The organism is Roseburia sp. AF22-2LB (assembly GCF_003461125.1).
GTDB classification, from domain to species: domain Bacteria; phylum Bacillota; class Clostridia; order Lachnospirales; family Lachnospiraceae; genus Roseburia_C; species Roseburia_C amylophila.
Genome location: NZ_QTWM01000001.1, coordinates 461,370 through 519,040 on the forward strand (window position 1 = coordinate 461,370; position 57,671 = coordinate 519,040).

Annotated in this window: 49 protein-coding genes and 1 pseudogene (2 of these 50 cut by a window edge); 46 read left to right on the top strand and 4 right to left on the bottom strand. The window is 45.0% G+C overall.

From position 1 onward, the window contains the following. The 3 genes from DWX96_RS02010 to DWX96_RS14715 all read left to right on the top strand — a co-directional run. Positions 1-1,108, top strand: partial view of a S1C family serine protease gene (locus tag DWX96_RS02010; protein WP_118056457.1) — the 3' portion only. The gene continues 380 nt to the left of window position 1, outside the view; only the last 1,108 of its 1,488 coding nucleotides appear in the window; its start codon lies beyond the left edge, outside the window; its stop codon occupies positions 1,106-1,108. 421 nt (positions 1,109-1,529) lie between these two features. Then, positions 1,530-2,207, top strand: coding sequence for a GTP pyrophosphokinase (locus DWX96_RS02015; RefSeq protein WP_117840515.1), 678 nt, complete (start codon positions 1,530-1,532; stop codon positions 2,205-2,207). A gap of 38 nt (positions 2,208-2,245) precedes the next feature. Further along, positions 2,246-2,380, top strand: a complete 135-nt coding sequence (locus DWX96_RS14715; RefSeq protein WP_022244432.1) for a hypothetical protein — start codon at positions 2,246-2,248, stop codon at positions 2,378-2,380. 66 nt (positions 2,381-2,446) lie between these two features. On the opposite strand, the gene DWX96_RS02020 is transcribed toward DWX96_RS14715, so the two are convergent. Then, the gene (locus DWX96_RS02020) at positions 2,447-3,070 is read right to left on the bottom strand and encodes a chemotaxis protein CheC (protein WP_117840517.1); all 624 of its coding nucleotides are present in this window, start codon (positions 3,068-3,070) and stop codon (positions 2,447-2,449) included. A 605-nt stretch (positions 3,071-3,675) separates the two neighbouring features. Here DWX96_RS02020 and DWX96_RS02025 point away from each other — a divergent pair. The 9 genes from DWX96_RS02025 (at position 3,676) to DWX96_RS02060 (ending at position 12,853) form a co-directional block, all read left to right on the top strand. Further along, entirely contained in the window at positions 3,676-6,324 is a 2,649-nt protein-coding gene (locus DWX96_RS02025) for a valine--tRNA ligase (RefSeq protein WP_117697463.1), read from the top strand. A gap of 127 nt (positions 6,325-6,451) precedes the next feature. Further along, complete coding sequence (locus DWX96_RS02030; protein ID WP_118056456.1) at positions 6,452-7,741, top strand: bifunctional folylpolyglutamate synthase/dihydrofolate synthase; 1,290 nt, start codon at positions 6,452-6,454, stop codon at positions 7,739-7,741. Further along, a complete protein-coding gene (locus DWX96_RS14345) occupies positions 7,738-7,878 on the top strand; it encodes a hypothetical protein (protein ID WP_022244427.1) in 141 nt (46 codons plus the stop codon). Before DWX96_RS02030 ends, DWX96_RS14345 begins: the two co-directional genes overlap by 4 nt. 22 nt (positions 7,879-7,900) lie before the next feature. Further along, the gene (locus DWX96_RS02035) at positions 7,901-9,283 is read left to right on the top strand and encodes a tetratricopeptide repeat protein (RefSeq protein ID WP_118056455.1); all 1,383 of its coding nucleotides are present in this window, start codon (positions 7,901-7,903) and stop codon (positions 9,281-9,283) included. Positions 9,284-9,494: 211 nt separating this feature from the next. Next, on the top strand, positions 9,495-9,815 hold the full coding sequence (locus DWX96_RS02040) for an STAS domain-containing protein (protein WP_022244425.1): 321 nt from the start codon (positions 9,495-9,497) through the stop codon (positions 9,813-9,815). Between the two features lie 23 nt (positions 9,816-9,838). After that, on the top strand, positions 9,839-10,270 hold the full coding sequence (gene spoIIAB / locus DWX96_RS02045; RefSeq protein ID WP_118056711.1) for an anti-sigma F factor: 432 nt from the start codon (positions 9,839-9,841) through the stop codon (positions 10,268-10,270). Positions 10,271-10,277: 7 nt separating this feature from the next. After that, positions 10,278-11,000, top strand: a complete 723-nt coding sequence (locus DWX96_RS02050) for a SigF/SigG family RNA polymerase sporulation sigma factor (protein WP_118056454.1) — start codon at positions 10,278-10,280, stop codon at positions 10,998-11,000. Between the two features lie 116 nt (positions 11,001-11,116). Continuing rightward, positions 11,117-12,061, top strand: a complete 945-nt coding sequence (locus DWX96_RS02055; RefSeq protein ID WP_118056710.1) for a magnesium transporter CorA family protein — start codon at positions 11,117-11,119, stop codon at positions 12,059-12,061. Positions 12,062-12,082: 21 nt separating this feature from the next. Then, the gene (locus DWX96_RS02060; RefSeq protein WP_242988688.1) at positions 12,083-12,853 is read left to right on the top strand and encodes an HAD family hydrolase; all 771 of its coding nucleotides are present in this window, start codon (positions 12,083-12,085) and stop codon (positions 12,851-12,853) included. On the opposite strand, the gene DWX96_RS02065 is transcribed toward DWX96_RS02060, so the two are convergent. Further along, entirely contained in the window at positions 12,816-13,697 is an 882-nt protein-coding gene (locus DWX96_RS02065; protein ID WP_118056452.1) for an AraC family transcriptional regulator, read from the bottom strand. The two genes, DWX96_RS02060 and DWX96_RS02065, sit on opposite strands and share 38 nt — an antisense overlap. Before the next feature lie 171 nt (positions 13,698-13,868). Between DWX96_RS02065 and DWX96_RS02070 the strand changes: the two genes are divergently transcribed. Next, on the top strand, positions 13,869-16,124 hold the full coding sequence (locus tag DWX96_RS02070) for a glycogen/starch/alpha-glucan phosphorylase (RefSeq protein WP_118056451.1): 2,256 nt from the start codon (positions 13,869-13,871) through the stop codon (positions 16,122-16,124). A gap of 87 nt (positions 16,125-16,211) precedes the next feature. On the opposite strand, the gene DWX96_RS02075 is transcribed toward DWX96_RS02070, so the two are convergent. After that, positions 16,212-17,135: a 30S ribosomal protein S1 gene (locus DWX96_RS02075; protein WP_118056450.1), complete on the bottom strand. Its 924-nt coding sequence runs from the start codon at positions 17,133-17,135 to the stop codon at positions 16,212-16,214. Between the two features lie 576 nt (positions 17,136-17,711). On the opposite strand from DWX96_RS02075, the gene DWX96_RS02080 reads away from it, so the two are divergent. From DWX96_RS02080 to DWX96_RS14485, 27 genes are all read left to right on the top strand, one after another. After that, complete coding sequence (locus DWX96_RS02080; RefSeq protein WP_158561793.1) at positions 17,712-18,668, top strand: tetratricopeptide repeat protein; 957 nt, start codon at positions 17,712-17,714, stop codon at positions 18,666-18,668. Between the two features lie 65 nt (positions 18,669-18,733). Beyond that, positions 18,734-19,543 carry a Cof-type HAD-IIB family hydrolase gene (locus DWX96_RS02085; RefSeq protein WP_118056448.1) on the top strand — a complete coding sequence of 270 codons (810 nt, stop codon included), beginning with the start codon at positions 18,734-18,736 and terminating at the stop codon, positions 19,541-19,543. A gap of 14 nt (positions 19,544-19,557) precedes the next feature. After that, entirely contained in the window at positions 19,558-20,832 is a 1,275-nt protein-coding gene (locus DWX96_RS02090) for a M18 family aminopeptidase (protein ID WP_118056447.1), read from the top strand. A 127-nt stretch (positions 20,833-20,959) separates the two neighbouring features. Then, positions 20,960-22,396 (top strand): methyl-accepting chemotaxis protein, encoded by a 1,437-nt coding sequence (locus DWX96_RS02095; RefSeq protein ID WP_158561792.1) that lies wholly within the window; start codon positions 20,960-20,962, stop codon positions 22,394-22,396. A 25-nt stretch (positions 22,397-22,421) separates the two neighbouring features. Further along, positions 22,422-23,672: a GTPase HflX gene (gene hflX / locus DWX96_RS02100; protein ID WP_118056709.1), complete on the top strand. Its 1,251-nt coding sequence runs from the start codon at positions 22,422-22,424 to the stop codon at positions 23,670-23,672. Between the two features lie 57 nt (positions 23,673-23,729). Continuing rightward, on the top strand, positions 23,730-25,013 hold the full coding sequence (locus tag DWX96_RS02105; protein ID WP_118056445.1) for a dihydroorotase: 1,284 nt from the start codon (positions 23,730-23,732) through the stop codon (positions 25,011-25,013). Between the two features lie 21 nt (positions 25,014-25,034). Then, a complete protein-coding gene (pyrF, locus tag DWX96_RS02110; protein WP_118056444.1) occupies positions 25,035-25,961 on the top strand; it encodes an orotidine-5'-phosphate decarboxylase in 927 nt (308 codons plus the stop codon). A 9-nt stretch (positions 25,962-25,970) separates the two neighbouring features. Then, entirely contained in the window at positions 25,971-26,738 is a 768-nt protein-coding gene (locus tag DWX96_RS02115) for a dihydroorotate dehydrogenase electron transfer subunit (RefSeq protein ID WP_022244410.1), read from the top strand. After that, the gene (locus DWX96_RS02120) at positions 26,738-27,643 is read left to right on the top strand and encodes a dihydroorotate dehydrogenase (protein WP_022244409.1); all 906 of its coding nucleotides are present in this window, start codon (positions 26,738-26,740) and stop codon (positions 27,641-27,643) included. Before DWX96_RS02115 ends, DWX96_RS02120 begins: the two co-directional genes overlap by 1 nt. Before the next feature lie 545 nt (positions 27,644-28,188). Continuing rightward, entirely contained in the window at positions 28,189-29,523 is a 1,335-nt protein-coding gene (locus DWX96_RS02130) for a sensor domain-containing diguanylate cyclase (protein ID WP_242988690.1), read from the top strand. A 382-nt stretch (positions 29,524-29,905) separates the two neighbouring features. Continuing rightward, positions 29,906-30,454, top strand: coding sequence for an RNA polymerase sigma factor (locus DWX96_RS02135; RefSeq protein ID WP_118056442.1), 549 nt, complete (start codon positions 29,906-29,908; stop codon positions 30,452-30,454). Beyond that, the gene (locus tag DWX96_RS02140) at positions 30,441-30,803 is read left to right on the top strand and encodes a DUF4179 domain-containing protein (RefSeq protein WP_022244406.1); all 363 of its coding nucleotides are present in this window, start codon (positions 30,441-30,443) and stop codon (positions 30,801-30,803) included. The genes DWX96_RS02135 and DWX96_RS02140 overlap by 14 nt, the downstream gene beginning before the upstream one ends. Continuing rightward, positions 30,790-31,416 carry a hypothetical protein gene (locus DWX96_RS14480; RefSeq protein ID WP_022244405.1) on the top strand — a complete coding sequence of 209 codons (627 nt, stop codon included), beginning with the start codon at positions 30,790-30,792 and terminating at the stop codon, positions 31,414-31,416. The genes DWX96_RS02140 and DWX96_RS14480 overlap by 14 nt, the downstream gene beginning before the upstream one ends. Beyond that, positions 31,413-32,039 carry a PrsW family glutamic-type intramembrane protease gene (locus tag DWX96_RS02145; RefSeq protein WP_227710226.1) on the top strand — a complete coding sequence of 209 codons (627 nt, stop codon included), beginning with the start codon at positions 31,413-31,415 and terminating at the stop codon, positions 32,037-32,039. The genes DWX96_RS14480 and DWX96_RS02145 overlap by 4 nt, the downstream gene beginning before the upstream one ends. Positions 32,040-32,200: 161 nt before the next feature. Continuing rightward, positions 32,201-32,554 (top strand): hypothetical protein, encoded by a 354-nt coding sequence (locus DWX96_RS02150; RefSeq protein WP_022242566.1) that lies wholly within the window; start codon positions 32,201-32,203, stop codon positions 32,552-32,554. After that, entirely contained in the window at positions 32,551-41,451 is an 8,901-nt protein-coding gene (locus tag DWX96_RS02155) for a cell wall anchor protein (protein WP_118056441.1), read from the top strand. The genes DWX96_RS02150 and DWX96_RS02155 overlap by 4 nt, the downstream gene beginning before the upstream one ends. A gap of 80 nt (positions 41,452-41,531) precedes the next feature. After that, positions 41,532-41,918: a DUF5640 domain-containing protein gene (locus tag DWX96_RS02160; protein ID WP_227701064.1), complete on the top strand. Its 387-nt coding sequence runs from the start codon at positions 41,532-41,534 to the stop codon at positions 41,916-41,918. 183 nt (positions 41,919-42,101) lie between these two features. Beyond that, entirely contained in the window at positions 42,102-42,902 is an 801-nt protein-coding gene (locus DWX96_RS02165) for a PD-(D/E)XK nuclease family transposase (protein WP_022244160.1), read from the top strand. Beyond that, positions 42,895-43,137, top strand: a complete 243-nt coding sequence (locus DWX96_RS02170; RefSeq protein WP_118056440.1) for a hypothetical protein — start codon at positions 42,895-42,897, stop codon at positions 43,135-43,137. The genes DWX96_RS02165 and DWX96_RS02170 overlap by 8 nt, the downstream gene beginning before the upstream one ends. Positions 43,138-43,401: 264 nt before the next feature. Beyond that, positions 43,402-44,079 (top strand): orotate phosphoribosyltransferase, encoded by a 678-nt coding sequence (pyrE, locus tag DWX96_RS02175; RefSeq protein ID WP_022244161.1) that lies wholly within the window; start codon positions 43,402-43,404, stop codon positions 44,077-44,079. 28 nt (positions 44,080-44,107) lie between these two features. Next, positions 44,108-44,578: a VanZ family protein gene (locus DWX96_RS02180; protein ID WP_118056439.1), complete on the top strand. Its 471-nt coding sequence runs from the start codon at positions 44,108-44,110 to the stop codon at positions 44,576-44,578. 33 nt (positions 44,579-44,611) lie between these two features. Beyond that, entirely contained in the window at positions 44,612-44,944 is a 333-nt protein-coding gene (locus DWX96_RS02185) for a DUF6142 family protein (protein WP_117697499.1), read from the top strand. 30 nt (positions 44,945-44,974) lie between these two features. Further along, on the top strand, positions 44,975-47,068 hold the full coding sequence (locus DWX96_RS02190; protein ID WP_118056438.1) for an aminopeptidase: 2,094 nt from the start codon (positions 44,975-44,977) through the stop codon (positions 47,066-47,068). Positions 47,069-47,117: 49 nt separating this feature from the next. After that, entirely contained in the window at positions 47,118-47,624 is a 507-nt protein-coding gene (gene purE / locus DWX96_RS02195) for a 5-(carboxyamino)imidazole ribonucleotide mutase (RefSeq protein ID WP_022244165.1), read from the top strand. A 131-nt stretch (positions 47,625-47,755) separates the two neighbouring features. Beyond that, positions 47,756-48,676, top strand: coding sequence for a sugar phosphate nucleotidyltransferase (locus DWX96_RS02200; RefSeq protein ID WP_117697503.1), 921 nt, complete (start codon positions 47,756-47,758; stop codon positions 48,674-48,676). A gap of 17 nt (positions 48,677-48,693) precedes the next feature. Further along, entirely contained in the window at positions 48,694-49,626 is a 933-nt protein-coding gene (arcC, locus tag DWX96_RS02205; RefSeq protein ID WP_022244167.1) for a carbamate kinase, read from the top strand. 28 nt (positions 49,627-49,654) lie between these two features. Further along, on the top strand, positions 49,655-50,815 hold the full coding sequence (locus tag DWX96_RS14485; RefSeq protein ID WP_022244168.1) for an N-acetylmuramoyl-L-alanine amidase: 1,161 nt from the start codon (positions 49,655-49,657) through the stop codon (positions 50,813-50,815). Here the strand turns inward: DWX96_RS14485 and DWX96_RS02215 are convergent. Further along, positions 50,812-51,165: a cupin domain-containing protein gene (locus DWX96_RS02215; protein WP_022244169.1), complete on the bottom strand. Its 354-nt coding sequence runs from the start codon at positions 51,163-51,165 to the stop codon at positions 50,812-50,814. The two genes, DWX96_RS14485 and DWX96_RS02215, sit on opposite strands and share 4 nt — an antisense overlap. A gap of 123 nt (positions 51,166-51,288) precedes the next feature. Between DWX96_RS02215 and DWX96_RS02220 the strand changes: the two genes are divergently transcribed. The 6 genes and pseudogenes from DWX96_RS02220 to DWX96_RS02245 all read left to right on the top strand — a co-directional run. Then, entirely contained in the window at positions 51,289-53,187 is a 1,899-nt protein-coding gene (locus DWX96_RS02220; RefSeq protein ID WP_118056437.1) for an ABC-F family ATP-binding cassette domain-containing protein, read from the top strand. Between the two features lie 11 nt (positions 53,188-53,198). Beyond that, entirely contained in the window at positions 53,199-54,287 is a 1,089-nt protein-coding gene (gene mtnA, locus DWX96_RS02225; RefSeq protein WP_118056436.1) for an S-methyl-5-thioribose-1-phosphate isomerase, read from the top strand. Between the two features lie 136 nt (positions 54,288-54,423). Continuing rightward, the gene (locus tag DWX96_RS02230; RefSeq protein WP_242988692.1) at positions 54,424-55,194 is read left to right on the top strand and encodes an Mrp/NBP35 family ATP-binding protein; all 771 of its coding nucleotides are present in this window, start codon (positions 54,424-54,426) and stop codon (positions 55,192-55,194) included. A 176-nt stretch (positions 55,195-55,370) separates the two neighbouring features. Then, a complete protein-coding gene (locus tag DWX96_RS02235; protein WP_117946494.1) occupies positions 55,371-56,759 on the top strand; it encodes a uracil-xanthine permease family protein in 1,389 nt (462 codons plus the stop codon). A gap of 202 nt (positions 56,760-56,961) precedes the next feature. Further along, positions 56,962-57,513: a phosphatase PAP2 family protein gene (locus DWX96_RS02240; protein ID WP_118056435.1), complete on the top strand. Its 552-nt coding sequence runs from the start codon at positions 56,962-56,964 to the stop codon at positions 57,511-57,513. Positions 57,514-57,616: 103 nt separating this feature from the next. After that, a pseudogene (locus tag DWX96_RS02245) lies at positions 57,617-57,671 on the top strand (AAA family ATPase) (it continues 906 nt past the right edge of the window).

The window sequence follows — 57,671 nt, forward strand, 5'->3', positions numbered from 1 at the left end:
GCTTGGAACGAAGTGGAGCAACTCTGAATCTGCTAAGACAGAGGCTTCCCTGAATAAGAGCAGCAGCGGAGATACCGTTAAGGCAGCAAATACTTCATCCAAAGCAGTAACCGATTTGACGGATGTCTCAGATATTGCAGATAATGTAATGCCATCTATTGTTGCAATTACGAATATGAGTGAAAAACAGGTAAGCACCTGGTATGGATATACTGCATCACAGCCACAGGAAAGCTGTGGTTCCGGAATCATAGTAAGCCAGGATGACCAGTACATCTATGTAGCAACGAATAATCATGTGGTATCCGGTGCCCAAAGTATTACCGTGCAGTTCTCAGATGACAGCACAGTAGCCGCAGAAGTAAAAGGAACAGATGCAGGAAGTGACTTAGCAGTCGTTGCAGTTCCGATTTCCGATATCAGCGCAGACACCTTAAGTACCATTAAGGTTGCAACCCTTGGCAATTCTGATGACTTAAGTGTAGGTCAGGCAGCAGTCGCAATCGGAAATGCGTTAGGTTATGGGCAGTCTGTTACAACCGGTGTTATCAGTGCATTGAACCGAGAGGTGTCCGTAGAAAATGATGACGGTTCTACCACCACCAATGAACTGATACAGACTGATGCGGCTATTAACCCTGGTAATAGTGGTGGCGCATTACTGAATGCCAAGGGTGAAGTAATCGGTATCAGTTCTGTAAAATATTCTGATACCAGTGTAGAAGGTATGGGCTATGCTATCCCGATTAATACAGCGTCTCCGATTATTGAAAAATTAATCAACCGGGAACAGGTGGATGAATCCCGTTCCGCATATCTTGGAATCTCAGGTGTAGATGTATCCTCCACCGTTGCACAGACCTATAATATGCCGGAAGGAATATATCTCTATCAGGTAAAGGAAGGTTCACCGGCAGAGCAGGCAGGCTTACAGGCAGGAGATATTATCACATCCTTTGATGGAAGCAAGGTTTCATCTACAACAGAATTAAATGATGCGATTAAGTATTGTGCAGCAGGTGATTCTGTAGAAGTTGTATTTGAACGTCAGACAGATGGACAGTATCAGGAACAGACGGTAACCGTAACTTTAGGGCAGAAAAACTAAAAACGGATAACGAAATGTAATCCTTAGTCATCTATAAAGCAAAGCTACCGATAAGGCAGATAAAACAGCAGTGTCTTAAATATGTTGAAGAAAACATGGACACTGCTGTTTTTTTACTTTACAGGAAATTGCTTTCCTGTAAAGTAAAAAACGCTCCGCGAGGATGCACACTGCGGCGTATAAGGTAGATGTCGCAAGCGACCGCCGCAGGCGCGAGAATGTGCCAAGGCACATTCTTTGTTACGCAAGTAGCGAGAAAAAATCTAGCAGAAAAGAAGGAGCCAGGTTTGTTTGAGCGAACTTCTTTTCTGCCAGACTTTGGTAAGCGCTGCGATAACTTTAGAAAAAATTAATAGTTGTTTCGGGTATTTTCTGATATGATAGAAAAGTAAGAAAAATAAACTTATGAGGAAAGTAAAAGATGAATCCATTAGATTTTAGCAGAATAAAAGACGAGGCACATCCGGAGGATTTTTTAAGTGAGATGAAACCCTTTGGGGATTTGATGATGTATTACCGATGTGCCATGATGGAAGTGGAAACAAAGTTTAAGGTATTAAATGAGCAGTTTTCCACACAATATAACAGGAATCCGATTGAGTCCATAAAAACAAGACTGAAGAAACCGGCAAGTATTATTGAAAAAATCAAACGGAAGAACATTGGATTTTCCATGAAAGCAATTGAGGAGAATATGTTTGATATTGCGGGAGTGCGTGTCATCTGTTCTTTTCAGGAAGATATTTATACTATGGCAGATTTGCTGCTGCAGCAGGATGATATCATTCTGGTAGAGAAGAAAGATTATATTGCACATCCGAAGGATAACGGATACCGTAGTCTGCATCTGATTGTAGATGTGCCGATATTTTTATCGAACGAGAAGCGCCATATGAAAGTGGAGGTGCAGCTCCGGACCATTGCCATGGATTTCTGGGCGAGTCTTGAGCACAAGCTTCGCTATAAGAAACATATTAATAATTCAGAAGAAATAGCAGATAAATTAAAGCATGTTGCAGATGTAATTACAGAAATGGACTGCGAGATGCAGGATATCCGTCATATGATAGAATTTATAGACGATAATACAGAATCGTAGTATACTATAGATATCTGGCACAAGGAGGAGGTAATAAGATGACAGAGGGTGGACTTCTGATTTTCCTTGGAATTTTAATCTTATTTGTAATAATTGTAGCTGTAATAGCGGTAGTAGCCGCAGTATCCGGGGCCGCAGCGGCAATTGCAGATGAGGACAAAGAAGAAGAGTAGAGAAAAAGAACGTTCCTGAATGGAAATTATTCCAGACGGGAACGTCCTTTTTTGTCTTTTACAATGTTATAAATCGATACCAAGTCCTTCAAAAAGCACTTTCATAGAGTCTATTTCAAGAATCAGAATCATGGCACTTTTAATCTGGGTATGGGCAAAACTTAACCGTTCATCAATAAAGAGAACCTGATAATCCAGTTTTGTAAATTCTTTTTCCGGGACAGCCAGAATTTCACCAATGGTACCAAGATGGTTCTGCGGTGGTTCAATATCAATAAAGGTATTTGTCATTTTTGCAATAGAATTTACATAAGCAGCAGTTGTGATGTTTGCCATTTCGCGCAATACGGATAAATCCATATCATCCAGTGAATCAATGGAAGCGACATTTTTTTTATAAAAGGTGTTGATAAGCCGGCTGGCAAATTCTTTCTCCACAATCTGAAGCATAACACCATTCATATCACCTTTTACATTTACAGTCATACCAATAGCAGTTTTATCTGCCCCACCAAGATAATCTGCAGCTTTGGTATAATCCATCAGGCAGATATTTGGCACTTCAATATCTACCGGTGTATTTAAGAGGCCTGCCAGTGCAGTAGCAGCATTACCGGAACCGATGTTTCCAATTTCAGCTAGAACGCTTAAATGCATAGAATCCAGTTCTTTTAAATTTAGCATAGACATAAAAACTCTCCCTTTGTCATTACAGTATAAATTTTTCTCGTTTTCGTTTATTATAACATAGGATACAGGCAATGAGAATGGATTTTTATGGCATTTCGAAAGGAATTATAAAGAATTTTGAAGAATAAAAAACTCACCCTTGACAAAAGTGCCTGGCAAATTTAATATAATGCCTAGAGATAAAGGTAATGAGAAAGAGGAGTACATCGGTACGGTTCTAAGAGAGGACGGCTCATCGGCTGAAAGGTTGTCTGAATACGACAGATGGAAGGTAGCTTTCGAACCGGAAGACCCAGAAAGCCTGTAACCGGAATCATATAAAGAATTTCAACAAGGCATAAGTTTTCCCGGCACTCCACGTTACGGAGAAGAGATATGCATAGATACTATGTATAACGAAGGTGGTACCGCGCTGATTCGCCCTTCTTATCCAGCTGGATAGGGAGGGCTTTTTAACTTTACAGAAAATTGCTTTTCTGTAAAGTTAAAAACGCTCCGCGAGGATGCACCAAGTCCTATACCTTTCAGATAACTGAAATGTCTACTAATAAAGATAGCACTTTTATAAATTACGAAACGTCCAATTTAGAAAAAGGAGAACAATTATGAGCAAAGAACTTGCAAAAACCTACGACCCAAAAGGGATTGAAGACCGACTTTATAAGAAATGGGAAGACAATGGATATTTCCATGCACAGGCTGACCGCAGCAAGAAACCGTTTACCATTGTAATGCCGCCGCCAAATATTACCGGACAGCTTCATATGGGACATGCATTGGATAATACCATGCAGGATATATTAATCCGTTACAAGAGAATGCAGGGATATAATGCATTATGGCAGCCGGGAACAGACCATGCAGCCATTGCAACAGAGGTAAAGGTGATTGATTCCTTAAAGAAGCAGGGAATTGACAAGAATGACCTCGGAAGAGAAGGCTTCTTAGAAAAATGCTGGGAGTGGAAGGATGAGTATGGCAGCCGCATCATCAACCAGTTAAAGAAAATGGGTTCTTCCGCAGACTGGAGCAGAGAACGTTTTACCATGGATAAAGGATGCTCTGATGCAGTTCTTGAAGTATTTATAAAATTATATGAAAAAGGTCTTATTTATAAAGGCTCCCGTATTGTAAACTGGTGTCCTGTCTGCAAGACATCTATTTCCGATGCCGAGGTAGAACATGAAGAACAGGATGGCTTCTTCTGGCATATCAATTATCCGGTAGTAGGGGAAGCGGGAAGATTCGTAGAAATCGCAACCACCCGTCCGGAGACTTTATTTGGTGATACTGCAGTAGCAGTAAATCCGGATGATGAACGTTATCAGGATATTATCGGAAAAATGTTAAAGCTTCCGATGACAGACCGTGAGATTCCGGTTATTGCAGACTCCTATGTAGATAAAGAATTTGGAACCGGATGTGTAAAGATTACACCGGCTCATGACCCGAACGACTTTGAAGTGGGAAAACGTCATAATCTGGAAGAAATCGTTGTTATCAATGATGATGCAACCATGAACAGCAAAGCCGGCAAATATGCGGGCATGGACAGATACGAATGCCGGAAAGCACTGGTAGAGGATTTAGAGAAGGAAGGACTTTTGGTAAAAGTTGTTCCGCATTCCCATAACGTAGGAACCCATGACCGTTGTGGCACAACCGTAGAGCCAATGATTAAACAGCAGTGGTTTGTAAAAATGGATGATTTAATCAAACCGGCAGTAGAAGGTGTAAAGAATGGAGATATCAAGCTCCTTCCAAAACGTATGGAGAAAACCTACTTTAACTGGACGGATAATATCCGTGACTGGTGTATTTCCAGACAGCTCTGGTGGGGACATCGTATTCCTGCATATTACTGTGATGAATGCGGAGAAATGGTAGTATCTAAGAACGCACCGGAGAAATGCCCGAAGTGCGGCTGCACCCATATGACACAGGATCCGGATACTCTGGATACCTGGTTCTCTTCTGCATTATGGCCATTTTCAACCTTAGGCTGGCCGGAGAAAACAGAAGACTTAGATTATTTCTATCCGAATGATGTATTAGTAACCGGATACGATATTATTTTCTTCTGGGTAATCCGTATGATTTTCTCAGGATATGAGCAGATGGGCAAAGCACCATTCCATACTGTATTATTCCACGGACTGGTTCGTGATTCCCAGGGCCGTAAGATGAGTAAATCTCTTGGAAATGGAATTGACCCGTTAGAGGTTATTGATAAATATGGTGCAGATGCCTTGAGACTGACACTGATTACCGGAAATGCACCGGGAAATGATATGCGTTTCTACTGGGAGCGTGTAGAAGCATCCCGTAACTTTGCCAATAAAGTGTGGAATGCATCCCGTTTCATTATGATGAACTTAGAGGGCATGGAGGTAACAGAGCCTGCAATTTCTGACCTGGCACCGGAAGATAAATGGATTCTTTCAGCAGTTAATACATTGACCAAAGATGTAACAGAAAATATGGATAAATTCGAACTTGGTATTGCAGTACAGAAAGTATATGACTTTATCTGGGATGAATTCTGTGACTGGTATATCGAGATTGCCAAAGTTCGTACTTATAAGAAAGACGAGGATGCCAGGGCTGCTAACAGTGCACTCTGGACACTTCGTACTGTATTAGGACAGGCATTAAAATTATTACATCCATATATGCCATTTATCACAGAAGAAATCTATTGTACCTTAAATCCGCAGGAAGAGACCATTATGCTGGCTGACTGGCCGGTTTACAAAGAAGAGTGGAATTTCTCGGCAGAAGAAGAGATGCTTGCTCATGTAAAAGAGCTGGTAAAAGGCATCCGTAACTTAAGAACAGAGATGGATGTTCCACCATCCAGAAAGGCAAAGGTATTTATCGTATCTGAAGACAAAGCACTTTGTGAGACCTTCGAGAGCATGAAGAAAACATACCAGAATCTTATCAGTGCCAGCGAGATTGATGTCCAGTCCGATAAGGCAGGAATCGGAGAAGATGCAGTATCCGTAGTTATTCCGGGAGCTGTTGTATACATGCCGTTGGAAGACCTGGTAGATATGGAAAAAGAAAAAGAGCGTCTTTTGAAAGAAGAAGAGCGTCTTAAGAAAGAACTTGCCCGCTCCCACGGCATGTTAAATAATGAGAAGTTTGTAAGCAAGGCACCTGCTGCAAAGATTCAGGAAGAGAAAGATAAGCTTGCAAAATATGAGCAGATGATGGCTACCGTACAGGAGCGTCTGGCTCAGATGAAATAGTTACAAAAGTTAAAAGACAGGTATTGTCGATTCGCCGCAGTTTCTGCGGCGAAAACTTTTTATGGAAACAGGATAACCTCTTGAAAAAATTTTCCACTATATTATACTTAGAAAAGCGGTGACAAAAATGACTTATGAAGAGATTTGCAATTATATATATGAAATACCAAAGTTCACAAAGAAAAACAGTTTAGAGCATACGAAAGAAATGCTGCAGAGACTTTCTATCAGAGAGCATCAGTTTGAAATCATCCATGTGGCAGGAAGCAATGGCAAGGGAAGTGTGTGTGCATTTATCAATCAGGTGCTGGTGGAACATGGATATGAAGTGGGACTCTTTACTTCTCCGCACCTTGTATGCATGGAAGAACGTTTCGTAATCAATGGCGAAAAGTGCAGTCAGGAAGAATTTGTAGAAAGCTTTGAGGCAGTGCAGAAGGTGGTAGAGCAGATGGAAGCAGAAGGACTGCCGCATCCAGCATTTTTTGAATATCTTTTTGCCATGGGCATGTATCTTTTTCAGAAGCGGAAAGTACATTATCTTATTTTAGAGACTGGACTTGGCGGAAGGTTAGATGCAACGAATGTATTTGAGGAACCGTTGCTTACGATTATTACATCTATCAGTCTCGAGCATACACAGATTTTAGGAGATTCCATTGAAGCAATTGCAGGAGAAAAGGCAGGGATTATCAAAGAAGGCGTTCCTGTTATCTTTGATGGAAGTAATGAAACAGCGGCAGAAGTGATAAGGCAGACTGCAAGGGCAAAAAGAGCACCTTATTACTGTATTTCTTTAGAAAGTCTTAAAATTCATAAAATAACCGGGAAAACTATTGATTTTTGTTATACCAATGGGTATGATGTTGTTGATTTGAAAATCCCGTTTCCGGCAGAATATCAGATGATGAATGCGTCACTGGCATATCGGGCGTTATCTGTCCTTCAGGTGGAAACCGGAATTGGAAAAGCAGAGATTATCTCTGCAATGGAACATACCAGATGGATGGGCAGAATGCAGCAGGCAGAGCCATTTATCTATTTTGATGGAGCACATAATGCAGATGGTATTGCCCACTTTGTGAAAAATGTGCAGAAGATTGCGGAAGAAAAGCCAGTTCTTCTTTTTTCCATGATGGAAGAGAAGAATCATAAAGAAGCAGTAAAAGTACTGTGCAAGGAAGTTTCGTGGGATAGTATTGTACTGACCCGCATCCCGGACAGCCGTGGAATTGACCCATTGAAATTGCAGGATGAATTTATGGCAAACGACCGGGAAACAGTAGTAATAGAAGACTGTGCACAGGCATACAGATATGTAAAGGAATACAGGAAGGACAACCAGATGGTATTCTGTGCGGGTTCCCTGTATTTGATTGGAGAATTGGAAAAGATAGCAGGAGGAAATGAAGCATGATAGATTTTGAAGAAGAATTAAAGAAATTCAAACCAAGCCTGGAAGTAGAAGAGGCAGAGGAAGCTATTTACAATCAGGACTTAACGGATATGACAGACATTTTAAGAGAAATGATGAAAGAAGCAAGACGACAGTAGAATTCGTTAAGTGAGGTAAAGTATGAAATGTTATAATTGCGGAGCAGATCTGACAGGGGACAACCGTTGTCCGAACTGTGGAATTGACGTAAAAGTATATAAGAAAATTGTGATGACCTCTAATTATTATTATAATCAGGGATTAGAGCGAAGCAATGTCCGTGATTTATCCGGAGCGATTGAAAGTCTTAAGAAGAGTCTTCGGTTTGATAAGACGAACATTCAGGCAAGAAATCTCCTGGGACTGGTACTTTTTGAGACCGGTGAGGCGGTATCTGCCATGGGTGAATGGGTGATTAGTAAGAGCCTTCAGCCAAAGGATAATGATGCAGGACGTTATCTGGACGCTGTGCAGAAGAATCCGGCACAGTTAGAAACGGTAAATCAGACCATTAAGAAATACAATCAGGCATTGTTATATTGCAGACAGAATAGTACAGATCTTGCAATTATCCAGTTGAAGAAGGTATTGTCCTTAAACCCGAGACTGGTAAAGGGACATCAGTTGCTGGCTCTTTTGTACATGAAAGAGAATAAATTCGAGCAGGCAAAGAAGTCATTGCGGGCAGCTATGAAAATTGATTCCAGCAATACGATTACACTGCGTTACATGAAAGAGACCAATCAGATGCTGCGCAGTGCCAACAGCGGTAAGAAGAAAAAGAAAGAAGATGACCTTATTTCCTATAAGAGTGGAAATGACCTCATTATCCAGCCGACAAAATTCAAAGATACTTCAGGTTTTGCCACGATACTGACCATTTTGCTTGGGGTGGCAATTGGTGTTGCAGTCACCTGTTTCCTTGTAGTGCCAAGTGTAAGACAGAAGGCAAAGAGTGATGCCAATACATCAGTGGTTCAGGCAAATGATACCATAACCACGAAGAATCAGCAGATTACCAATCTGGAAAATCAGATTGATGACCTGAACCAGCAGGTGTCTTCTGCAAAAAGCGATTCCGAGGAGACTTCCAATAAGATTAACAGCTATGACCAGCTGCTTTCAGCATATAAATCCTTCCAGGAGGGAGATATTACAGCAGCAGGAGATGCACTTTCCGATGTGAAGGAAGAAAACCTTTCCGATACCGCAAAGGAAATTTATCAGAATATCAACGCAACTGTAAATGACCAGTATCTTCAGGTGACTTATGCAGACAGTTATCAGGCATACAGTAATTATAACTATGAAGAAGCGAAGACCGGATTTGAAAAAGTAGTAGAGATGGATGAGGCATACCAGGATGGCAATGCGATTTATTATCTGGCACAGACCTACCGGAATCTGGGCGAGAATGAAAAAGCCATCGAATACTATCAGAAAGTGATTGATGGTTATCCGAATACGGAACGTGCAGCCAATTCTTCCCGCTATCTGGAAGAATTACAGAATGCAGAACAGTAACAGAATAAAGAAAAACAGTTTACAAAAGACGTCAGGCAGATTGCCGGGCGTCTTTTGTAGTTTACAGGAAATTGCTTTCCTGTAAACTACAAAACGCACCGCGAGGATGCACACTGCGGCGTATAAGGTAGATGTCGCAAGCGACCGCCGCAGGCGCGAGAATGTGCCAAGGCAGATTCTTTTTTACGTAATGTATATGGAGGATAGAAGAATGGAATTTAAGTATGAATTAGAAAATGGATGTCTTACCATCCGGGTACCAAAGGAGTTGGATCATCATTGCGCCACACAGCTGCGGGCAGAGGCAGATTTACTGATTGATTCTTACCGGGTTAACAAACTGGTTTTTGATTTTGCCGGTACAGAATTTATGGACAGCTCAGGGATTGGCGTGGTAATCGGAAGGTGCCGGAACATGAATTACAGCGGCGGAAAAGTGGTGGCAGAGAATATGAATGAGCGGATCCGGAAAATTTTCGTGGTATCAGGTCTGCATAAACTGGTTCAGATGAAAGAAGGGGAGAAGAAGTAGGTATGAAAATGGAGGCTGTAAATATGGGAAGAAGAAATAAGATGAAACTGGAATTTGAGGCATTATCCGTAAATGAAGGATTTGCCAGAGTAGCGGTAGCAGCATTTTGCGCCCAGATGAATCCCACACTGGATGAGTTAGAGGATATTAAAACTGCGGTATCGGAGGCGGTAACCAATGCCATTATCCATGGCTATGAAGAAAAGGAAGGAACGGTAGTGATGCAGTGCTGTCTTTCCGGAAGTACCGTACATATTACCGTAAAAGACAGCGGGAAGGGAATTGCGGATATTGAACGGGCAAAGGAGCCGTTTTTTACGACAAGGCCGGAGCTGGAGCGGTCCGGTATGGGCTTTTCTTTTATGGAGGCTTTCATGGATGAAGTAGAAGTACGGTCAAAGGTCGGAGAAGGAACTGTTATAAAAATGAAAAAAAATCTGGTGCGGGAAAGTTAAGTGGAGAATGGAACAGACAATTGCTTATATCAAACGGGCACACAAAGGGGATAAGCAGGCAAGAGATACGCTGGTGCTTGGAAATCAGGGGCTGGTCTGGAGTGTGGTACAAAGATTTTTAGGAAGAGGACATGATAAAGAAGAACTGTTTCAGATTGGATGCATTGGACTGATGAAGGCAGTGGATAAGTTTGATGTAAGTTATGAGGTATGCTTTTCCACTTATGCAGTGCCGGTGATTATGGGAGAAATACGCCGCTTCCTGAGGGATGACGGCATGGTGAAGGTCAGCAGGAGCATGAAAGAAAAAGGCTATCTTATCAGCAATGCAAGAAAGGAACTGACAGACATGCTTGGAAGGGAGCCGGAGTTAAAGGAACTGGCAGAAAAAACCGGGCTTTCGGAGGAAGAGATTGTCCTTGCAGTGGAAGCCAATGGAGAAGTAGAATCCATTTACCAGAGCGTCTATCAGTCGGATGGCAGTGAAATCTATTTATTGGACCGGTTAAAGGATAAGAAGAATGCGCAGGAAGAACTGGAAAATAAGCTTCTGATAGAAGAATTGCTACAACAGTTATCCGGAAGGGAGCAGCAGCTGATTAAGATGCGTTATTTTGAAAATGCCACGCAAAGCCAGATTGCTGCAAAGCTTGGCACCAGTCAGGTACAGGTCAGCCGCATGGAGAAGAAAATATTACTGCAGATGAGAAAATACATGAGTCAGGGTTGACAAACAAAGGGGGTGGAAATATACTAAAAAAGGATTAAGCGAGATTCCCTTGTCAAAGTGTTCCGGCTTTGATGGGGATTTTTTTTACAGGAAATGAAGAGAAAGGAAGTGGAAAGATGATTAAGTACTATTGCAGTGAACAGAACCGTATCAGCGAAATTGAATCACCAGGGGAGGATTGCTGGATATCCCTTGTAAATCCAACAGAGGCAGAAGTCGCAGCAATGGTAAATCAGTATGGAATTGATGCAGATGCCATGCGTTCTGCACTGGATACGGACGAGCGCTCGCGTATTGAAACAGACGAGAATTATACCATGGTATTGGTTAATATCCCGAATATTGAAACCCATAATGATAAGGAACTTTATGATACCATTCCACTTTCTATTTTTGTGGTAAAAAAAGCAGTCATTACAGTAAGTCTTGAGAAGACTCCGATATTAGAAGCATTTGCCAATGGCACGGTGCGGGATTTTAATCCTGCCATGCGTTCCCGCTTTGTGCTTCAGATTTTGTACCGGACATCCTCTCTTTTCTTACAGTACTTAAGAAGTATTGACCGCCAGAGCGAAATTGTGGAAAACAAGCTGCACAAGTCCACACAGAACCGTGAGTTAATCGAACTTTTGAAACTGGAAAAGAGTCTGGTTTACTTTACGACAGCACTCCGCTCCAATGAGGTGGTACTGGAGAAATTATTTAAAAATGACAATATTAAAAAATATCAGGAAGATGAAGAACTTCTTGAGGATGTTATTGTTGAAAACAAGCAGGCAATTGAGATGGCAAATATTTACAGCGGCATTTTGAGCGGAATGATGGATGCTTTTGCATCCGTTATTTCCAACAATCTGAATGTGGTAATGAAGGTGCTTGCCATAATAACAGCTGTACTTTCTGTTCCGACTATGATATTCTCAGCGTATGGCATGAATGTGGCTGCAAAGGGAATGCCGTTTGCAGAGAGTCCTTATGGATTTCTTATTATCGTATTAATCGCAGTGGTATGCAGTCTCATTGTTGCATTAATCTTTGCTAAGACAAAGATGTTTAAATAAAAGTAGGGGATGGAAGGTAATATGTACGACAATTATGTGTTTGACCTGTATGGAACACTGGTAGATATCCATACAGAGGAAAACGATGCTAAGGTATGGGAAAAACTGAGTCTGTTTTACGGATTTCATGGAGCTTTATATGCCCCGCAGGAATTACAGGAATCTTATCTGGCATTGATTCAAAGCAAAGAGACAGATTTAAAAGGAGAGTTGGAAAAGGAGCCACACTATGCCCATGAGGCATTTCCGGAGATTCGCATTGAAGAAGTATTCAAAGAGCTTTATGCGAAGAAGGGGATAAAGGCTGAGGATGCGCTGGCAGTTCATACCGGACAGTTCTTCCGGGTACTGACCATGGAGTATGTGCGGATTTATGATGGCGTAAGAGAATTATTAAAAGCATTGAAAAAATGTGGTAAAAAGGTATATCTTTTATCCAATGCCCAGAGAATCTTTACGGAATATGAGATGAATTATTTGGATATTACAAAATATTTTGACGATATTTTAATTTCATCCGATTATGGAACCAAGAAACCAGACATCCGCTTTTTTGAACAACTGATAGAGAAGTATCATCTGGATGTGAAGAAAACACTGATGATAGGAAATGATGTGCGCTGTGACATCAACGGGGCCAAAGAGGCAGGCCTTGACACTTTTTACATTCATTCGAATATTTCTCCAAAAGATGACCAAAAGCCGGACAGTACCTATTACCTGCCTGCAATGGATATGAAAAAAGTAAAAGAACTTATCCTGCAAAACGCTTTCGGTACTCACGGGGTGTAACATAAAAGCGTTTCTTAAACAGCCGGTTGAAGTAAGAGAGGTTGTCAAAGCCTACTTCAGCGGCAATGTCTAATATAGAAGCTTCAGACGAAATAAGCAGCCGGCTGGCCATGGTCAGCCGGTAATCATTTAAATATTCTGTAAAAGTAGTTCCCATGGTATTTTTGAAAAACTTCATAAAATGAGACTGGCTTAAGTCCAGCGCATCTGCCATTTCTTCAATGGAAATTTTACTGGCATAATTTGTCTCAATATATTTAATGATGCGTTTCATCTTTTCCAGGGATTTCTGGTTCTTGCGGGAGACGCTTGTTTCGCAGCAGTTAGAGATCAGAATGGAAAAGAGCAGGAAAAGCTGTCCTTTAATCACAAGCTGGAAGGCCGGGGGATTGGTCCTGCAGACTGCATCCGCAGCATTGATACAACCGGCAACCTCGTTATAGAATGGCATACCCGGTGTAAAATGTGTGGTAAGCCGCAGTGTGCCGTCTAAAAGCGGTGTAAAGTAGCGGCTGTTACAGATGTCTGTCTGTTTGGCAAGGAGCATTTCCAGTTTAAAAATAATATTAATATATTCCATTTTGTAATCGAGATACTGTTCAATGGAATGAACCTGTCCCGGAAGAATCAGAAGAATACTTCCTTCCTGAACCGGGTATTCTTCCAAATCTACGGTAATCAGTCCGCAGCCTTTTTTGATGTAGATAATTTCCGTTTCATCATGCCAGTGGGCAGGCACCCGCTCAAAATCTAAGGGAATTGAACAGGGATAGGTGATATATGGGAAACTTTCTGAACCATGTGATTTTTTTTCCTGGTAATTTTCATATTCGAGAATATTCATGGGAAACGCCTTTCGTCAAAATGTACAAAAAAGTGATTTTTTCTAAAAATATCGAAATATGATAGTATTGTACCACTTTTGACCGGTATATTACAAGAAAATGTAAAAGAAATGTTAGATAATGCATACATAAGAGAACGAACTGAATTCAAATTTTACGGAGGGTCAAAAATGAATTTACAGGAAATCGTAACAAAGAAATATAACAAGGGAATTGCTGATTGCTCTAATGAAGAATTATACTTCGCATTATTAGAGATGACAAAAGCAATGGCTGAGAAGAAAGAAAACCACAACGGAAAGAAAAAATTATATTATATTTCCGCAGAGTTCTTAATTGGAAAACTTCTCTCCAACAACCTGATTAATTTAGGCGTATATGATGAAGTGAGAGATGTACTTGCAGCAAATGGCAAAGACATCTGTGCAATTGAAGAGGTTGAACCGGAACCATCACTTGGTAACGGTGGTCTTGGAAGACTTGCAGCATGCTTCCTTGATTCTATTGCAACATTAGGATTAAACGGTGATGGAGTTGGACTTAACTATCATTACGGATTATTCAAACAGGTATTTGAAAACAACCTTCAGAAAGAAACCAAGAATCCTTGGATTCAGGATGAAAGCTGGCTGACAAAGACAGATAAGAGCTATCAGGTACAGTTTGGTGGATTTAATGTAACTTCAAAATTATATGATATTGATGTTACCGGATATGAAAACACAACCAACAAGCTTCATTTATTCGATATCGAAACAGTAGATGAGAGCATCGTTGGGGATGGAATTGACTTTGACAAAGAGGATATCAGGAAAAACCTGACATTATTCTTATATCCGGATGACAGCGATGACAAGGGACGTCTCCTTCGTGTTTACCAGCAGTACTTCATGGTAAGCAACGCTGCACAGTTAATCTTAGATGAGGCAGTAGAAAGAGGATGTAACTTGCATGATCTTGCTGATTATGCAGTAATCCAGATTAATGATACCCATCCATCTATGGTAATCCCGGAGATGATTCGTCTGTTAATGGAAAGAGGAATCGGCATGGACGAGGCTATTGCAATCGTTTCCAAGTGTTGTGCATATACCAATCACACCATCTTAGCAGAAGCATTAGAGAAATGGCCAATCTCTTTCTTAGAGAAAGTTGTTCCACAGTTAATGCCAATCATCTACGAATTAAACAACCGTGTAGTTGCTAAATATGATGACAAGTCTGTATACATCATTGATGATGAAAAACGTGTACACATGGCTCATATGGATATCCACTACGGATTCAGCGTAAATGGTGTTGCATACCTTCATACAGAAATCTTAAAAGATTCTGAGTTAAATAACTTCTACAAGATTTATCCTGAGAAGTTCAATAACAAGACAAACGGTATCACATTCCGTCGTTGGTTATTACACTGTGATAAGGGATTGACATCCTTAATCGAAGAACTGATTGGACCAGGATTCAAGAAAGATGCAATGGAACTGGAAAAATTAGGACAGTTCGTAAATGATGATGCAGTATTAGATAAATTACTTGCAATCAAGACTGAGAACAAAGTTGTTCTTAAGAACTACTTAAAGGCAACACAGAACATCGACTTAGATGAGAACTCAGTATTTGATATTCAGATTAAGAGATTACATGAGTACAAGAGACAGCAGATGAATGCACTCTATGTAATTAACAAATATTTTGAAATCAAAGCAGGAAAGAAACCGGCAAGAAAGATTACTGCAATCTTTGGCGCAAAGGCAGCTCCGGCTTACATCATTGCAAAAGACATTATCCATTTAATTCTCTGCTTACAGCAGTTAATCGCAAATGACCCGGAAGTAAGTCCATACTTACAGGTTGTTATGGTAGAGAACTACAATGTTACTTTAGCTGAGAAATTAATTCCGGCAGCAGATATCCATGAGCAGATTTCCTTAGCATCTAAAGAGGCATCTGGAACATCTAACATGAAGTTCATGTTAAACGGCGCAGTAGCAATTGGAACCATGGACGGAGCAAACGTAGAAATGCATCAGTTAGTAGGAGATGATAACATCTACATCTTCGGAGAGTCTTCTGACGAAGTAATTGAGCATTACGCAAAAGCTGATTATGTATCACGCAAGTATTATGATAATGATGCAGATATCAAACGTGCAATCGACTTCATCGTAAGTGATGAAATGAAAGCAATCGGAAATGCAGAGAACTTAGAGAGACTTTTCAATGAGTTAATCAACAAAGACTGGTTCATGACTCTTCCGGATTTCGAATCTTATCGTGCAAAGAAAGATGAAATGCTTGCAGATTATGAAGATAGAAAAGCATGGGCAAAAATGATGCTGACAAACATCAGCAAAGCCGGCTTCTTCTCATCTGACCGTACAATTGAGCAGTACAACAAAGATATTTGGAAATTAGACTAAATTTTGATAAAAGTATTCTCCAACCTTTAAAAACAATGAGGGACAGATAGAAATATCTGTCCCTTGTTGCGTTTTATGAAATACGACTTAGAGCTTCAATCCCTTTAACAGTGCGCCAAGGCTGGTAGAAGCACTTTCATCAGAGGTGTAGGCGGATAAGTCTTCTTTTTCTTCTACAGAAGTATCTACCATTTCTTCTTCCAATGCACGCATGCTTAAGCTGATTTTGCCGTCGTTGGTATTTAAAAGCTTGGCTTTTACATGCTGTCCTTCCTTTAATACTTCGGAAGGCTTATTAATACGGCGTTCACAAATCTGGGAAATGTGGACAAGTCCCGTAAGTCCGTCCCCAAGGTTGATAAATGCACCATATGGCATCAGGCTTTCCACGGTTCCTTCTACAATACTGCCCGGAACTAACATGGCAATCTTGTGATTCCTCTCTTCTGCTTCTTTTTCAAGAGCAACGGATTTACCGGAGAGCACCAGACGGTCATCTTCCTCGTCTACAGTAATGACACGGACTTCTAATTCTTTGCCAACATAGCTTTCGGTATCTTCTACATAGGCTGTGGTAATCTGTGAAGCCGGAATAAATCCGCGAATGCCATAAAGGTATGCAACCACACCGGCTTTTACCGCTTCACTGACCTTTACGGCAACAACGGTTTCGTTTTCCAACAGCTCTTTTAACTTATCCCAGGCAAGCACTTCGTTGGCTTCTTTCATGGAAAGTAAAATGTTGCCTTCTCCATCATCCCGGCGGATGACCGTTGCTTCTAAGACATCTCCCGGATGAATGTGCTCGTCAATGACAAAGGATGGGTCGTTGCTGACTTCATCTGCTTTGATGATTCCCGGGGCATAATACTTTAAGTCCAATGTGATGGCGTCTTCATCCACAGAGATAACGGTTCCGGTTAAGATGTCTCCTTCGTTGATTTTCCGGAAGGAAGCCTCAAGCTCTGCTTCAAAGTCCTGCATGGTTTCTTTTGCTTCGTTTTCTGACATAGTAAAACCTCTTTTCTTATCTGATTCTGGTTGGGCGATTGCGAAAGGGGACAGGAGCTGCCAGTAAAGAAGTTTTACGGTATTCCAAGACACTGATTTTCAGATGATGAAATACCACCGTTCTAAGTGGTTCGTTTTTCTTTTTACGATAAAAACAGTCTTTTCCATGTTTGAGCAGAATCGGGACACTGTCCGTCAAAGTACGGTTGCCAGATGAAAGAAAAAGTATGCCGAAATTCCCAGTGCCCCTTGCAGACATTATGTGGCATCCGCCCTTGATGGACAGTGCCCCGATTCTATCAAAGCAAGTGAAAAGACAGTTTATAATTAAGAAAAATAAACCACTAAGAACGGTTGGCATTTCACATCAAAGAAAATCAGATTCCATTGGAATGCCGCAAAACTTTTTTACCGGAATCCTTTCTGTCCCGCTTCGCAATCGCCTAACCATATGCATGAGAATAACTCATGATTTTTCTTGCAGTGTATCACAGGAAACGAAGAAAAACAAGCCGGGGCGAGGTTGAAAGAAGAGCCTTAATTTGCTATACTAAAGCGGATGAAAGCGAGGCAATTATGAAGAAAATAAAATATATGGCAGTTGTACTTGCCACTGGACTACTGTTGGCCGGCTGTGAGGAGGATGAGACACAGAATAATAAAGATGCATATCGGCAGATAGGCATCAACTGTATGCAGGAGGGTGACTATGAAGGCGCCATTGATGCATTTCAGAATGCACTGGACCAGTCGCTGGCAGTTGTGGGAGAAGAAGAAATAGATACCTGTTATTATAAAGCAGCAGCACAGTATGCCGCAGGAAAGAAAGAGGATGCCATTGAGACCTATCAGGCATTAATCAATTATGACAAGAAAAATGCCCAGGCATATTTCCTGTTAGGAGAACTGTACCGGAAAGAAAATGACATGGATAAAGCAAAAGAAAATTTTAATCTGGCAGCACAGTATGCCGGTACTGACTATGAAATGTATATTGCTTTGTACCAGGAGTGTTATGCCGCAGGAATGCAGACTGAAGGTCAGGAGTATCTGAAAAAAGGTATTGAAGCAGGTGGTAAATCAGCGGAGGACTATGCCCAGAGAGGCAGAATTTATCTATTACTGGGAGATTATGATAATGCGGAAACAGAGCTTACGACAGCTATTAATAAAAAGAGCACGGAAGCTTCTTTGTATATGGCACAGCTCTATGAAGTGAAAGGCGAAGATGAGAAGGCAGCCGGATTATATAAAGAATATATCGATGAAAATCAGGATAATCCGACAGCATTGATCTGTCTGGGAGGAATGGAATTAGAAAAAGGTAATTATGACAGTGCAATAAACTATCTTAAGATGGCACTGGATTTAGATGCAGGCTCACAGAAGCAGGAGGCGCAGCGTAATCTGATACTGGCATATGAACAGAGCGGAGATTTCGCATCTGCAAAAAGCGAGATGGAGGATTATACAAAGAATTATCCGAATGACGAAGAAGCTGCCCGGGAATACTTGTTTTTGATGACACGTTAAGCAAAAAGGGCAAAATGTATGGGACAGGAAAACGAGGGAAAAAGGCAGAGAGGAACAATACGAAAATGAGCGAAACCTATGAGATTATCGTGCTGGATTTAGATGGCACCTTAACTAATTCAAAGAAAGTCATTACACCAAAGACGAAAGACGCACTGATGCGGATTCAAAAAGAAGGGAAAAAAGTAGTGCTGGCATCCGGCCGTCCTACCGGGGGCATCGTAAAGCTGGCAGACGAACTGGATTTGAGGAGCTATGGCGGATTTGTACTGGCATTTAATGGTGGAAAGATTATTAATTATGAGACCGGAGAGATTGTATACAATAAGACAATACCGGTAGAACTGGTGCCGGCAGTGTATGAGCAGGCATGCAGACTGGGTGTGGGCGTGCTTACTTATAAAGGAAATACCATCATCCATGGAAACGGAGTGAATGAATACAGCAGTATCGAGGCAAAAATTAACGGAATGCCGATGGAAGAGGTAGATAATTTCGCAGAATATGTAGATTATCCGGTAAATAAATTCCTGATGACAGGAGAACCGGAAAAGATTGCAAAAGCACAGGATGTGATGCGGCAGACCTTTGGAGAACAATTAAACATTTTTCGCTCAGAACCGTTTTTCTTAGAAATTGTTCCACCATCCATTGATAAGGCATATTCTCTTGGAAAACTGTTAGAATATCTGGGAGAAAAGAAGGAGCAGATGATCTGCTGTGGAGATGGCTTTAATGACAAGTCTATGATTGCATTTGCCGGGCTTGGTGTGGCAATGGCAAACGCACAGCCGGAGGTAAAAGAGGTCGCAGATTATATTACCACTTCCAATGATGAAGACGGAGTGGCGCTTGTAATAGACAGATTCATGTAAGGAAGGCGTATGGCATGCAGAAAATAACAGAACTATTGTCAAAGGGAAAATCACCATATCATGTAACAGAATGGACAGGAAAGCAGTTACAGGAGGCAGGGTATGAAGAATTAAAGCTACAGGAATCCTGGCAGCTTCATGCAGGCGGTAAATACTATGTAAGACCGTATTCCGGTATGGTAGCAGCATTCGCTGTTCCGGAACAGCTGGACAGAAAGACGGCACTCCGCCTGATGCTGGCTCATACAGATTTTCCATGTTTTAAAATAAAACCGAATCCTGAAGTGAAGACGAAGGATTACAGGCAGTTAAATGTGGAGCCATATGGCGGTATGCTCAAAAATACATGGTTTGACCGTCCACTTGGAATTTATGGGAAAGTGGTATTAGAATCGGAACATCCATTTGCACCGGAAGTAAAGCTTTTCGGAAGTGAGGAACCATCAGCAGTGATTCCGTCATTAGCACCACACCTGAACCGTGAGGCAGGCGGAAAACAGGAATATGATATGCAAAGAGAACTGCTTCCACTGCTTGGAATAGAGCGGGACGGAGACGTTACAGAGAATTTTTTCACGGATTACTTAAAAGAACAGCTTGGGGCAGAGGCAAATGAGGTTTTAAGCTATGATTTATTCCTTACCAATATGGATGAACCGGAATTAATAGGAAGTGATAAGAAGCTTCTTTCTTCTCCGAGAATCGATAATCTGGCATCGGTAGCAGCAATTGTGGAGACAATGTGTGAAAAAACGACCGGAGATTCACTGGTTGTGGCAGGACTATTTGATAATGAGGAAATCGGCAGCCGCTCCAAGCAGGGAGCAGACAGCAGTCTTCTTAAGGATATCATAATGAAGATTGGTGCAGCCTTTGGAATGGCAGAAACAGAGGTAAATGATATGCTCCGGGGAGGCTTTCTCTTGTCTATAGACGGAGCTCATGCTGTACACCCGAATTACACAAATAAATCAGATATTACGAATGATGTGATATTGGGAAAAGGAATTACCGTAAAGACTTCTGCCAGCCAGCGGTATCTTTCTGACAGTGAGGCAACAGCGGTGGTGATGCAGCTTTGTAAAAAGACAGATATTCCATATCAGGTGCAGGTAAACCGTTCCGGCATGCCGGGTGGACAGACCCTTGGACCGATTGTGGTTTCCTATCTGCCGATGCAGGGAGCGGATATTGGAATTCCGATGCTTGCCATGCATTCTGCAAGAGAACTGGCAGATATGAGAGATTATCAGGCATTGGTAATGTTTTTGAAAATATTTTCTGCATAAAGAAATTGCAAAAAAAGTTGAATTTTTTAGAAAAATATCACAAAATGTCGTTGACAATCGGTAAGATTCAGTACAAAATTAGTAGTATAACGTAATGCACAGAAAGTGCATTGATTGGAGGAAATATATGGCATTGGGAAAGAATAAAAAAATTATAAATCTGGTTCAGTCAATTAGTGAGATGAAAGAAGAGAATTATGCTGCAGGTTCACCGGAACTGCAGAATATGTATGAACGCATGAGCGCTGGCAGACGTCAGCTTGCACAGGTATATGGGGAAGATATGCAGGCAGTTATGACAATGAGTGCCTTAGGCCTGAAAGTTGGACATGATACCGTAAAGATGACAACGACAGCAGAGGATGTCAATACAGCAACAAAGGCAATCCATGATGCAGCAGCAGAAACATCCAGTATTGCAGAGGAAGTAAGAAATGCCCATGAGGGTCTGACCAATACAATTGTTGATGTATCAGAGAAAACTACTGATATTTATAAGAAGATAGAGAATGGCCAGGAAGAACTGACAGCTATCCGGGATTTATCCAAAGATGCAATCTCAGAATCCACAGAAATGAAGAAGAATATGGATGCATTGATGGATGTTATCAATCATATGAATGAAGTCATTGAAGGTATCAATGCAATTTCCGAACAGACCAACCTGCTGGCATTGAACGCATCAATCGAGGCAGCAAGAGCAGGAGAAGCAGGAAAGGGATTTGCCGTTGTAGCGGAAGAAATCCGTCAGCTGGCAGAGGGAACCAAACAGTTAACCGGAAATATGGGTGAATTCGTAGAAGGAATCCGCGATGCTTCTGAGAAGAGTTCTAAGAGTGTAGATGTTGCAATTACATCTCTTGACAATATTGATCAGAAGATTAATGCTGTATGGAATATTAATGACGAGAACAAGAAAAATGTTGGAACCATCAGCGAATCGATTGGTTCCCTTGCTGGTATCAGTGAAGAAATCAGCAGCTCCATGAATGTGCTGGAAACCCAGGTGTCCTGTATTGAAGACCAGTGCGGTAATCTCAGCAATGATGCAGAATTGCTGACCGTTATAAATGGAAATTTAAAAGGTTCGGTAGAACCATTAACCCAGGTTGAAACGGGTATGGATAATGTGGCGAAGGTTATAGGAGAAATGAGCCGTGATGCATTTTACCGTATGGATAATGCAGTTTTTGATGCTTATGTACAAAAAGCAATGGAAGCACATAGGGCATGGCTTGAGACTTTACATACCATGGTAACTGGGAAGAATGTCCTTACGTTACAATTTGATGATACAAAATGCGGCTTTGGTCATTTTTACTATTCCATGCATCCGGAAAATCCGGCAATTGCACCGGCCTGGAATGCACTGGCAGAGAAACACAGAAGATTCCATGGATATGGAAAAGAAGTGCAGCAGGCACTGTTTGATGAGAACGCTGAAAAAGCAGAAGAAATTTATCTGGAAGCAGAGAAATGCTCAAATGAATTACAGAATGATTTTGCTGCAATTTTAAATATTTCTGCAGGATTATCCCAGAACGGACAGAGTGTGTTTGCATAAACAGAAAGTAAGAAAAGGATATTTTATGCCTGAATTTTTTGAAAACAATGAAATGGAAGAAAGAGTCATCCTGGTTGGCGTAAGCAGCCAGGATGGCGATGATACAGAAGACTCCCTGGATGAATTGGAGGAGCTGGTGAAGACTGCCGGAGCAGTAACGGTGGGCAGGGTAATCCAGAACCGTCAGACAATACATCCGGGGCTTTATATTGGTAGCGGAAAAGTAGAAGAGCTGCTGGATGAAATTGCATGGACCAATGCAACAGGAATTGTCTGCGATGACGAACTAAGCCCGGCACAGCTTCGGAATCTTTCGGATGCCCTGAACGTAAAAGTGATGGACAGAACCTTAATTATCCTTGATATTTTTGCTGCCAGAGCATCTACCAGTGAAGGAAAGATACAGGTGGAGCTGGCACAGCTTCGTTACCGCATGAGTCGCCTTTCCGGCATAGGAAAGAGTATGTCAAGGCTGGGAGGAGGAATTGGAACGAGAGGTCCGGGAGAGAAAAAGTTAGAGGTAGACCGTCGTCTGATTGCATCAAGAATCAGCCAGCTCAAACGGGAGTTAGAGGAAGTGAAACGGCACCGGGAAGTGAATCGTGTGGCAAGACAGCGGAATCATGTTCCGGTGGCAGCAATTGTAGGGTATACCAATGCCGGTAAATCAACCCTTTTAAATGCTCTGACCGGAGCTGGAATTCTTGCAGAGGATAAACTTTTTGCAACCTTAGACCCGACTACCAGAATGTTAGAACTTCCGGGAAGCCAGAAGCTTTTGCTTACGGATACGGTAGGGTTTATCCGGAAACTGCCGCATCATCTGATTGATGCCTTCCGTAGTACTTTAGAGGAAGCTAAGTATGCAGATTTTATCATTCATGTGGTGGATGCATCCAATCCACAGGCTGCCAAGCAGATGCATATTGTATATGAGACATTGCACCAGTTAGAGGTTACAGATAAAAAGATACTGACATTGTTTAATAAGCAGGATGCTATTACAGACCGGGAACCATTGCGGGATGGCAGGGCAGATATTACTTTACGGGTATCTGCAGCAAGAGGTGATGGACTAGAAGAACTGAAAGACTGCCTCGCCCGGATACTGCGGGAGAACAAACGATATCTTGAGACAGTGCTGCCATATGACAAGGGTGGATTGCTGCAGCAGATAAGAGAAACAGGAGAATTAATAGCAGAAGAATATCTGCCGGAGGGAATCCGTATAGAAGCATATGTACCTCCGGAGCTATTTGAGAAAATACATGCATGAGCAGATTGCCCCAGAACTGCTTGTATGCTAAAATAGGAGCAACAGGAGGTATTCCACATGACAATCTTAATAAAAGGTGGCCGCATTTTAGATCCGGCTACGAAAACAGATGATGTAATGGACCTTTTCATAGAAGATGGAGTCATTACCAAAAGAGGAAAAAATATCAAGAAAAAGGCAGAGAAGACTATCGATGCCAAAGGACTGTATGTAATGCCGGGACTCGTTGATATGCATGTGCATTTGCGGGATCCAGGATTTACTCATAAGGGTGATGTTGAAACAGAAACCCGTTCCGCAGCAAGAGGCGGATATACCACGGTACTTGCAATGCCAAATACCAAGCCGGTGGTAGATAATGCTGATGTGGTACGTTATGTACATCATAAGGCAGAAAGTGTCGGACTGGTGCATGTATTACAGGTTGGTGCTGTAACAAAAGGACAGCAGGGAGAGGAATTAGCTGACATCAAAGAGATGGTGGAGGCAGGAAGCCCTGCAATCAGTGAAGATGGCAAATCAGTCATGAATTCACTTCTTGCAAGAGATGCCATGCTGGTAGCAAGAGACTGTAACATTCCGGTACTGTCACATTGCGAAGATAAGAATCTGGTTGGCTCCGGCGTGGTCAACGAGGATGAGAATGCAAAACGGTGGGGACTGGCTGGAATTACCAATTCTGTAGAAGATATCATGATTGCAAGAAATATCCTGTTATCCAAAGATACCGGTGCACACCTGCATCTTTGCCACTGCTCCACAAAGAACAGTGTAATCATGGTAAAATATGCCAAGTTAGAGCATATTCCGGTATCCGCAGAGGTATGTCCGCATCATTTTACACTGACATCAGATGATATGGTAGAGGGAGATACTAATTATAAGATGAATCCGCCACTCCGCCGGAAAGATGATGTGGAGGCATTGAAAAAGGGACTTTCCGACGGAACCATGGAAGTCATTTCTACAGACCATGCACCGCATACAGCAGATGAAAAAAATAGCAGCATGGTAAAGGCACCATTCGGAATCGTTGGAATGGAAACTGCAGCAGCACTGACTTATACAGAACTCGTGCTGGGTGGATACTTAACACCGATGCAGATGGTAGAGAAGATGAGCTATAACCCGGCACAGATTCTTCATTTGAAGAAAGGAACTTTGGAAGAGGGAAGAATGGCAGATGTCATGCTTTTTGATCCGGAATGCACTTATGCTATTGATAAGAACAAGTTCTGGTCGAAAGCAAAGAATACACCATTCCACGGCAGAAAAGTAACCGGTAAAGTAATGATGACTATCTGTGACGGCAAAATTGTATATGATGCAGCAGAAGAATAAGAAAAAGAAAGGCTTAAAGATATGATTAACAAATTAATTAAAAAAATTGAGAAAACCCATGCACCAATCGTTGTCGGCTTAGATCCGATGTTAGATTATGTTCCGGAACATATTAAGGCAGCAGCATTTAAGGAGTGTGGTGAGACTTTAGAGGGTGCAGCAGAAGCAATCTGGCAGTTTAACAAAGCAATTGTAGATGCCACTTATGATCTGATTCCTGCTGTAAAACCACAGATTGCCATGTATGAGCAGTTTGGAACAGAGGGTGTGAAAGCATATCAGAAGACAGTAGATTACTGCCACTCCAAAGACCTTGTGGTAATCGGAGATGTAAAACGTGGCGATATCGGTTCTACATCCGCAGCTTATGCAGTGGGACATCTTGGTAAAGTCCAGGTGGGAAGTAAGAAACTTTCTGCTTTTGATGAAGACTTTGCAACCGTTAATCCATATCTTGGTTCAGACGGAATCAAGCCTTTCCTGGAAGTATGTAAAGAAGAGAAAAAAGGTATCTTCATTTTAGTTAAGACCAGCAATCCATCCAGTGGAGAATTCCAGGACAGATTAATTGATGGCAGACCACTGTATGAATATGTCGGTGAAAAGGTAGCACAGTGGGGCGAAGAAGTCATGGGAGATAACTACAGCTATGTGGGAGCAGTAGTAGGAGCAACCTATCCGGAGATAGGAAAAGTCCTTCGTAAAGTAATGCCAAAGAGCTTTATCCTGGTTCCGGGATACGGTGCCCAGGGTGGAAAAGGAGCGGACTTAGTACATTACTTCGACGAAAACGGACTGGGTGCAATTGTCAATTCATCCCGTGGAATCATTGCAGCATATAAGCAGGAGGCTTATGCATCTTTTGGAGCAGAACATTTTGCAGATGCATCCAGAGCAGCAGTAGAGGCAATGATAAAAGATATCGATGGAGCTTTACAGGCAAGATAGGAGAAGAAGATGGCAGAGAAGTTTAAAGAACAGGCGATTATTATCCGCCAGGAAGAAATTGCGGATGACATTTACAGTATGTGGCTGCGTACGGAAGAGATTGCAGCGCATGCAAAAGCAGGTCAGTTTGTATCTGTATATTGTAATGAAGGAAGCAGGCTGCTTCCAAGACCAATCAGTATCTGTGAAATTGATAAAAAGGATAATGCCATCCGTCTGGTATACCGTAAAGTTGGAAAGGGAACAGAAGAGTTTTCCGGTATGCATACCGGCGGAATTCTTAATATAACAGGACCGCTGGGAAATGGATTTCCGAAGAAAGAAAAGAAAGCGTTCTTAATTGGTGGTGGAATTGGTATTCCGCCAATGTTAGAGCTGGCAAAAGAATTGGACTGTGAAAAGCAGATGGTACTTGGTTTCCGGGATGAGCTTTTCCTGATGGATGAATTTCGTGAAGAAGGAGAAGTCTATGTGGCAACTGAGGACGGAAGTGCCGGGACAGAAGGAAATGTATTGGATGCCATCCGTGAAAATGGGCTGACAGCAGATATTATCTATGCCTGCGGGCCAAAGCCGATGCTGGCAGCTATTAAGGAATATGCAAAAGAGAAACAGATTGAGTGCTGGATTTCCATGGAAGAACGTATGGCTTGTGGAATCGGAGCCTGTTTAGCCTGCGTGTGCCAGTCTAAGGACAAGGATGAACATTCCAATGTCAATAACAAACGTGTATGTAAAGAAGGACCGGTTTTCCGGGCTGAGGAGGTGGAACTTTAATGAATACAAGAGTAAATCTGGCAGGAGTATTATTGAAGAACCCGATTATGACAGCATCCGGAACCTTTGGCTCCGGTCAGGAATACAGTGAATTTGTAGATTTGAATAAACTGGGTGCAGTAGTGACGAAAGGTGTTGCCAATGTACCATGGCCGGGGAATCCGACCCCTCGTGTGGCAGAAGTGTACGGTGGAATGTTAAATGCTATCGGTTTACAGAATCCTGGTATTGATGTATTTGTACAGCGTGATATTCCATTTCTTACCCACTATGACACACGCATTATTGTAAATGTTTGTGGAAAAACAGCCTCCGATTATATAGAAGTTGTGGAAAGACTGGCCGAACAGCCGGTAGATATGCTGGAAATCAATATTTCCTGCCCAAATGTCAAAGAAGGCGGTATTGCCTTTGGACAGAATGCTGCTTCTGTAGAAGAAATTACAAAAGAAGTGAAAAAATATGCAAGACAGCCGGTTATTATGAAATTGAGCCCGAATGTAACGGATATTACAGAGATGGCAAAAGCGGCAGAAGCAGGCGGAGCAGATGTAATTTCCCTGATTAATACACTGACTGGAATGAAGATTGATGTAAACCGCAGAAAATTTGCTTTGGCAAACAGAACTGGTGGGATGTCCGGACCGGCAGTGCATCCAATTGCAGTGCGTATGGTATATCAGGCAGCCCAGGCAGTGAATATTCCGATTATCGGAATGGGAGGTGTACAGAGCACTGAAGATGCATTGGAACTGATACTGGCAGGAGCAACCGCAGTATCTGTGGGAACTGCAAACTTTACTAATCCTACCGCAACGATTGATATTATCAATGGTATACAGGATTATATGGAAAATAATGGAGTTGAAGATATCAATGAACTGATTGGTGCAGTCACTGATTAATGGGACTGTTTTTGATGCTGCCGGAAGAATATCACGGGATTCACAGGGGATTATCTTTTGCTACGAAATACCGCAGTTCTAAAATGCGTGTTTTTCTTTTTGTTATGAAAACAGTCTTTCCAATGTTTGTCAGAATATCGACACAGTTCGCCGAAACACAGATGCTTGATAAGGGCTGTTAGGGGCACTGGGAATTTCGTCTGGCAACAGGCAACGCTGGTACAGGGATGTACCAGCGAGGCATAATTGAACATGGATGTGAATTTGTGCCGGTTGCCAGACAAAAAGCAACGCATACCGAAATCCCCTGTGCCCCTTGCAGGCATTATGTGGCATCTGTACCCGGCGGACAGCGTCGATATTCAGCCAAAGCAACCGGAAAGACAGTTTATAATCAAGAAAAACACGCATTATAAGAACTGTTGGCATTTCATACCGGATAAAGATAAATCTCCTGTAATCCCGTGATATTATTGGGGCAATCATCTTTTTGTCCCCTTTCGCAACCGCCTAAAGGAATGTAATTGCCAGAAAGGATAGAAACAGTGGAAAAGATTTGGAATTTCTTTGAAAATCTTGATGAATTTGTATATGTCTCAGATGTTGATACATATGAGCTTGTGTATATGAACCGGAAAACACGGGAAAACTTTGGATTTCAGACCCAGGAGGAAATAAAAGGAAAGAAATGTTATGAGGTGATGCAGCATAATGCCGCCCCTTGTAGTATGTGCAATAATCAGGAACTGGTAGAAGGTGAGTTTAAAGAATGGAAGTATTATAATCCGGTTCTTGGCAAACATCTGTTGTTGAAGGATACTATGCTGGAACAGGATGGTCGACGTTACCGGGTAGAAATTGCACTGGATGTCAGCAACGAAGAAAAACAGGGAAGTCTGATTCAAAACTATGAAAATATGGAGGCTATTATAAATGAGGGCATAAGAATTTCGTTAAATGCCCCTACGTCAGAACAGTCGCTGGAAATTATTCTGGAATATCTTGGAAAGGCATTGAATGGAGAACGTACCTATATTTTTGAAAAAAACTTATTGGGAAATGACGATAACACCTATGAATGGGTAGCGAATGGTATCGGGCCTGAGAAAGATAATTTGCAGAATGTTCCGGCTGAAGTATGCGAGAACTGGTACCGCAATTTTAGGGAAGGCAAAAATATTATCATTGGTAATCTGGAAAATATACGTGAGAGTGATCCACTGCAGTATGAGAATCTGAAACAACAGAATATTTCAACGCTGGTAGTAGTTCCACTGTATGAAGGGCAGAAAATCATCGGTTTTTATGGAGTTGATAATCCTCCCGAAAAAATGTTGGATTATACTTCTAATATGCTTCAGATTATGGGATATTTTATTGTCTCCAGCATCAGAAGGCGTAATCTGATGCGGGAATTGGAACGGATGAGCTATAGTGACCAGCTTACGAAACTTGGAAACCGGTTCGCCATGGAACGGTATGTTACAGATGCATCAGGGACTTCAGGCTTTGGTGTGGTGTATTGCGATATTACAGGACTGAAAAAAGTAAATGATACTTTAGGTCATCAGGCAGGTGACCAGCTCATTCTGCGTGCCGGCGAATTACTCCGTGAGGAATTTTCAGACTATGGACTGTTCCGTATTGGAGGGGATGAGCTTCTGGCATTGTGTGCAGGTATCGGAGAAGAGGAACTGAAGCAGCGGATTGAACGTATGAAGGCTGGCATGAAGAAAAAAGATGTAGTAATGGCAGTCGGAACAGTATGGCAGGAAAGCTGGGAGCGTGGATTTGACCTCTTGCTGATGGAAGCTGAACGCAGAATGTATCAGGAAAAAGCAGCTTATTATAAAAATGCCGGTATAGACCGGCGCCATTAAGAAAAACGCATTGAGGTTTTCAGGGAAGTATGGTAGCATGAGAAATTAGGTAAAAGAAAAAAGTGTGTAGTAATTCGTAGGAAGGATACGCCAAATATCAAGAGTGGCAGTGAATTCGTCCATGTGTTTGTAGAGATACAGATGCATGGACTTTTTTTATTTTGGTTACCGGCACAGAGCAGTGAACAGCCGATAGAAGCTGGAAAACAGGAGCAAATGGAGCCGGAAGAGAATGAGTTTCTGGATTGCTCGTTTGGTGTGTCATCCGTGTGGGCTTGCTTTTTATTCGGATATTCGTATATAATGTATTGTATTGAGTATTATCCATGCGGATCCTCTCCGCATTGGAATTGGAAGCATCCGCAAAAAGGAAGTGAACGCTATGACCTGCGACGAGGCTTTATACCGCCAATATCTGAGCGGCGACGACGAAGGACTCAATGCCCTGATGAAAAAATACGGCGACCCCCTGACCCTGTATATCGACGGCTATCTGCACGACGTTCACGAGTCCGAAGAGCTGATGCTGGACGTTTTCGCCTATCTGTTCACGAAAAAGCCCCGCATCCGGGACGGCGGCCTCAAGGCGTATCTCTATAAGGCGGCGCGGCACATGGCGCTGCGCCACAAGAGCAAACGAAAGCCACTGTTTAGCCTTGATGCGCTGACCAACGAGCCGGACGGACGGCTGCTGACGGAGGAGATCATCCGGACGGAGGAGCGAAACCGCATTCTGCATTTCTGCATGAGCGAAATGAACCCGGACTATCGGGAAGTCCTGTATCTCACCTATTTTGAGGATATGAGCTACGCACAGGCGGCGGAGGTCACGGGAAAAACGGTAAAACAGATCACCAACATGGTGTATCGCGGAAAAAAGAGCCTACGAAGGCTCTTAGAACGGGAGGGAATCACAAATGCGGAGTCATGAGGAACGGGTCACGGAGACCAAGCGGCGCATTGCTAAAATTGAACAGGAGAAACGGCTGCGGCGCAATACGATCACCATGGCTTCCGCTGTGGCGGCGTGCCTTGTGCTGCTCATAGGCGCGTCCCTCGCCATGCCCGGCATTGCCGCAAGCATCCAGACAGGCGATTATTGCGGCTTTGAAACTGCGGCAAGCATCTTTCACAGCGGCGTAGCTTTGGGATATATTGTCATCGGGCTTCTGGCGTTTTTACTGGGCGTGTGCGTGACCGTTTTGTGCTTCCGGCTGCGGCAGATGAACCGTGAGGACGGGCAGGACAAAGAAAGCGAGGGAATTCATGGAGCTGATTGAGAACCTGCTGCAATTACTGACCACATTCGTCGGTGCGCTACTTTCGGGTATCTCTTGCCGAAAAAGTGGGCGGCAGGCGTACTTCCTGCTGCTGTGCTTCTACGGCTGCTTTGCCCTCGGTGCGCTCTACTGGACGCTGTATCTGCTGCTGTTCGATACCACGCCGCGGGTCTTTTATGTGTCGGAGTTCGGCTGGGTGGCCAGCGTAATTTTCCTACGCATTTTGCAGGCCACGCTGACCGGAACAAATGAGCGCAGTTTCCACTGCCGCAGGGCATGGCTTGCGCCTGTGTTCGGCGTGCCGCTGCTGGCGTTCTACTGCACTTTCGGGGACATTTTCTCCAACCTGATCTGGTGCGGCATGATGATATGGCTCTCCTTCTGCGCCATTCGAGGGCTTGCCTATGCGAAAACGCAGACGGGCACAGCGCGGAATATGCGGTGGTTTCACATCGGCGTGCTGTGCTTTGTGTACGCAGAATACCTGCTGTGGACGGCGGGCTGCTTCTGGCCGGATACCTCTCCGGCAAGTCCAACCTTCTGGTGCGATATGCTGCTGACGCTTGCGATTCTGGGGCTGCTGCCTGCCACGAGAGAGGCGGTGGAAGCATGACCTACATCGAAAACATCTTCATCTGCATGGTATCTCCCCTGCTGGTGGCCGCTCTGTGCATGGGCAGGCGGCAGCTCCGCTTCTTCCTGTTCTGCATTGCCGGAATGGGGGTGTGCCTGCTCTCGGCCTATATCAACACCTTCCTCGCGGCGGTGTGTCAGGCGGACGCCCTTGCCGCCACGGCGGAGATCGCGCCGGTGGTGGAGGAAATGATGAAGCTGCTGCCGCTGATGTTCTATCTGCTGGTGTTTGAGCCGGAGGGGGATAAAATCAAGGCTGCCGCCATCACGGTTGCCCTCACTTTCGCCACCTTTGAAAATGTGTGCTATCTCATCCAGAACGGCGCGGACCGCTTCTCCTTCATCTTCTTCCGGGGCTTCGGCACGGGCGCGATGCACGTCCTCTGCGGCTTGATCGTGGGCGGCGGGCTTGCCTACATGTGGCGGCGGACGTGGCTGAAGGTTGCAGGCACCTGTGGGTTGCTGGGCGCAGCCATCACCCTCCATGCCATCTACAATCTGCTCATCGCCTACGGCGGCGCGGCGCAGTACATCGCCTACGCCCTGCCGGTGCTGCTGGTGGCGGCAGGAAGGCTATCCGTTTTCCGATTATCACGGAAGTAATAACCGAATATCCACTCTTTGAGAGCTGCTTTTTGGCAGCTCTCAAATTTTTGTGAAAAATTATGCGTTTTGGGTGAGAGTTTTTTCGTTTTTTTGTACCTATATAAGTGAAAGGGTTTTTATCACAGTTTCAGACAAACCGGAAGGGGGGTTCAAACGAAATGTACGATACCGCAAGACGGGTCGCACTCGTCAAGCAGCGGGTGCGGGAAAACAACCGCCGAAGGCAGCAACGCGGCATATATGGACTGAGCGCCGCGTGTATGCTGCTGTTCGCGGTGCTGATGCAGGCGGCAGACGCATTTGCAGTGCAGGGACAGACCGCCGCATGGGGCAGCTTCGGCGCGATGCTTCTGCGGGAGGACGCAGGCGGCTATGTGCTGGTGGGCGTCGTCTCCTTTGCTGCGGCGGCAGCGATCACTGCGCTGTGCTTTCGGCTCAGAAACAGAGAAAACTGTAGAAAAGGCGGAGAGGATAAGCCCGCCCGACACGAAAAGGAGGAGAAAAGCCAATGAAAAAACGAATACTCAGTATCTTGCTTCTATGCTGCATGGTGCTGACCATGCTGCCGACAACTGCGTTTGCATCGGTGAGCGATTCGCTGGGCAACACACCTGAGGAAAATCAGGCGATTTTGGAGCAGCTCGCCGACCTGACTGGCGGTAGCAGCGACCAGGTGCTTTCCATGCTGAACGCTTTGGGGCTGCTGGATGAAGACGGCAATTTCAAGGTGGATCAAACCATCACGCTGGACGGCCAGGTGTTGACACTGGCGGCCGTCATGGAACTGCTGGAAAATCCCGCCACGGATCTCACCCGTATAGCCGACGTGGATGGGACTCCGGTGGCGCTGGGCGATTTGAAGACCATGATCCAAATCGAACAGGAGCTGCAGCGGATCAAGGACACCTATTTCTCCGGCAGGGAGTTTACTGGGGAAGCACTGGAGAATCTCAACAGCCTGATGGAGCAGCTGGAGCTGCAGGGTATCAGTTTGCAGTATTCCGCCTCTGCCACAAAGCCTGAGGGCGTTGAGACGGTGGATATGAGCGGCATGATGAGCCAAACACTGGAGAGACAAGCAAACAACGAATGGAAATCCGGGACTTTTACTGTATACCGCGGAAAACCGGCCGGCTTTTCCTACCGCATTCAAGGAGGCCAGCTCAGCAAGTATATCACCGATGTGGAGGTCTCGATAGGCGAGACGAGTAAGGTCGTCGAGCAAAGCGACGGGTCCTACAAGCTGACCTATGACGTAGGCGAAACTTACAGTTTAGGTGGTTGTAAAATCACTGTCAAGGTTCAAACCAATGGAGGGAACCCAGACTGGCTCAAGGATTCTTATTCCTATGGCGACCTGCTGGGGATGATCGAATTTTACGATGCGGAAAATCTGGTGTTCTATGACGGCGCCGCTTATGCCGACCACTGTCAGCTCAAGCTAAAAAAGACGGTTGACGCCCCCGCAATAAAAACATCAATGACCGCGCCGGACTATGAGAAAACATACAAAAGTGAAGGCACAATACAGGGGGATATGTATATTCCTTTGCTGGCGGATGAATACAATGCCGGCGAGGGTGCCAAAAATCCGGATTTCGTTGCACTAAGCGATACCATCGGAATTCTGGAGGGCGCCCGCAACTCGGTGCTTCCCGGCGGCTCATCCAAATTTTATCAGCCATACCAAATCGACGCCAGCATCAAGTTTGACTGGAACCCCGGCAAAGAGACCTATACCGGCCCTGCGCCGTATGGCTATGATAGTGCCACACAACCCCATGCCCCGTTCTATCTGATGGAGTACAAGTTCGATGAAGCAGATCTGACGCCCACCAGCGGCGACAGAAAGAAACCGGGGAACTGTACGATTCAAAAGGGCAGTACGGTCAAAATCTCCCTGCAGTCTACCACGCAAAACAGAGGGGATCAGAAGTACTGGCTGCCCTTCCGACTGTATATGAAGAGTGTAATTGACGACCAACCATATGCCTCCGCCACCGTCAATACCAGCAGCGTCACCGCCAGGCTGTTGGACACGGACGCCCCCATCATTCAAAGCGTCACGGCCCCGGCGGGAACCTATGCCAGCGGACAGCATGTGCCCATCACAGTTACCTTTAACGAGTTCGTGGATCTTAGAAACGCCAGCGTGACCATCAATGGCAAAGAGTATACCGCCGCTGCTCTTTCCATGAACAACTACGGTGTCACGGCAATGCTCTGGTACCCGGTGCAGGATGCGGATGCCACCACGGTCACCGTCAATGGTATGACCGGTGTGGAAGATGTTTTCGGCCATATGCTGGATACCACACTCTATCAAGGCGATTCGATTATCGACGTTACGCTGAAGAGCGTCTTGATGCGCAACGCTTCCACCGAACTGACGGCCACCTACGCCAACGGCAAGGCATCGTTCACGATGCAGGCCAACATGGCGCAGGACTACGAGACCGCATACAGCAATTATCACACCCCGGAAGGAACAGAGCCGAAGGAAGCCCCTTTCCGCCTCGAGCTGAGGTACGACTCCGCGGTTGAACCAATCCATCTGCAGGTCTATCTGGACACAGAGAAGGAAGCCTTCACCATTAGCGACTACGCAATCGCACCCGCGGCTAACACCCGCACCTATACGGTGACGCTGCAGGCCAACGAGGGCACGAAAGACGCTCCTGACTGGGTGAATGTTCTTCCCCTGACCCGGCAGTTCACGGTGCCAAAGAAAGTTTCCGCGCACACGGTGACCATCGTCCCGGAAGCGAATGACGCCGACTATACGATTTCCCTCGGCGAAACCACCCGCCCCACGCTTAGGGCCGAGGTTTTTGGGGAAGGCGGTGAGCAGGCAAGCTACACCACCGGCAAATGGAGCAGCAGTGACACGCTCATTGCCACCATCAACGAGGATACCGGCGTTGTTGCCACCACAGGAACCAAGGTGGGAGCCGTCACCTTTACCTTTACGGCGGACAACGGGACTGAGGACGCTACCGATGATGTGACGGGCGAGTCAGAGCCCTATACCGTGACGGCAGGCGATTCCTTAGCACTGGTGATTCCCGGCGGATCGTCCATCGTGACGCGGGTAAATCAGCCCGCCACCGTGCTGTGGAGCTCCAACGCCGCGCTGATGGCACCGGACAAAGAGTTCAATTACAGGATTGACCTGTATGAGGGCAACTACGCGAATGAGGCGGCGCTGAGCGGCCTCAATCCCGTTGCGACTTATACCGCCGGCAAGGATAAAAACAGCGTGCGGATCGAGGAGAATGTGCTCTCCAGGCTCTCCAACGGCGATACCCCTGCCTACACGGTATTGGTCTCCATGCCGCACCCCAACGCCGAGGGTGAGAACGTCCGCCTGTCGGCACTTGCCTGGATCATCGTGCAGGCACCACCTGCCACAGCCAAGCTGACACCGCCCCAGAGCATTTACCTCACGGATACCGACAGCGCCGTCAATATCGACTGGTCGGTGGAAAACGCCACTGACGGGGCCTCTCAACAGCCCACGCTGACCATTACCCGGGTCACAGAGGACAACACCACCCAAGAGGTGGCCAGAGAGAGCCTATCCGGTACCTCCGGAAGCTTCTCCCTGTCATTGCAGAGTGTGAAGGACGGCAATCTAAAGGACACCTATCAAGTGGTTTTGAGCGTGGAGAACCCTGGTGAGGAATCTCCCAGCACAGACTCCTTCCCCCTGTATGTCTACGATGCCGACGCACTGAAGGTGCAGGACGACAAAGGAGACACGATTTCTAAGCTGACCATGGACAATACCTCCAAGGTCAGCGGCAGCCTGCCCACTGATACAGCTGAAATTTTGCAGCTGCGCCAGGAGTTGGGGCTGATCGAGTACATAGGCATCAACTATGACGAGTACGGATGGAACTCCTTTAAAGACGGCATCCGGTGGCTCTCCAGCAACAACAATGCCATTTCCGTCAACTACAAGCAGGGCGGACTGTATGAGGACATCAGAAACTTCTCCTTTGATTCCTACCTTCCCGAAACCAAAATGGCGCTGTCCGGCTTGGCCAACGGTACCGCAACCGTCACGGCTACCCATGCCGCCACGGGCATGCGTGCCGATGTACAGGTGACAGCGAAAACGCTGCAAAATAAGTTCTATCTCTTCCAGCTGACGCCTGCAGCGGAAACTACGCTGCAATACACCGATGGCAAAGGTGTGTCCAAAACGGTCACGACCAACAGTGAAGGCGTGCTGGCGCTTTACGAACCCAACGGAATCGCCAGTGAGGTGTCTCTGCAGTCCGGCTCCGGCGCGGATATTTATCTGGGCACCATCTATAAAGAAAATCTGCGTTCCGGCGAGCAGGATGCCACAAAACTGCAGCTTTATCCCTTGAATACCTTCAGCCTTCGGCGAGTCGCCCGGGCATCTGTGATGCTCATCACGCCGGGCGGCGATCCGCTGGCGAACAAGACGGTGACCGTTCGCGGTGGCGTTTATAAAAACGGAGGCTACTGCGAGACAGCTCTGCTGGGCTCCGGGGCAGGAGCACTTGTCAGCGGCATCACCGGCGACACCTATACCACGGATGCGGAGGGAAATATAACCGTCTATCTGGATTCCACCCAGTTCTGGTCGGCCGAAAAGGGCGAGTGCAACACCACGGTGCTTTCCGCTCTGGATCAGCTGGAGTACATTCTGGAGATCAGCGCAATTGACGGCGACAAGTACTATCCGCTGCTGCTGACCGTCAACGGCAAGCTGGGCGTGGATGATGTAATGCGCACCGCAGAGGGCGTTGTCTCTCTGGAGTGCGTGCCGGAAGGGGAGGAAAACAAACCCTTCATTGTGGCGCAAAGCGTTGATTACGGTCTTGCCAACGGTCAGAAGGTGGATGTCCGCAACTCGACTGGGAAGATTGGCCCTAACAGCAGCTTTAAAACAGCAACCCTGCACACCACCATGTTCCTCTGGGGCGAGAAGATTGCCAACGCGAAGAATTACAGTCTCAAGCTGGCGGACGAATACGGCGTTCTTCCTGCCGCCCAGAGCAGCAGTACCACGCAGTATCCCTTCTCATCCATCCCTGTAGCGGAAAACGATCTGACCCTCACCGAGGCCACCATGACCACCTCTGGATGGATCGCCGACGGCAAGGATGTAGGTATGAAAACGCAGCTGAGCCTGAACGGCAGCCTGCTGCAAGAGAAAATAATGCCCTTCCGGGTCGTTGATCTGACCCGAGTGCCCAAGGTGACAGAGGATGAGCGCGTCACCGGTATTCTGCTGACGATGAAGGACTCCAGTGGAGTGAATGACGTTGACTTTGGCGGAGTGGGCGATAGTAACATTCTCAAGGTGCTGACCGGACGGCTGGATGATCTGAGCGGTCCGGTGGACACATCCGTGTTCAAAATGATTATCACCCCTAGCGAAGATCCCTCCGTGTTCCGTGCCATGATTTGGGCCGGGTACAATACGCTGGAGATGGAGGACATGGACTATTCCGAGGACGGCGTGGCCTTGGGTGCGAATGTGCTGACACAGAACCTGGAAGTGGGCGTGCCCGGGACCGGGGATCTGAGTCAGATGGCCAAAGGCACCTATAATCCCGAGGGGGAGTACAAAGCCAACTCCATGGCCGGCAAGGTCACCAACACGGATCTCAACTTGCAGTTGGAGGGCTTTTACGAAGCGGAAATCCGCTATAACGCCGAAAAAAAGGAGTGGGAGGTTTTCACCGTAGGCGGCGGCTTTACCGCCGGCGTTGGCGTGGGCTTCACCTTCAGCGTGAACGCCATGGCTGGCCCCGTACCGTTGACAGCAACCTTTGAGCTGGGTGGTGCCATTCAGCTGGATTTCCGTACCGCAGTGCGCTACGGCCGGCAGGGCGAGGGTACAGAGCTTGCCTGGAGCGATCCAACGGCCACGGCAGTGAATGACTTTTTGACCACGCTGCGTATCAACGCCTATGTCCACGCGTTTGGCGGCATTGGATTTGACTATTCGGTCGTGGCGCTGAAGATCGGCCTATTCGGCAATTTGGATGTGGATAGTCAGAATAAGTTCCTTTCCCGCACCTATCTTGCCGACGAGACAAAGCGCCAGATCAACGGTCAGGCCCTGGGGATCCAAAGCGAAGTGGGAATCAAATTTGTGGCCAACTTCCTGTTTATCTCCTACGAGGCGGTGATCGCCTCCGGAACCCTTGGAGCTACCAGGACTTTTAATGACTGGAAAACAATCGACAACTACTGGAATAACGCCACCAGTGGGCTGAGCCTTGCCTCGCTGCGGATGGCGGCGGCCCAGAGCGGAATGCAGGTGGCTTCTGGCAGTGCAACGCTCCAAAGCCGGGACTATCTGGAGCAATATGCCCGTACTTGGGGCCAGCCCCAGCAGCGGATGATGCTGTTCTCTCTGAACTCCACCAGTGGGCTGGAAAACATCCAGACCAATGCCAACCCCACATCCTATCCACAGCTCAGCGATGACGGGAAGGTATTGGCCTACATCAACGACGGCAACAGCAGCAGTATTTACGACAGCCGGGCGCATTTCTCCACCCTCAATGGCGGCGTCTATACTCTCTCCAGTGAAATTGACGCTTCCACAGAGTTCCCCGGCTACGGTGACACGAGCGTTTCTTTGTCTGGCACTGGCAGCTTCGCGGCGGCGGCTTGGGTTCGCATGGGCACCGACCTGCCGGGTAAAAATGCCGGTGATTCCGTGACATTGGAAGAGCAAAACCTGCTGATGAACAGCACGGAAATCGTAGTGTCCGTCTATGACGGCACAACCTGGACTTCCACCCGCCTAACCAACGACGGCATGCCGGATCTGGCCCCAGCCACGGCAGTGGGCGGCGACGGCAAGGCCATCGTGTTCTGGCGCAGCGTCTACACCCCCGATCCCGGTACGCAGGACAGCAACAACCTGCTGAACTTCACGACCAGAGATTGTATCATGTACCGTTGCTATGACAGCAGTAACGGCACCTGGAGCGAGTCCAAAATGCTTTATAACGGTGCTACTGGCAGCGTGAAGGCGTTGCAGGCGGCCATGCTGCCCGACGGAACCGCTATGGCGGTTTACTCGCTGGACCGCAGCGGAACCGGAGATACCTCCGCCTACGAGATCGCCTATTGTACCGTGGCTGCTGACGGAACTCCCGGTACAGCCATGCTGGCGACCTGTGACAGCAATCTTGACGAAAACCCCCAGGTCGTTGCAGCCAACTTCGGCAGCGGGGATGACCGATTTGTCATCGGTTGGCATAGTGTCCGAGACGGCAGCAGCGATATCCAGCTGTTGGCTGTGGACGGCAGCGGCACCATGTCCAACAGTTTCCCCGGCTCTCTGTCTGCCCTGACCAGCAGCGGCAACGCCGTCGTGGGCGGAGACTTCCGCTTCGCTTCCCTCAGTGGGGATCATCGCAGCCTCAATGATCTTACCATCGTCTGGAATGAGACTGTCAATGATGCCAACGGCGCGGTAGATCACGGCATTTTGAAGGCGGCCAAGCTGCGCTATGCCACAAATACCTACACTCTGTCTGCACCATTGGAACTGGCAGAGCTGCCGGATCGCACGCTGGCTGACCATTTTGATGCCTATGTCAGCGGCACCAATCAGGTGCAGGCTGCCATTCAGGCAACCCGGTATGACGATAAAAACCCAGAGGTAATCGGCGGCGTGACCGTTCCGGGGGAGGAAACGATCCTCTATACTGCTACCTCTAATTTTATCACCGATGCGGTGGCTGTGGAACAGATCGGTGTGGATTATGCAACGCTGGCATTGAACAGCCTGACACCCATTCGCTTTACCATCCGCAACACCGGGCTGAACGATGTGACAAGCCTAACGGTCGGCCTTGACAGCGGGGAAACCGTCACCCTTACGGAAACACTGCTGCCCAATGAAAGCACCACCCTTACCGTCTGGCACCATGTGAAGGATCGCGTGACCGACCCGAGCTATACCATCACCGCCGCCGGCGGCATCAACGAAAACGGCACAGTGTATCTGGATTATCCAGACATTGGCATCTCGCAAATGGAAGTGATTGCGGAGAGTGCCGGCAAACGCACGGTGCGCATGACCCTATATAATTCCTCTGCCGCCACGCTGGCCGGCGGAAAGAACCGCGAGGTGAAGCTTGCGTTCTATGCGGACGATCTGCATACCCAATCTGCAGCGGTAGACTGCGCCACAAACGGCGTATCGGTTCGCGATAATGAAATTACCATTTCCGAAGACAGCGCCCTCGCCCGCATCGATCAGGGAACCTTTACACTGGACCTGACCTATGATCTGGGCGGGTATATGACATCCATTGGCAAAACCGAGATCCCCAATGTGGGTACCTATCTGTACGCCGAGGCGTGGGTGGAAGGTCAGATCGGTGGAACAGGAAGCAATCAGCGCCTGCCGGAGTATGACGGCAGTGACAGCGAGGCCAGCGTCCATATGACCGGCGCACTGGCCCGCACCGGAGAGCGGATGACTATGGATGTGACACAGGGGAACGACGGCAACGGTCACAGCACCGCCGCCATTACCCTGCGCAACAACTCCCTGCAGTCTCAGACTAGCGCAACGCTGGTGGCCACGCTGCTGGATGCTGCCGGGACCGTTCTGGAAACGAAAAAGACCAGTATTGGCGGTGCCATCTCCGGGGAAACCTTCCGGACGGAAACCGTCACCTTCTCCCAGCTTGGCACCCGCGTAGTGGTGCGAGTCGCAGTGCCCGGTAATGACCTTCTGACCTTTGAAGGTCTGGCAGTGGGGATCGGCGATTTTACCGCCAACGGAACGAACTATACCTATACGCTGCAAAATGATAGCGGAGCAACATCTACGCTAGTCACAGCGGTGTCTGGAAACGGCGAGCCCGTGAGCATCAACGGACAGGCTCTGTCCACCGGCGGCAGCGCAACCGTTGCCATCCCCGACAGCGGCACAACCGACATTGTCGTGGAAATCGGTGCTAAAACCTACACGCTGACGATTCTGCGCAATAGTGGCACAGGCGGCGGTGAGCATACTCACAGCTACGGCAGCGAGTGGAAGTACGACGCCGACAACCACTGGCATGAGTGCTCCTGCGGTGACAAGGACGATGTTGCAGTACATAGCTTCAAGTGGGTGGTAGATAAGGAAGCGACCGCAACCCTAAAGGGCTCCAGGCATGAGGAGTGCAAGGTTTGCGGCTACAAGAAGGCGGCAGTTGAGATTCCGGCTGCCGGCTCCACAACAAAACCGACCGATCCTACGCAAACCAACCCGGACACCGGCGCAGAAAGCCCGAAAACCGGTGACAACAGCAATATGATCCTCTGGATCGCACTGCTGTTTATCAGCGGCGGCGCAGTAATCGGTATCAACGTTTACAGCAAAAAGAAGAAAGAAAACGCTGAATAAATCAGCTGCGAACCTTTGAGCAAAGGGCGGTGACGGACATTGCCGTCATCGCCCTTTCGCTTGGACTGGAGAAGAACCACATGATGCAGGATTATCAATCGAACCGCCCCATCAGGCAGCAACCGCCGGGACGATTCACGAACAAGTCAGATCAAACGGTAGAGAGAATCAGAAAAAGGAAGAAAAAACAGACGCAGCGCCGTATGGTGCTTTGCGGTGCGATCGCCGCACTGGAGCTGCCCTCCATATCCTACGATTTCGCCTATACCATCGACGGCAACAAGCTCATGATCGATTACGCCAACGAGTCGGTGCGGGATTCCGAATATGAATTTACCGTTGATGGAAATACCCTTACCTTGATCGGTGGCGAGGGCACGGTCGGCAGGACATACGAGCTGAGCGGAGTATGCGTTACAAGATGTCCGCCTATGATGATTTTACGGAGGAATATGATTATCGTGTGAAATACAACAGAACACACAGATAACAGGGTGGAGATTGTATGGAATTTTAAAGAGATATGATTGTGAAAGAGGTTATTAAAATTTCACAAATTAATTAGTAGGCAGGAGGTGCTTTTTCGTGTATACTATAACCAGAGGTCAGAAATACAGGAAGAACACCGAAGAGATTTGGAGGTGATAAGAATGCTGACAAAGCAACAAAAACACGAGCAGGATATGCAGAGAATAAGAGAATTTCGCCTGTTTGATGACGATTTTTTGAAGAAATGCTTTGAAGATCATGATGAATGTGCGGAGCTTGTTCTGCGTATTATAATGAATAAAGAGGACCTTAAGGTTCTTCATTCTAAAACGGAATATGTCATCCAGAATTTGCAGGGGCGTTCCGTTAGGCTGGATGTAAAGGCTACGGATTCTGAGAATAAGGAATACGATATAGAGGTGCAGCGAGCGGATAAGGGAGCAGGACGAAAGCGTGCAAGACACAACAGCAGTATGTTGGATGCCAATGCACTTGCACCACAGGAAGATGTCAATTTTCTTCCGGAAACATATGTGATATTTATTACGGAGCATGATGTGATAGGAAAAGGAGAGCCGATATACAGAGTAGAGAGAAAAATTCTGGAAACCGATGAATTTTTTGATGATGGTTCCCACATCCTGTATGTGAATGGAGCATATCGAGGGGATTCGGATATCGGGAAGCTGATGCATGATTTTTCCTGTACCGATGCGGATGATATGTTTTATGGAAAACTGGCAGACAGAGTCAGATACTTCAAGGAAGATGCGAAAGGAGTTGAGAGTATGTGCAAAGCAATTGAAGAAATGAGAAATCAGGAGCGTGAAGAAGTAACACGTGAGTTCGTTGTTCGTATGATTCGTGATGGCGAAACATCCGTTGAGAAAATGGCACGTTATTCCGGCTTGTCTTTGGATGAAGTGAAAGAAATCGTAAAGCAGGAAGCAGTTCTTGCCTGATTATAAGGTGTGCGTATGGGGCAGAGAAATCTGCTCCATATTTGTTGTAAAGGAAGAAAAACAATTTTCAGATACCACTTCGAACGGTGGAAGAGTGGGAAGCAAAACAAGAAGGAACACGATGATACTGTTTGAGGTCACAGTTTGTGACCTCAAAAGAAGGGAGAGGTGGAAGAAGATATATATGTCAGCTCTTACAATGTCAACCATAAGATTTAATGGAATGGAAAGTTGACTTGAAACCAGAACTGTCATATGAGAATAGATTTGGAAACAATGAATATGAACAATGAATATGATGATTTGTCAGTTGAAAAAAAGTGAATTTGGTGGTATGCTAAGAAAGTATATCTATGCTTAACTTTTTGGTTTGCTGAACAAATCAGAAAGGATTGATATATATGGGTAAATCGTTAAATGGTACAGTTGTGGCACAGTAAAGCAAAATTTAAAATACAAAATGCCGAAGAATGGCTTAAAATCAGGAGGTTTTAATAAAATGGAAGCATATAAAAAAGAGTTTATCGAATTTATGGTGGAGAGTGAGGTTTTGAAGTTTGGTGACTTTACATTAAAGAGTGGAAGAAAGTCACCATTTTTTATGAATGCAGGTGCATATGTAACCGGTTCACAGTTATCCCGCCTTGGAGAATATTATGCAAAAGCAATTCACGACCACTATGGTACTGATTTTGATGTACTGTTTGGACCGGCATATAAGGGAATTCCGCTTTCTGTTGCAACAACAATCGCATTCAGTCGTCTTTATGGCAAAGAGATTCGCTACTGTTCTAACCGTAAAGAAGTAAAAGACCATGGCGATACCGGAATTTTGCTTGGAAGCAAAATCAAAGATGGTGACCGTGTTGTTATTATTGAGGATGTAACGACATCCGGAAAATCTATTCAGGAGACATTCCCAATCATTCAGGCACAGGGAGATGTAACCATTCTTGGACTGATGGTATCCTTAAACCGTATGGAAAAAGGACTTGAGACAGACAAATGCGCATTGGATGAGATTCAGGAGAAATATGGTTTTCCTGCAAATGCAATTGTCAGCATGGCAGATGTGGTAGAGTGTTTATACAACCGTCCTTGTCAGGGCAGGCTTATCATTGATGATAAGATGAAAGAAGCAATTGATAAATATTATGAGCAGTATGGGGCAAAATAAACAGCAAAAATGAAATGGGGAAAAGGAATTGAGTCAGAAGACGAGAAAACTGCTTCGTATCGGAGTATGGATTTTATTCGTAATATATCTGGGTCTGCTTTGCTATTTCCTGTTCTTCTCAGAAATGATGGGAAGAACCTATTCCGAAAGAAGCTACCATTATAATCTTATGCCCTTAAAAGAAATCAAGCGGTTTATTATTTACCGGAAGGTACTGGGGACGAAAGCAGTCTGCTTTAACCTTCTGGGAAATATTGTCGCTTTTATTCCTTATGGAATGCTTCTGCCATTACTGGCACATAATCAGAGAAAGTTCTACCGGATAGTGCTTTTGAGTTTTGACTTCAGCCTGCTGGTGGAACTGGTACAGCTTGTATCCAAGGTAGGAAGCTTTGATGTAGATGATCTGATTTTAAATACCATCGGCGGGGCAATTGGATATGTTGGATTTTTGCTGGCAAATCATATCCGGTGTCACAAATTTGAGCAGAAAGAATAGACTTCGGTACAATATGGTATCGGGAGAAAGAACATGAGAAAAAGACGAAGAGGATACAGAAAATATAAATTTACGGAAAAAACACTTTCGAAAAGAGGAATTACAGCACTTGTTCTGGCATTACTGTCACTGGTCAGTTTTGTGGTGATGGTAGTTCTTGCATTCAGAAGTGCCGGTAATTTAAGCATATACATAGCCTGCTATGGAATCCTGGCCTTTTTTGCAGCATTAGCCGCAGTGATTCTTGCAATTATAAGCCTGAAGGAGGAAAATTCATTTCGCAGCATTCCGTATGCTGCTACATTTTTCTCGATTTTTTCACTGCTTATCTGGATTGCTGTCTATGCAGGCGGTATTCTGTTGTAGGCAAAATTAGAAATATAAAGGATATAAAGTATGGAATATCAGAATTTAAACGCAGAAGAAAGAGAAGCAATTACAGAACGACTGGATTTGGTAACGGAACGGATACATGAACTTGCGGCAGAACCGGAGGTTTGTGAGCCGTTCCGTGCTTATTTTAAAGGAACGGCAGCATTTATTGTAAAAACGGAAGAAGTATTGCGGCAGGTATTAAATGACAGCTTCTGCAGCCAGAGCAGGAAAACATTACAGAAGATAAATGAAGCATTGTATGAGGATATTTTGCCGGAACATTATAAAGAAAGCTATGCCAACCCGGATTATGCCTGTATAACCCTGGGCGAGGAATACGGCACACTCCTTAGCATGCTCTATGCAGAGCTTCGGAGCCTGATTCCTTATGCTTATGAGGGCGATGTGGAAGCCTATACCTGCTTCTGTGAATTGTTTATCCAGGTTTATACCTGTTTTAATGACGAAGAGGGAACAACCCCGAAAGAAGTGCAGCAGGCAATTTACTGGTTCTTCCACGATTATAGTGAATTGTTTACCGAGCGCAGCGTCTGTGAAATGGTAGATGCCAGCCGGGATTTCTTTACCCGGATAGTAATGGATTCTGATTTACAGGATTTAAAATACCTTTATTATTATGGAGAACCAGTCGGAGAAAATGAAATCCGTATGGCAGAGTATATGAACCAGCTTCCGCAGGAGAAGATTCAGGCAATGGCGGATACTTATACGGAAGGCTACCGGATTGGCTTTATTACCACCGGAAAAGACTTATCCATAAAATCTACCGTAAATGTGGAATATGCCATCGGAATGGAACGTATGGTGCGGGCAGCAATTGCTAATTTTGAGAAGATGGGATTAAAACCGACGATTTACCGGGAGGCGTTTTCTTCCTTCCGTAACCGCGGCAATTCCAAGCGGGGCTGCTATGCGGCTTCTGTGAACCGTCAGTTTGATTATGACCATAAAGCAGATAAAGCAGTATATTTAGATAAAGCCTTTGTGGAACGCCGATTAGAGACACTCCGGACTGTATATGAAGATAAGAAAGAACTTGCAGCAGGCTACGCAGGCCCGGCAGTAATCGAAGTGTTTGGAGAACCGTTATTTGAACCGGAAAATAAAAAAACTGCCTGCCATTACAGCGACAAGCAGAATGAATTAAATGTCTATTATGCGTCACAGGCTGGGCAGATTACCAATCAGTATATTAAGGGAGAGGAAAGAAGCTTTACGATTATTGCTTATCCGCTCCCGCAGATTGGCAGCAACTTTGAAGAAATCTTTGATAAGACGGTAGAATTAAATACACTGGATTATACCCTGTACCGGGATATGCAGGCGAAAATTATTGAAGTATTAGACCAGGGAGTCAGGGCACATATCAGAGGAAAAGGCGATAACGAAACAGATATGACCGTGGAATTATACCACCTTAAGAATCCACAGAAAGAGACTATCTTTGAAAATTGCGTGGCAGATGTCAATATTCCGGTAGGGGAAGTGTTTACTTCACCGGTGCTGACCGGAACCCACGGAGTACTGCATGTATCTTATGTCTATCTTAATGGACTCCGGTATGAGAACCTGAAAATGACGTTTGAAGATGGAAAAGTTGTGGATTACAGTTGCAGTAATTTTGACAGTGAAGAAGAGAACCATAAATATATTTATGATAATGTGCTGATGCACCATGATACGCTGCCGTTAGGGGAGTTTGCTATTGGAACCAACACCACGGCATACCGGATGGCAAAGGACTTTGATATTGCAGATAAATTGCCGATTCTGATTGCAGAGAAGACAGGTCCACATTTTGCAGTGGGAGATACCTGTTATTCCCAGGCAGAGGATACGCCGGTTTATAATCCGGATGGCAAAGAAATTGTGGCAAGGGATAATGAAATCTCAATTCTTCGGAAAGAAGACGAAAGTAAGGCATACTTTAACTGCCATACGGATATTACGATACCGTATGATGAATTAGACTGCATTTATATTGAAAGGGCAGATGGCAGTACCGGGGATATTATAAGAGATGGCAGGTTTGTAGTACCGGGCACAGAAAAACTGAATGAGCCGTTGGAAAATAAGACTTCATTTCCGGCGTAAAACAGTGTATACTAAAAGGACAAGTATCTATGAGAAAAGGAGAAAGAAAATGGCAAAAGTAGGAATTGTAATGGGCAGTGATTCAGATATGCCTGTAATGGCAAAAGCAGCAGATATTTTGGAACAGCTTGGAATCGAGTATGAGATGACAATTATTTCCGCACATCGTGAGCCGGATGTATTTTTTGAATATGCAAAGAGCGCAGAGAGCAAAGGATTTAAAGTAATTATCGCAGGAGCAGGAATGGCAGCACATCTTCCGGGAATGTGTGCAGCAATCTTCCCTATGCCGGTAATCGGAATTCCAATGCATACCACATCTTTAGGCGGAAGAGATTCTCTTTATTCTATCGTACAGATGCCAACCGGTATTCCGGTAGCAACCGTTGCAATCAATGGTGGCGCAAATGCAGGAATTCTTGCAGCAAAGATTCTTGCAACATCAGATGATGCATTATTGGCACGATTAAAAGAATATTCTAAGAATTTAAAAGAGCAGGTAGAAGCAAAGGATAAGAAGCTTCAGGAAGTCGGCTACAAAGAATACATGAAATAGCAGGCGTAAGTGAGTCAGTATGCCTTTATCGTTGACGAGCGGCGAAATCATTAGATAAGAATAGTGAAATAGAGGAAAAAGAAAAGGGTAGAGAGAAAAAAGTTTTAAAAATAAGGTTGAGGAGAATACGAATGAAAACAACACTGATTATTATGGCGGCAGGCATTGGCTCCCGTTTTGGCGGCGGAATTAAGCAGCTTGAGAAAATGGGACCAAATGGCGAGATTATTATGGACTATTCCATTTATGACGCGGTGGACGCAGGTTTTGATAAGGTTGTATTTATCATTCGCAAGGATATTGAGGCGGATTTTAAAGAAATCATTGGAAACAGAATCGGAAAACAGGTAGAAGTAGATTATGTATTCCAGGATATCAATGATATACCGGAAGGCTTTACAGTGCCGGAAGGCAGAACAAAACCATGGGGAACCGGTCAGGCAGTATTATGCTGCAAAGGCGTAGTGAAGGAACCATTTTTAGTCATCAATGCAGATGATTATTACGGAAAAGAAGCATTTGTAAAGATGCATGATTTTCTGGTAAATCATGAAGAGGATAAGGAAAGATTCCGCCTTGGAATGGCTGGATATATCCTGAAGAACACACTGAGTGATAACGGAACCGTTACCCGTGGTGTCTGTGTGGTAGATGAAAAGAGTGGCTATCTTGAAAAAATTTTAGAGACACACAGCATCTATGCCGATGAAAAAGGAAAAGTACATTGTGAAGAAGCTGATGTGGCAGAATGGATTCACCCGGATGTAAATGTATCTATGAACATGTGGGCTGGCTATCCGGATTTTATTGATTATCTGGAAGAGGGCTTCCGTGAGTTCTTGGCACATATTGAAGACAATCCGATGAAGAAAGAGTATCTGCTGCCAAATATTGTGGAATTGCTTTTGAATCAGGATAAGGCAACCGTAAAAGTTTATGAGACAGCAGACCGCTGGTTTGGAGTTACTTATTTAGAGGACAAACCATTTGTTGTGGATTCCATCCGCGGACTGATTAAAGACGGTGTCTATCCGGAAAATCTTTGGGCATAGAATTGGAGGATTGTAACATGAAAAAGAAGAGAATTGTGATTGCATTAGGACATGAAGCATTGGGAACAACACTTCCGGAACAGAAGAAAGCAACCAAGCTTACCGCAAAAGCAATCGGAGATTATATTAAGGATGACTGTCAGGTAGTTCTTTCCCACAGCAATGGACCACAGGTGGGAATGATACATACTGCAATGGCTGAATTCGCAAGAATTTATCCGGAATATACTGCTACTCCGATGTCTGTCTGCTCTGCTATGAGTCAGGGCTATATCGGATACGATTTGCAGAATGCCATTCGTACCGAATTATTAAACCGTGGAATTTACAAACCGGTATCTACTGTTTTAACACAGGTAACCGTAGACCCATACGATGAAGCATTTTATCATCCAACCAAAATTATCGGCCGTGTCATGACAGAGGAAGAGGCAGAAGCAGAAGAGAAGAAAGGGAACCATACGGTAAAACAGGGCGATGGATACCGCCGTATCGTAGCAGCTCCAAAGCCAATGGACATCGTAGAAATTGATGCCATCCGTGCACTTTCCGATGCAGACCAGGTAGTAATTGCCTGTGGTGGTGGCGGTATTCCTGTATTAGAGCAGGATAATAATCTAAAAGGTGCCAGCGCAGTCATTGAAAAAGACCTTGCAGCAGGCAGACTTGCAGAGCTTTTAGATGCTGACCAGCTCATTATCTTAACTAGTGTAGAGCGGGTATGCTTAAATTATGGTACAGCCAATGAACAGCCATTGGATGAGATGACCGTAGAAGAAGCAAAACAGTATATGGACGAGGGACAGTTTGAAGAAGGAACCATGCTTCCGAAGATTCAGGCAGCAATCGATTACATCGGCAATTCTGCAGTCCGTTCCGTACTGATTGCAAACTTAGAGGAAGCATTAGATGGTGTCAGCGGATTAAAGGGAACTTTGATTCATAAGTAAGATGATATAGGGAAATGTGAGGGAATCTATGAGAACATCAGAAAGAAGCACATTCCATAAGGGCAGCAGGCACTCGGCAGTTACCGTATGCCTGTTGCTTGTTATGTGTCTGGTATTTCTGACCGCTTGCGGGAAGGATAAAAAAGACGATACAGTTGCGAATGTGAATACCGAAGAAACATTAACAAATACAGAGGTACCAACAACAGAAAATGTAATTGACACCGAAGAAGTTGTAGATACGGAAACAGAAACAGAGACGGAAACAGAGCATGTTCCGGCAGTATTGAATCCGGATACGGTAGTTTATGCAGAAGAGACTGTTTATACGACAACAAGAGTCAATGTGAGGGTAGAACCTTCTACCGATGCAGAGGTTTATAAGAAATTATCTGCGGGAAAAGAACTTACCCGCACTGCAAATGATGGAAGCTGGAGCCAGGTTTCATTGGATGAAGGAACTTATTATATAGCATCCGATTATCTGACCACAGAGAAGCCGCAGGAGCCGGTAGCATTGACTGGAAGTGCGGGAACCGGAATTACATCCGGAAGCGGTGGACATGTCATCTGCATTGACCCGGGACATCAGAGCAGAGGAGACAGTACACCGGAGCCGGTAGCACCGGGATCTTCTGAGACCAAGGCAAGAGTAACCGGAGGAACATCCGGCGTTGCAACCGGACAGACAGAGTATCAGCTTAATTTATCCGTCAGCTTAAAATTGCGGGATGAACTGGTTGCAAGAGGTTATACCGTAGTCATGACAAGAGAAACCAATGATGTGAATCTCAGTAACAGCGAGCGGGCAGCCATTGCAACCAATGCGGGAGCAGAAGCATTTGTCCGTATACATGCCAACGGATCTACCAACAGCGGAGCCAATGGGGCTATGACAATCTGCCAGACGGCGTCCAATCCGTATGTAGGAAGCTTTTACAGCCAGAGCCGTTCTCTTTCCCAGAATATACTGGATAGTCTGTGTGCGCAGACCGGTGCAAAGAAGGAATATGTGTGGGAGACGGATACCATGAGTGGAATTAACTGGAGTACCGTACCGGTAACAATTGTTGAAATGGGATATATGACAAATCCCACCGAAGATTCCAATATGGCAACGGACTCTTATCAGACTCAGATTGCACAGGGAATCGCCAATGGGATTGATGCTTATTTTGCCGGTAATTAGGCAAGATAATTAATGACAGCAAAGAGAATGAGATCTTCTTTTGGAGAAGCATTTGCAATGCTGTGGGACTCTCCGCTTTTGCAGACGCAGGTATCACCGGCTTCTAAAGCAACGATGGTTCCGTTATCGTCATAGGCTGCATGACCGGAGAGAATGGTGATGATTTCTTCTTCCCCTTCATGCATATGCTTTCCGAGAGAACAGCCCGGTCTTAAGATGAGTTTTGCAATCATCTTGGCTGGGCTTTCATAGTCTATAGGATTGACGGAACGGATAATCTCAACAGTGCCGGTTCCGCCTTTCATATTTTCGTTAAAAATATGTTTTAATTCAGATGCTCTATGATACATATATTACCTCCTGAATAGTTGTGCTATGCATTACAGTATAGTCAGTGAGCAGTCAAATGTAAATATGTATTGTGATAGAAAATTATTGCCAATAAGAATGAAAAAGAAATACAGGAGACCTTTATGAATTTATTATCAGCAGAGAATATAACCAAGACATTTACCGGAAGAAAGTTATTTTCCAATACCTCCTTTTATTTGCAGGAAGGAGAGAAAGTCGGAATTGTGGGAATTAACGGAACCGGAAAATCCACTTTACTGAAAATGCTGGCAGGCTTAGAGGAACCGGATGCTGGAGAAATCACCAAGGCAAATCATGCGGTAATCCGCTATCTTCCGCAGATGCCGGAATTTGGAGAAGAAGAGACTGTTTTAGAAAGTGTACTGGTAGCGGCACACCGGAAAAATCAGGCAGATGCTTCCGGGGAAGATTATCAGATGTGGAATTTAGAGAGCAAGGCAAAATCCATGCTCACAAGACTTGGCGTATATAATTTTGAAGAAAAGACGAAAAACTTATCCGGTGGAGAAAGAAAACGTCTGGCTCTTGTGGCAGTACTTTTAACACCCTGCGATATTCTGCTGTTAGACGAGCCTACCAACCACCTGGATGCAGATATGGCAGAGTGGCTGGAAGGATACTTAAAGGGCTTTAAGGGAACACTGATTATGGTAACCCATGACCGGTATTTTCTGGACAGCGTATGTAACCGTATTGCAGAAATTGATAAAGGCTCCATTTACAGTTATCAGGAAAATTATTCCGGTTATCTGAATCTGAAGCAGGAGCGCATGGATATGGCAGTTGCCGGGGAACGGAAGCGGCAGTCCATCCTTCGCAAGGAGATCGCCTGGATGCAGCGGGGCGCAAGGGCAAGGTCTACCAAGCAGAAAGCCCATATCAAACGTTATGAGAATCTTAGAGACCAGGCGGGACCACAGTTTGATAAGCAGGTGGAATTGAGTTCGGTTTCCAGCCGTATGGGAAAGACGACGGTAGAGCTTCATCATATCAGTAAATCCTATGGAGAAAAAAAGCTGATTGAGGATTTTTCCTATATCTTTCTTAAGAATGACAGAGTCGGATTTGTGGGACATAATGGATGCGGTAAGACCACTTTGATGAAGATTATCGATGGCAGGGTAGAGCCGGATGCCGGAGAACTGGTTATCGGACAGACCATAAAGATAGGCTATTATTCCCAGGAGATTGAAAAGGATGCATCGGCGGGAGTTGCCTATATGGATCCGTCTTTAAAGGTTATTGAATATATCCGCAATACTGCAGAATATGTCCGGACAGAGGATGGACTGGTATCCGCATCAGCCATGTTGGAGCGTTTCTTATTCCCACCGGAAGAACAGTATGGCGTTATCGGAAAACTTTCCGGTGGAGAAAAGCGGAGACTGAATCTGCTTCGTGTATTGATGGAAGCACCGAATGTACTGATTTTAGACGAGCCGACCAATGATCTTGATATTACCACACTGGCAATCTTAGAGGATTATCTTGATAATTATGATGGAATCGTCATTACAGTATCCCATGACCGGTATTTCCTTGACCGTATCGCAAAGCGGATTTTTGCATTTGAACAGGGAAACATAAGACAGTATGAGGGCGGTTATACGGATTATCTTGCCAAGCGGCCGGAGGATGAGACAGCAGTGGGAAATGCAGGCACAGAGACTTCCGGGAAGAAAGCAGACCAGACGGAAAACGCAGATGCCACAGAGAATGCCGAAAAGAAGGATTCCAAGGCGACCTGGAAGAGCGGCAGGAAGTTGAAATTTACCTGGCAGGAGCAGAAGGATTATGAGACCGTCGAGGACGATATTGCAGCTTTGGAAGCAAAGTTAGAAGAACTGGATGAGAAGATGGGAAGCTTTGCCAGTGATTTTGTAAAATTAAATGAGCTGACCCAGGAGAAGATAAAAGTGGAAGATGAATTAGAGCATAAGATGGAACGCTGGGAGTATTTAGAAGAACTGAATGCCAGAATAAAGGCTCAGGACAGGTAGGAGATAAGGCTATGGAGAAGGAAAAAAACAGTAAGAATATTATGGATTATGCAACGGTTACACTCTTAGATGCAGAGAATGCCATTGAAATCATCGACCAGACAAAGCTGCCGGGAACGATAGAACTAATCCGGTTAAAGAGTGCACAGGAAATCTGGGATGCCATTTATTTATTAAAAGTCCGTGGCGCACCGGCAATTGGTGTAGCAGCAGGCTTTGGCATTTATCTTCTGGCAAAAGAAATTGAAACAGAGGATTATGAAGTCTTTTATGAAGCTTTTCAGAAACAGAAAGAATATTTGAATTCTTCCCGTCCGACCGCAGTCAATCTCTCCTGGGCACTAAACCGGATGGAGAGGGTCTGCATTGCAAATAAAAATAAGCCGGTTGCAGAGATAAAAGAATTGCTTCATAAAGAAGCCCTTGAGATTCAGGAAGAAGATATCCGGGTCTGCAAAAGTATCGGAGAACACGGGCTGACACTGGTGAAGCCGGGTGATGGCATTTTGACCCATTGCAATGCCGGACAGCTTGCCACCAGTAAATATGGGACTGCTACAGCACCGATTTATCTGGGGGAAGAAAGAGGTTATCATTTTCATGTATTTGCAGATGAGACAAGACCTCTTTTGCAGGGGGCGAGACTTACTTCTTTTGAACTGCATGCAGCAGGGGTGGATGTGACCCTGATTTGTGATAATATGTCTGGCACCGTCATGAAACAGGGACTGGTACAGGCAGTATTTGTAGGCTGCGACCGGGTGGCAGCCAATGGAGACACCGCAAATAAAATCGGAACCTCCGTTGTGGCAACGGTAGCAAAGCGGTATCATGTACCTTTTTATGTCTGTGCACCGACCTCTACCATTGACTTAAATACAGCAACCGGAGATGACATCTGCATTGAAGAGCGTCCGGCAGAGGAAGTGACGGAAATGTGGTATCAGGAGCGGATGGCACCGGAAGGCGTCAAAGTATACAATCCGGCATTTGATGTGACAGATCACGATTTAATAAGCGGAATTGTAACAGAGTATGGAATCGCAAGAGAGCCATATACGGAGAGCTTAAAAGAAATCCTTTCGAAGAGAAATGCATAAGGTATCAATTTTTGTGCAAACTGATATCTTGAAAAGTATCTATCAGTAAGGTATGATAGTAATAATGAGGTTTTAATAAAAATATAGGCGGTGTCGATCACGTACACCGCCTGTTTAGCGAAAAGAGGGAATAGAAATGGCAATAAAGTTTCAGAAAGAGCCAATGAATGCACATTCATCCATAAAGCATGTAATCGGCGTAGTCAGCGGTAAAGGTGGTGTTGGAAAATCTTTTGTCACAGCATCCATGGCAGCCGCTATGCGTAAGAAAGGTTATGAAGTAGGTATTATGGATGCCGACATTACCGGACCATCCATTCCAAAGATGTATGGAATTCACGGAAAAGCAGTCGGAGATGGAAAAGAGATTCTTCCGGCAGTGGCAGAAGACGGAACCAGGATTATGTCTGTAAATTTATTGGTTGATACAGAAGAAACACCGGTTGTATGGCGTGGACCAGTCGTTGCCGGCGTAGTAAAGCAGTTCTGGAGTGACGTGGTATGGGGTGACATTGATTACCTTTTCGTAGATATGCCACCGGGAACCGGAGATGTTCCACTGACTGTATTCCAGTCTCTTCCGGTAGAAGGAATCATTATCGTAACTTCTCCGCAGGAACTGGTTCAGATGATTGTAAAGAAAGCATATAACATGGCAGGGATGATGAATGTTCCTGTCCTTGGAATCGTTGAAAATTACAGCTATTTAAAATGTCCGGATTGTGGAAAAGAGATTTCCTTATTTGGAGAAAGCCATATTGATGAAATCGCAGCAGACCTTGATTTGTCCGTTCTTGGAAAACTTCCATTGGATCCGGCATATGCAAAAGCTGCCGATGCAGGACAATTTTATACTATGGACAACCCATATATTGCCAAAGCAATTGAGACGTTGGAACAAATTTAGATAATAACAGGTAATCTGCCATTTCGGTGGGTTACCTGTTTTATGCGGGAAAATATGTTTCCCGTAGTTAAAGCGGATGCAGCATAGCAACAGAAAAATGCATGAAAAGCACCGCAGAAGTGGAAAATAAAATTCCACGGATATCACACATTATATTTTAAGGAGGAGCTTTCGTTATGAACGAACGAAAAGACGCAATTCGCGACGCACGGACACTTGGTGTTCCGAAGATGCTGTTGTTAGGACTTCAGCACATGTTCGCAATGTTTGGCGCAACCATTCTTGTGCCGATTCTGGTGAACAGCTATTTTGAGGGAGAAGGCCTTTCCGTACAGGTTACTTTAATCTGTGCCGGTCTTGGAACTTTATTCTTCCACCTTTGTACCAAATTAAAAGTACCTGCATTCTTAGGTTCATCCTTTGCATTCTTAGGAGGATTTTCTACGATTGCACAGTTGGATACCGGAGTCTTTGCAGACATGACCATGGGAGAGAAGCTTCCATATGCCTGTGGTGGTATTGTTGTTGCAGGAGCTTTATATCTGATTCTTGCACTTGTTATCAAGGTCGTAGGAGTAAAGAAAGTAATGCGTTTCCTGCCACCTGTTGTAACAGGACCAATCATCATCTGTATCGGCCTTTCCCTTGCACCATCTGCAGTAAACAATGCATCCACCAACTGGATTCTTGCACTGATTGCACTGGCAGTTATCATTATCTTTAACATCTGGGGAAAAGGAATGTTCCGCATTATCCCGATTCTTTTAGGTGTTGTCATTTCCTATGCAGCAGCACTGATTATGCAGGCAGCAGGACTGACTAATCCGGATGGAAGTGCTATCTTAAACTTTACCGAAGTAGCATCTGCAAGCTGGGTAGGACTTCCTCCATTCCAGTTATGCAAATTTAACCTGACTGCAATCTTGGTTATGGCACCAATCGCACTGGCAACTATGATGGAGCATATCGGAGATATGTCTGCAATTTCTGCAACTGTTGGTGAGAACTTCATCGAAGATCCGGGACTTCACAGAACCTTAATCGGTGACGGACTTGCAACCGCATTTGCAGGTATGGTTGGTGGTCCTGCAAATACTACATATGGTGAGAATACCGGTGTATTGGAATTAAGCCGTGTGCATGACCCTAGAGTGATCCGTATTGCAGCTGTATTTGCAGTTATCTTAAGCTTTATTCCGAAAATGGCTGAAATCATTGGTTCTATGCCATCTGCAATCATCGGTGGTGTCAGCTTCATGCTTTATGGTATGATCTCTGCAATCGGTGTCAGAAACGTAGTAGAAAATCACGTTGATTTTACCAAATCCCGTAACTTAATCATTGCAGCAGTAATCTTAGTCAGCGGACTTGGATTTTCCAATGGACTTACCTTTACCATTGCAGGAACCAGCATTACCTTAACCGGACTTGCAATCGCAGCTTTAGCTGGAATTATCTTAAATGCAATCTTACCTGGTAAAGATTATCATTTCGGAGATGATCCAAAGGCAGATGCCAACCGTGGACTTGACATGAATCCGATTCAGGAAGAAGATATTCAGTAAGTAATAAAAAGCAATTTATGTAGAAAGAAACAGGTCATGTTCAGCTTGTGAGGGCTGGGATGACCTGTTTTGCGTTGCTTGGGAATGGCTGGAGTTTAGTTTTTTAATATTTCATTAAGTTGTTTCGAAATCAAAGGAAACACGGTATACTATAAGCAGCAGTAAAAGTGATGAAAACGTACGGAAAGAAGAGGAACATATCATGTTAGAACAGTTATTACATATAGATGGGCAGATTTTATTATGGATACAGGAGTATCTGCGATTCCCGGCATTGACTTCCGTGATGAAGGATATTACGAATCTTGGAAATGCTGGAATCTTATGGATTCTGATAACCATTGTGCTTTTGTTGGACAAGAAGACGAGAAACATAGGCTATATGTCGGCACTGGCATTAATTGGTTCGTTAATTGTAGACAATATTATACTTAAAAATCTGGTGGCAAGAACCAGACCCTATGAAGTGGTTGATGGATTGAAACTTTTAATTGAAAAGCAGTCAGATTATTCTTTCCCATCGGGACATACCGGAAGTTCTTTCGCATCAGCAATTGTATTATGGAAAGAGCTTCCTAAAAAATATGGAGTAATGGCATTAATTGCAGCTGTTCTGATTGCATATTCACGGTTATATGTAGGGGTGCATTATCCATCGGATGTGTTGGCAGGAGTGGTGATTGGAACCGTACTGGCGTTAGTTTCGGTATGGCTGGTAAAAATGATTCAGGGACAGAAGAAACTTGTGAAGTAAGAGAAACATTTCTGAACTAGAGGCGAAGAATAGAGAATGATAGAAAACAGAGAAGAGCCAGAAAACAGAGAAGAGCCAGAAAACAGAAAGCAGGAGGAGAAGGATGGAATTACAGCAGGCGGTGGAATTATCAAAGCGGGTTCAAAATGAAATCAAAA

Excerpts from the sequence above, each read along its gene's own strand:
- DWX96_RS02105 (WP_118056445.1), top strand. The coding sequence starts at position 23,730 with ATGACAATCTTAATAAAAGGTGGCCGCATTTTAGATCCGGCTACGAAA.
- DWX96_RS02040 (WP_022244425.1), top strand. The coding sequence starts at position 9,495 with ATGGAATTTAAGTATGAATTAGAAAATGGATGTCTTACCATCCGGGTA.
- DWX96_RS02160 (WP_227701064.1), top strand. The coding sequence starts at position 41,532 with ATGATGCAGGATTATCAATCGAACCGCCCCATCAGGCAGCAACCGCCG.
- DWX96_RS02080 (WP_158561793.1), top strand. The coding sequence starts at position 17,712 with ATGAAGAAAATAAAATATATGGCAGTTGTACTTGCCACTGGACTACTG.
- DWX96_RS02090 (WP_118056447.1), top strand. The coding sequence starts at position 19,558 with ATGCAGAAAATAACAGAACTATTGTCAAAGGGAAAATCACCATATCAT.
- DWX96_RS02060 (WP_242988688.1), top strand. The coding sequence starts at position 12,083 with ATGTACGACAATTATGTGTTTGACCTGTATGGAACACTGGTAGATATC.
- DWX96_RS02120 (WP_022244409.1), top strand. The coding sequence starts at position 26,738 with ATGAATACAAGAGTAAATCTGGCAGGAGTATTATTGAAGAACCCGATT.
- DWX96_RS02200 (WP_117697503.1), top strand. The coding sequence starts at position 47,756 with ATGAAAACAACACTGATTATTATGGCGGCAGGCATTGGCTCCCGTTTT.
- spoIIAB (WP_118056711.1), top strand. The coding sequence starts at position 9,839 with ATGGGAAGAAGAAATAAGATGAAACTGGAATTTGAGGCATTATCCGTA.
- DWX96_RS02220 (WP_118056437.1), top strand. The coding sequence starts at position 51,289 with ATGAATTTATTATCAGCAGAGAATATAACCAAGACATTTACCGGAAGA.
- pyrE (WP_022244161.1), top strand. The coding sequence starts at position 43,402 with ATGGAAGCATATAAAAAAGAGTTTATCGAATTTATGGTGGAGAGTGAG.
- DWX96_RS14480 (WP_022244405.1), top strand. The coding sequence starts at position 30,790 with ATGGAGCTGATTGAGAACCTGCTGCAATTACTGACCACATTCGTCGGT.
- DWX96_RS02035 (WP_118056455.1), top strand. The coding sequence starts at position 7,901 with ATGAAATGTTATAATTGCGGAGCAGATCTGACAGGGGACAACCGTTGT.
- DWX96_RS02150 (WP_022242566.1), top strand. The coding sequence starts at position 32,201 with ATGTACGATACCGCAAGACGGGTCGCACTCGTCAAGCAGCGGGTGCGG.
- DWX96_RS02165 (WP_022244160.1), top strand. The coding sequence starts at position 42,102 with ATGCTGACAAAGCAACAAAAACACGAGCAGGATATGCAGAGAATAAGA.
- DWX96_RS02115 (WP_022244410.1), top strand. The coding sequence starts at position 25,971 with ATGGCAGAGAAGTTTAAAGAACAGGCGATTATTATCCGCCAGGAAGAA.
- DWX96_RS02145 (WP_227710226.1), top strand. The coding sequence starts at position 31,413 with ATGACCTACATCGAAAACATCTTCATCTGCATGGTATCTCCCCTGCTG.
- purE (WP_022244165.1), top strand. The coding sequence starts at position 47,118 with ATGGCAAAAGTAGGAATTGTAATGGGCAGTGATTCAGATATGCCTGTA.
- DWX96_RS02155 (WP_118056441.1), top strand. The coding sequence starts at position 32,551 with ATGAAAAAACGAATACTCAGTATCTTGCTTCTATGCTGCATGGTGCTG.
- DWX96_RS02030 (WP_118056456.1), top strand. The coding sequence starts at position 6,452 with ATGACTTATGAAGAGATTTGCAATTATATATATGAAATACCAAAGTTC.
- DWX96_RS02075 (WP_118056450.1), bottom strand. The coding sequence starts at position 17,135 with ATGTCAGAAAACGAAGCAAAAGAAACCATGCAGGACTTTGAAGCAGAG.
- DWX96_RS02135 (WP_118056442.1), top strand. The coding sequence starts at position 29,906 with ATGACCTGCGACGAGGCTTTATACCGCCAATATCTGAGCGGCGACGAC.
- DWX96_RS02065 (WP_118056452.1), bottom strand. The coding sequence starts at position 13,697 with ATGAATATTCTCGAATATGAAAATTACCAGGAAAAAAAATCACATGGT.
- hflX (WP_118056709.1), top strand. The coding sequence starts at position 22,422 with ATGCCTGAATTTTTTGAAAACAATGAAATGGAAGAAAGAGTCATCCTG.
- DWX96_RS02055 (WP_118056710.1), top strand. The coding sequence starts at position 11,117 with ATGATTAAGTACTATTGCAGTGAACAGAACCGTATCAGCGAAATTGAA.
- DWX96_RS02215 (WP_022244169.1), bottom strand. The coding sequence starts at position 51,165 with ATGTATCATAGAGCATCTGAATTAAAACATATTTTTAACGAAAATATG.
- DWX96_RS02240 (WP_118056435.1), top strand. The coding sequence starts at position 56,962 with ATGTTAGAACAGTTATTACATATAGATGGGCAGATTTTATTATGGATA.
- DWX96_RS02230 (WP_242988692.1), top strand. The coding sequence starts at position 54,424 with ATGGCAATAAAGTTTCAGAAAGAGCCAATGAATGCACATTCATCCATA.
- DWX96_RS02185 (WP_117697499.1), top strand. The coding sequence starts at position 44,612 with ATGAGAAAAAGACGAAGAGGATACAGAAAATATAAATTTACGGAAAAA.
- DWX96_RS14345 (WP_022244427.1), top strand. The coding sequence starts at position 7,738 with ATGATAGATTTTGAAGAAGAATTAAAGAAATTCAAACCAAGCCTGGAA.
- DWX96_RS02070 (WP_118056451.1), top strand. The coding sequence starts at position 13,869 with ATGAATTTACAGGAAATCGTAACAAAGAAATATAACAAGGGAATTGCT.
- pyrF (WP_118056444.1), top strand. The coding sequence starts at position 25,035 with ATGATTAACAAATTAATTAAAAAAATTGAGAAAACCCATGCACCAATC.
- DWX96_RS14485 (WP_022244168.1), top strand. The coding sequence starts at position 49,655 with ATGAGAACATCAGAAAGAAGCACATTCCATAAGGGCAGCAGGCACTCG.
- DWX96_RS02025 (WP_117697463.1), top strand. The coding sequence starts at position 3,676 with ATGAGCAAAGAACTTGCAAAAACCTACGACCCAAAAGGGATTGAAGAC.
- DWX96_RS02015 (WP_117840515.1), top strand. The coding sequence starts at position 1,530 with ATGAATCCATTAGATTTTAGCAGAATAAAAGACGAGGCACATCCGGAG.
- DWX96_RS02085 (WP_118056448.1), top strand. The coding sequence starts at position 18,734 with ATGAGCGAAACCTATGAGATTATCGTGCTGGATTTAGATGGCACCTTA.
- mtnA (WP_118056436.1), top strand. The coding sequence starts at position 53,199 with ATGGAGAAGGAAAAAAACAGTAAGAATATTATGGATTATGCAACGGTT.
- DWX96_RS02235 (WP_117946494.1), top strand. The coding sequence starts at position 55,371 with ATGAACGAACGAAAAGACGCAATTCGCGACGCACGGACACTTGGTGTT.
- DWX96_RS02020 (WP_117840517.1), bottom strand. The coding sequence starts at position 3,070 with ATGTCTATGCTAAATTTAAAAGAACTGGATTCTATGCATTTAAGCGTT.
- DWX96_RS02190 (WP_118056438.1), top strand. The coding sequence starts at position 44,975 with ATGGAATATCAGAATTTAAACGCAGAAGAAAGAGAAGCAATTACAGAA.
- DWX96_RS02050 (WP_118056454.1), top strand. The coding sequence starts at position 10,278 with ATGGAACAGACAATTGCTTATATCAAACGGGCACACAAAGGGGATAAG.
- DWX96_RS02095 (WP_158561792.1), top strand. The coding sequence starts at position 20,960 with ATGGCATTGGGAAAGAATAAAAAAATTATAAATCTGGTTCAGTCAATT.
- DWX96_RS02140 (WP_022244406.1), top strand. The coding sequence starts at position 30,441 with ATGCGGAGTCATGAGGAACGGGTCACGGAGACCAAGCGGCGCATTGCT.
- DWX96_RS14715 (WP_022244432.1), top strand. The coding sequence starts at position 2,246 with ATGACAGAGGGTGGACTTCTGATTTTCCTTGGAATTTTAATCTTATTT.
- arcC (WP_022244167.1), top strand. The coding sequence starts at position 48,694 with ATGAAAAAGAAGAGAATTGTGATTGCATTAGGACATGAAGCATTGGGA.